This is a genomic window from Blastococcus sp. HT6-30 (genome assembly GCF_039729015.1).
In the GTDB taxonomy this organism is placed as follows: domain Bacteria; phylum Actinomycetota; class Actinomycetes; order Mycobacteriales; family Geodermatophilaceae; genus Blastococcus.
In genome coordinates, this window is record NZ_CP155792.1 from 1,653,795 (window position 1) to 1,710,727 (window position 56,933).

Consider the following 56,933-nt stretch of genomic DNA (forward strand, 5'->3'; position numbering starts at 1 on the left):
GCGGACGCAGCGTCCCCGCGCGGTCGGGTGCTGGGGGTCGACGTCGGCACCGTCCGCGTGGGCGTGGCGATGTCCGACCCCACGGGGACGCTCGCCAGCCCGCTGGAGACCCTCCGCCGGGCCAAGGACAAGGCCGATCTGGACCGGCTCGCCGCCCTCGTGGTGGAACACGAGGTGACGGAGGTGGTCGTGGGGGAGCCGGTGCACCTGTCGGGTGCGTCGGGCACTTCTGCCCAGGATGCTGCCGATTACGCCCAGGAACTGGCCGACCGCATTCCGGAGGTGCCGGTGAACCTGATCGACGAGAGGCTCTCCACCGTGACCGCAGCCAGCCACCTCCGCGAAGGCGGTATCGACAGCCGTCGCCAGCGGGGAGTGATCGACCAGGCGGCTGCCGTGGTCATCCTCCAGCAGTACCTCGACACCCGGCGGGCGCCCTCGTGACCGCGCCCGGCGGGCCGCCGCGGCAGGGCCGGCACTCCTTCGGCGACGGCCCCGGTGCGGCGCCGTCGCCGTTCTGGCCAGGTTCTGCAACCCCCGCCGGTGACGGTTTCCCGCCGGGCCCCGCGGCGTACCCGCGGCGGTCCCCGTCCGACCAGGGGGCGGGTGTGCTCCGCCCCGGTTCCCGGGTGGTCGAACCCGGGAACGACGCGACCGGCCCGCTCGTCGAGCCCGGCTGGTGGTCCGACGGCGGCTCCGGCTCCCCGCTCACCGCGCGGCACGGTGACAGCGACGAGCACGGCGTCGGCCGGCAGCACCCCTCCGCGCCGCTGCCGCCGCTGCCCACCGGCGCCTGGGGTCGGCTGCGCCCGCGCCCGGGGCCCGGGGACGACGACGACGCCACCGTCGCCGTGCCCCGGCTGGGTGCGCACCCCGACGACGAGCCCGACCGCGACCTCACCGACGGCGACGCCGCGGACGAGGCGCCGGCCGACCGCTCCGACTGGGAGGAGCAGACCGGCGGCCTCGACGTCATCGGTGCGAACGTCGACGAGGAGCGACCGCGCCGGCGCGGTCTGCTCCGACGGCGCGGCGCCGCTGCCGGGCCCGTCCACACCGACGAGCCGGGGTACGCGCCGCACGAGGAGAACCACCCCGCGGACGACGACCTGCTGGGGGCCGACGACGAGGTCCCGGTCGAGCCCTACGACCCGCGCGACGACCGCCGTCGGCGGCGCCGCCGCCCGTTCGCCATCGCCGCGGCGCTGCTGGTGCTCGGCGGCATCGTGGCGGGCATCGTGCTGGGCGGCCAGCAGCTGCTGTCCCTGGTCGGCCCGTCCTCCCCGGACTACACGGGGACGGGCAGCGGCAGCGTGGACGTGCGCGTGCAGGAGGGCGACACGCTCAGCGACATCGCGCGCACGCTCCAGGAGGCCGACGTCATCGCCTCCACCGGCCCGTTCATCGATGCCGCGGCGGCGAACCCGGACGCCACCGGCATCCAGCCGGGCGTCTACTCGCTCCGGCTGCAGATGAGCGGCCAGGCGGCGCTGGAGATGCTGCTCGACCCCGCTTCGCGCCAGGTGTCGCGCGTGACCGTCCCCGAGGGCTTCACCGTGGACCAGGTCCTCGCCCGGCTGGCGGAGGAGACCGGCACGCCGATCGAGGAGCTGCAGGCGGCGGCCGATCCGGCGGCGCTGACCCTGCCCGGGTACGCCGGTGGCCAGCTGGAGGGCTTCCTCTACCCGGCGACCTACGACTTCGAGCCCGGCACCACGCCGCAGCAGATGCTGCAGCAGATGATCGACACGTTCACCGGCGTGGCCGGCCGGCTGCGGCTGGAGGAGCGCTCCGCGGCGCTGGGGCGCACCCCGTACGAGGTGGTCACGGTCGCGTCGATGGTCCAGTCGGAGACGCGGCTGGACGAGGAGCGTCCCGACGTGGCCCAGGTGATCTACAACCGTCTCGAGCGGGGCATCGCCCTGGGCATCGATGCCACGCTGGCCTACGGGCTGGACAAGAGCGGCAACGAGCTCACCGTCACGGACCTGCAGACCGACGGGCCGTACAACACCCGCACCCGCCAGGGTCTGCCGCCGACGCCGATCAGCTCCCCGGGGGAGGCGAGCCTCGAGGCTGCGCTGGCCCCGTCGAGCGGGGACCTCCTGTACTACGTGCTGGAGTCCCAGGACGGCGCCCACTTCTTCACCAGCGACTACGCCGAGTTCCAGCAGGCCCGGCAGCGGTGCGCCGCGGCCGGTCTCGGCTGCGGTGGCTGAGCGGCAGCAGCGGGCGGCGGTCCTCGGGCGGCCGGTGGCCCACTCGCTCTCGCCGCTGCTGCACCGCGCCGCCTACGCGGCACTGGGGCTCGCCGACTGGAGCTACGACGCGCTCGACGTCGGGCCTGCCGACGTGCCGGTGCTGCTGGCGGGGCTGGGTGACGAGTGGCGTGGCTTCTCGGTGACGATGCCGTGCAAGCGGGCGGCGGTGGAGGCGGCGGACGCCGCGGAGCCGCTCCCGCGGCTGCTGCGAGCGGCCAACACGCTGGTCCGTACCGACGCCGGCTGGCGCGCCGAGAACACCGACGTCACCGGCGTCGGCATGGCGCTGCAGCTGGCCGGGGTCGAGCAGGTGGAGCACGCGGCGATCCTGGGCGCCGGCGGGACGGCGGCGGCCGCCGCGGTGGCGCTCTCGTCGCTCGGCGCGCAGCGGATCGACGTCGTCGTCCGGGAGCCGTCCCGGGCCGGCGAGGTCGTCCGGGTGCTGGACAGCCTCGGGGTGGGCAGCCGCGTCGTCCCGCTGGCCGGCGCGCGGGTCGAGGCCCCGGTCGTGGTGAGCACCGTGCCCGTCGACGGTCAGCCCGCGGTGGCCGCGCTGGCATGGGGCGCCGGGCAGACGGTGCTCGACGTCCTGTACTCCCCGTGGCCCACGCCGCTGGCCGAGCGGGTGACCGCGGCCGGCGGCACGGTGATCAGCGGCCTCGAGGTGCTGTTCTGGCAGGCCACCGAGCAGGTGGAGCTGATGACCGGGCAGCAGGCGCCGATCGGAGCGATGCGGGCCGCGCTCGACGCCCGCTGACCGTCGCCGTGGAGGTCTTCCGCCCCCTGCTGGTCGGCGCGGCCGTGGTCGTCGCCCTCGCGGTCGGCCCCTGGCTGGCCCGCACCGCCGCCCGGCTCGCCGCACGTGACGCCCGGGCGCCCGCCGCGCCGCGTTCCACCGCGCTCGCGACCGGCTTCCTCGCCGCCGGGCTCGCCGGTGCAGTGCTGCTGTGCGGGGTCCGGCCGGCCACGCTCGCCCTGGCGTGGGGCGCCGGCGCCGCGGTCGTCCTCGCCTCGGTCGATCTCGCCGTCCACCGGTTGCCCGACCGGGTCCTGCTGCCCGCGCTGGTCGTCTGCGGCGCGGCCCTGCTCGCCGACGCCGCCGTGCTGGGCACCTGGCTGCCGCTGGGGCGGGCCGTCACGGCGGGCGCCGCGGCGTTCGCCGTCCCGGCGGCGGCGCGGCTGCTGGCCCCTGCCGCCCTGGGCTTCGGCGACGTCAAGCTGCTCGGCCTCCTCGGGCTGGTGCTGGGCTGGTTCGGCTGGGGGGTGCTGCTCGCCGGGGTCTTCCTCGGCCTGCTCGCCGGCGCCCTGGGCTCGGTGGCCCTGCTGGCGACCCGGCGGGCGGGCTGGCGCACCTCCGTCCCGTTCGGTCCGCCCCTGCTCGTCGGCGCCGTCCTGGCCCTCCTCGTGGGGGGCGTGCCACCCGGGTGACCGACGCCGCGGGGGCGCCCGACAGCGGCCTGGCAGAATCCCGGGCATGTTGCGCTGGCTGACCGCCGGTGAGTCGCACGGCCAGCAGCTCACCGCCATCCTCGAGGGACTTCCGGCCGGGGTCGAGGTCCAGACCTCCGACCTGGACCTGCAGCTGGCGCGCCGCCGGCTGGGGCACGGGCGGGGCGCCCGCATGTCGTTCGAGCAGGACCTCGTCACGCTGACCGGCGGGGTGCGGCACGGCCGCACCCAGGGCGGCCCGATCGCCGTCCAGGTGGGCAACACGGAGTGGCCCAAGTGGCGGACCGTGATGTCCGCCGACCCGGTCGACGCCGACGTGCTCGCCGGCCAGGCCCGCAACGCGCCGCTCACCCGGCCGCGGCCCGGGCACGCCGATCTCGCGGGCATGCAGAAGTACGGCTTCGACGACGCCCGGCCGGTGCTCGAGCGGGCCAGCGCGCGGGAGACCGCGGCGCGGGTGGCGCTCGGGGCGATCGCGCAGGCGTTCCTGCAGCAGACGCTCGGCGTCTCCGTGGTCAGCCACGTCGTCGGCATCGGCCCCGTCGCCGCCCCCGACGGCATCGTGCCCGGGCCCGGGGACAACCCGCGCCTGGACGAGGACCCGGTGCGCTGCGCCGACCCCGCCACCAGCGAGCGCATGGTCGCCGAGATCGACGACGCCCGGAGGACCGGCGACACCCTCGGCGGCGTCATCGAGGTGGTCGTGCACGGGCTGCCCCCGGGCCTGGGGACGCACGTGCACTGGGACCGCCGGCTCGACGCCCGGCTGGCCGCCGCCCTCATGGGCGTGCAGTCGGTGAAGGCCGTCGAGGTCGGGGACGGGCTGGAGACCGCCCGCCGCCGCGGCTCGGTCGCCCACGACGAGATCGTGCTGGCCGACGACGGGCAGCGGGTGCAGCGGCTGACCGACCGCGCCGGCGGCATCGAGGGCGGGATGACCAACGGCGAGGTGCTGCGCGTCCGCGCGGCCATGAAGCCGATCAGCACCGTCCCCCGGGCGCTGCAGACCGTCGACGTCGCCACCGGCGAGGCGGCGGTCGCCATCAACCAGCGCAGCGACGCCTGCGCGGTCCCCCGCGGCAGCGTGGTGATGGAGGCGATGGTCGCGCTCGTGCTCGCCGACGTCGTGCTGGAGAAGTTCGGTGGCGACTCGGTCACCGAGACCCGGCGCAACGCGCGGGCCTACCTCGACGCGCTGCCGTACCGGTGAGCCGTCCCGCGCTCGTCCTGGTGGGCCCGCCGGCGTCGGGGAAGACCACGGTCGGCACGGCCGTCGCCGCCGCCCGCGACCTGCCGTTCCGGGACACCGACCGGGACGTCGAGGTCGAGACCGGCAGCAGCATCGCCGACCTGTTCGTGCAGCACGGCGAGCCGAACTTCCGGGCGCTGGAGGAGCGGGCCGTCGCCCGCGCCCTCGCCGAGCACGAGGGCGTCCTGGCGCTCGGCGGTGGTGCGGTGACGAGCAGTGGCACGCGGGAGGCGCTCGTCGCCTACGGGCGCGCGGGCGGAACGGTGGTCTGGCTCGACGTCGACGTCTCCTCGGCCGCCCGCCGGGTGGGGCTCTCCCGTGACCGGCCGCTGCTGGCCGTCAACCCGCGCGCCATGCTGCGCACCATGCTCGAACAGCGCGCCCCGCTGTACGCCGAGGTGGCCACCCACCCGGTGGCCACCGCGGGGCGCTCTCCGGAGGAGGTCGTCGCCGAGGTGCTCGCCGTCCTGACGCCGGAGGAGGCCCGGTGACGCCCCGCGTCGTGCCCGTCGCGGGGGAGAGGCCCTACGAGGTCCGGATCGGGGCGGGGGCCCAGGCCGAGCTCGGGCTGGTGCTGGCCGGCACCCCGAAGGCGGCGGTCGTCCACGCGCCGCCGCTGGCCGCTGCCGCCGGTGCGGCCGTGGAGACCCTGCAGACCGCCGGCGTGGCCGCCGAGGCCGTCGTCGTCCCCGACGGCGAGGCCGCGAAGACCGCGCAGGTCGCCGCCGAGGTGTGGGAGGAGTTCGGCCGGCTGGGTCTGACCCGCTCCGACGCCGTCGTCGGCGTGGGCGGGGGAGCGGTCACCGACCTGGCCGGGTTCCTGGCCGCCACCTGGACCCGCGGCGTCCGCGTGGTGCAGGTGCCCACCAGCCTGCTCGGCATGGTCGACGCCGCCGTGGGCGGCAAGACCGGCATCAACACCGCGGCCGGCAAGAACCTGGTCGGCGCCTTCCACCCGCCCGCGGCGGTGCTCGCCGACACCGACCTGCTGGCCGGGCTGCCCGAGGCGGAGTTCCGCTCGGGGCTGGCCGAGGTCGTCAAGTGCGGCTTCATCGCCGACGCCCGGATCCTCGAGCTGCTCGAGGGCGACCCGACCGGACGGCGGGACACGGAGGAGCTGATCGAGCGGGCCGTGCGGGTCAAGGCCGCAGCGGTGGGGGAGGACCTGCACGACACGGGCGTGCGGGAGTTCCTCAACTACGGCCACACCCTCGCCCACGCGATCGAGCGGGTGGAGGACTTCGGCTGGCGGCACGGTGAGGCGGTCGCCGTCGGGCTGGTCTTCGCCGCCGAGCTGGCCGGGCAGGCCGGGCTGCTCACCACCGCCGAGGTGAGCCGTCACCGCGACCTGGTCGCCGCCATGGGGCTGCCGACCCGCTACGCAGGCGACTGGGATCGGCTGCAGCAGGTCATGCGGGTGGACAAGAAGGCCCGCGGCGCGTCCCTGCGCTTCGTCGTCCTCGACGGCATGGGCGCCCCCAGGATCCTTCCCGACCCGGACCAGACATGGCTCGACGCGGCGTGGGCCGCAGTATCGGAGAACCCATGACCATCCAGGTGCTCAACGGGGCCAACCTCGGCCGGCTCGGCACCCGGGAGCCCGAGGTGTACGGGACGACGACGTACGCCCAGCTCGAGGAGCTGCTGGCGACCGCTGCCCGGGAGCTCGGCGTGGACGTGCGGGTGCGCCAGACCGACGACGAGGGTCAGCTGCTGCGCTGGATCCACGAGGCGACCGACGCCGGCGACCCCGTGGTGATCAACCCCGGCGGCTGGACGCACACCTCCGTGGTGCTGCACGACGCGCTGGCCGCGGTGACCGGGCCGGTGATCGAGGTGCACATCAGCAACATCCACCGCCGCGAGGAGTTCCGGCGGCACTCCTACGTCTCCCGGGTCGCCGACGGCGTCATCGCCGGTCTGGGCGTGCACGGCTACGTCCTGGCGCTGCAGTGGCTGGTGCTCCGGGGTCTGTCATGACCCGGGAAGGGGCGCGGCGGGACGCGCTGCGGACCACCGCCGCCGAGCGGGGGCTGGACGCCGTCCTGGTCACCAACCTGCTCAACGTGCGGTACCTGACCGGCTTCACCGGCTCCAACGGTGCGCTGCTGGTGCGCACGGACGGCGGTGACGTCTTCGGCACCGACGGCCGGTACACCACGCAGGCCGGCACGCAGGTGCCCGATGTCGAGCTGCTGGTCGACCGGGCCACCGTGCCCGCCCTGGCGCGCGAGGCTGTGCGGCGCGGGGCCGGCCGGCTGGGTTACGAGTCCCACGACCTGACCGTCGACGGGCTACGTGGCCTGGAGCGGGTGCTGGCCGACGCCGCCGCCGGTAGCGCCGTTCCGGAGCTGGCCTCGGTCCGGCGGGCGGTGGAGGCCCAGCGGGCGATCAAGGACAGCGACGAGATCGAGCTCCTGCGGCGGGCCTGCGCCGTCGCCGACCAGGCGCTCGCCGAGCTCGCCGCCGAGGGCGCCCTGCGCCCCGGCCGGACCGAGCTGCAGGTCGGCCGGGAGCTGGACGCCCGGATGCTGGCGCTGGGTGCGGAGGCGCCGTCGTTCGAGACGATCGTCGCCACCGGCGCGAACTCGGCGATCCCGCATCACCGGCCCGACGCGACGGTGCTGCGCGAGGGGGACCTCCTCAAGCTGGACTTCGGGGCGACGGTCGCGGGCTACCACTCCGACATGACCCGCACCCTGGTGCTCGGGCACGCCGCGGACTGGCAGCGGGAGATCTACGAGCTCGTCGCCGCCGCGCAGGCGGCCGGGCGGGCCGCGCTGGCGGTGGGTGCCGACGTCGTCGCGGTCGACGCCGCGGCGCGCGACGTGATCGTGGCGGCCGGCCACGGCGAGCACTTTCCGCACGGCCTCGGGCACGGGGTGGGGCTGGAGATCCACGAGGCGCCGGGCATCGGCCAGCAGGGCGCGGGTACGCTTGCCGCCGGTATGGCCGTCACCGTGGAGCCAGGTGTGTACCTGCCCGGCCACGGCGGTGTCCGGATCGAGGACACCCTGATCGTCACCGGCGACGCGCCCGAGTTGTTGACCCTCACGAGCAAGGAACTGCTGGTTCTCTAGATGGCTACCACCAACGACCTGAAGAACGGCATCGTCCTCAACCTGGACGGCCAGCTCTGGACCGTCACCGACTTCCAGCACGTCAAGCCCGGCAAGGGCGGCGCGTTCGTCCGCACGACGCTGAAGAACGTGCTCTCGGGCAAGGTCGTGGACAAGACCTTCAACGCCGGCACCAAGGTCGAGACGGCCAACGTGGACAAGCGGTCGATGACGTACTTGTACAAGGACGGCACCGACTACGTCTTCATGGACGGCGACACGTTCGACCAGATCTACGTGCCGGCCGAGACCGTCGGCGGGGGCGCGGACTACCTGCTCGAGAACACCGAGGTCGTCGTCGCGGTGCACGACGGCACCCCGCTGTACGTCGAGCTCCCGGTCACCATGGAGCTCGTCGTCGAGCACACCGACCCGGGTCTGCAGGGCGACCGCTCCACCGGCGGCACCAAGCCCGCCACGCTGGAGACCGGCGCGCAGATCCAGGTACCGCTGTTCATCACCACCGGCGAGAAGCTGAAGGTCGACACCCGCGACGGCCGGTACCTCGGCCGCGTCAACTGAGCGCCGGCTAGTTCGGTGGCTGCACGGTCCAAGGCGCGCAAGCGCGCCGTCGACGTCCTGTACGAGGCCGACGTCCGGGGCCGCGACCGGATGGAGCTCCTCCGGGAGCGGGTCGCCGACGGCAACCCGCCCGTTCCCGAGCACGCCGTCCGCCTGGTCGAGGGCGTGGACGAGTTCGGCGCGCGCATCGACGAGCTGATCGAGGCCCACACCGCCGGCTGGTCGCTGCACCGGCTGCCCGACGTGGACCGCGCGATCCTGCGCATGGCCACCTACGAGCTGCTCTGGGCCGACGACGTGCCCGACGCGGTGGTCATCGACGAGGCGGTGGAGCTGGCCAAGGCGCTGTCCACCGACGAGTCCCCGCGCTACGTCAACGGCGTCCTGGGCGCCATCCTCGCCGCGGAGGTCCCGACGGCCTAGCGAGGGCGCACGGCACCCACGAGGTGGGCCCGGCGGTCCGGCGAGGAGTGTGGTCGGACACGCGCGTGGCAGCAGGGGATCGGCCGCTGGGCCCGGCGTCGTCCGGAGGACGGCGACGTCATTGCAGGTCGCGGCGAGCGAAGAGCCAGACGCCGGCACCGAGGACCAGGGCCGCGAACGCGCCGACGACGAGGCCGCCCTGCAGGTTGGTGACCAGGTAGGACGGTGGGCCCTGGGGCCCGGTGCTCACCACGCTGTAGTCGATGACCGGGACCCCGCCCGGGACGACGAGGGCGACCGCGTTGGTCGACAGCAGCCAGCGATCGAGCAGCGGGTCGTAGATCCGCAGCGCGGTCTCGACGATGGCGAAGTAGACGAACCCGACGCCGAGCGCGGCCCCGGTGTTGCGCACCAGGTTGGCCAGCCCGAAGCCGATCAGCGCCACGAGAACGGCGAGCACGACCCCGCGCCCCTGGGCGGCGAGCAGTTCGCCCCAGAACCCCTCCGGCAGCGGGTTCCCGGTGCCCACCAGGGTCCGGAGGATCCACGCCATCGCCAGCCAGGCGGCCTGCGCCGCCAGGCCGATGACCAGCGCCGCCAGGACGAGGACGCCGATCTTCGTGCCGATGACGCGCAGCCGGTTCGGCACCCAGAAGAGCAGGGCGACGATGGTCCGGGTCGACCACTCGGCGCCGATCCAGGTGGCGCCGATGAGGAACGCGAGCACCGCGGCGGCGGCCGCGAAGCCGATCGCGCCCGCCTGGCCGGCGTCGGCGAGGTCGAACGGCGCCGTGGTCAGGTAGTCCTCGACGCGCCAGGTGGAGGTGTCGAGCGGGGGCCCGCAGAACTGCTCGACCGGCTGGCCGACCTCCTCGGCCTGCGTCGCGCACTCCGCGCGCCACGCCTCCTCGCTCGCGATGACCTCCTCCATGCGCTCGCGGGCGGCGGCGACGTCGGCGTCGGTGGGCTCGCCGAAGTTGAGCAGACCGAGGACGACCGCTGCCAGCCAGCCCAGCACGCCCAGCCCCAGCAGGACGTGGATGAACCGGCGCGCGGTGAACCGGTGCAGCTCGGCGCGGAACAGGCTGCCGCGCCGCGGGGTCGACGTCGGCCCGGCCGAGGTCGTCGGCTGCTCGGTCGCGGCGCTCACGCCTGCCCTCCGGTGATGGCGAGGAAGGCGCTCTCCAGGTCGGGGGTCACGCGGACGAGCTCCTCGAGGTAGTGGCCGTGCTCCGCGAGCACGCGGGTGATCTCCCCGGTCGCGGGCGCGCCGTGCACGAGCACCTGGCCGTCAGGTGCCGGTGAGACGGCGAAGCCGGCGGCGCCGAGCACCGCCGCCGCGGCGGCCGGGTCGGGGACCACCACGCGGACGTCCCCGGTGCCGGCCCGGGAGAGGACCGAGGCGACCGGGCCGGAGGCCACCCGACGGCCGCGAGCGAGGATGGTGACCGAGTCGCAGACCTGCTGGATCTCCGCGAGCAGGTGCGAGGACACCAGGACGGTGGTCCGGCCGTCGGAGCCCAGCCGCCGGATGAGCTCGCGCACGTCGCGGATGCCGGCAGGGTCCAGGCCGTTGCTCGGCTCGTCGAGGATGAGCAGCCGCGGTGCCTTGAGCAGCGCGGCGGCGATGCCGAGGCGCTGCTTCATGCCGAGGGAGTAGCCCCTGAACCGGTCGTCGGCCCGCTCGCGCAGGTCCACCAGCTCCAGGCACTCCTCGACGCGCACCCGGGGGACGCCGGCGGTCTCGGCCAGCAGGCGCAGGTTGCGCCGCCCGGAGAAGCCGGGGAAGAACAGCGGCGTCTCGACCAGGGCGCCGACGTCGCCGATCACGCCCGTCAGGCCGGCGGGCACCGGGCTGCCGAGCAGGCGCAGGTCGCCGGCGTCCACCCGCACCAGCCCGAGCAGCGCCCGGATCGACGTCGTCTTGCCCGAGCCGTTCGGGCCGAGCAGGCCGTGGACGCCGCCGGTGTCGACGGCCATGTCGAGTCCGTCGAGCGCCTTGTGCGGCTGGCCGCCGCGTCCGCGGTAGGTCTTGGTGACCCCCGCCATCTCCACCGCAGGCATGCGGCCTCCCTGCTCGTCCGGTCCGGGCGCCCGGCTGGCAGCACAGTGGCACACGCGGTGCCGCGGGGGACGGCGTCGGAGCGCGCGTGTCGAGACCGCCGCGGTCCGGAAACGACGAGGCCCCTGCCGGATCGGCAGGGGCCCTCGCACGGCCCCCTGCCGGGGCCGCCGCGAACGTGCGAGCGGCGGGGGGCAGAGGGTCCTTCGTCAGCGCGGGGAGCGCCGGCGGTCGCCCCAGGCGGACTCGTCGACGTCCTCCTCGAGGTCGTCGTCGCCGCTGCCGACGATGCCCTCCATGCCGGGGGAGAGCACGCCCCACTCGATCAGCCGGGAGGTGAGCTCGTCGGGGCTCATGTCGTAGATGATCGCCAGCGACTTCAGGTCCTCGGCGCGGATGGACAGGACCTTGCCGTTGTAGTCGTGCCGCTGGGCCTGGATGGTCGAGGCGTAGCGGGCCAGCGGGCCGGCCTCGTCGGCGGGCAGCGAGCCCAGCGACTCCAGGTTCAGCACGATCTTGTTCGTGGAGGTGACCGCCGAGCTGGGGCGCGGGTCCGGCAGCAGCTCGGACACGGGCACGCCGTAGAAGACGGCGAGCTCGGAGAGGCGCTGCACGGTGACGGCGCGGTCACCTCGCTCGTAGGAACCGACGACGACCGCCTTCCAGCGGCCGTGCGACTTGTCCTCCACGCCCTGCAGGGACAGGCCCTGCTGGTTGCGGATGGCGCGGAGCCGGGCGCCGAGGGCCCGTGAGTAGTCGGTGCTCATCGCTGTCTGCTCACTGTCCGTCGTCTCGGATCGGGGCTGTTCGTCACGCAGCGTACTTGTCGAGCCGGGATCGCAACAGGCGGGCCGACACGATCGGGCAGGTGAGCGCGCCGCGAGGTCACTACGCGGAGGCGGTCCCCGCCCGGGTGCCCGGCGGCCGGTCGCGGCGGTGCAGTACCGTCGTCGCCGGTCCGACCACTCCTTTAACGACCCGTCCAGTGAGGCGGGGAAGGAGGCCTCATGGCCCGCTCGCCCGAGCCTGCCCGGAGTCCGTCTCCCGGCACGCTGCTCTCCTCCGCCGACGTCGCCCGTGTCGTCGACCGCATGGCCCACCAGCTCATCGAGCGGTACGCCCGGGGCGGTGGGGTGGGGAACGACGCCGCGGCCGACCCCGCACCGTCCGACGGTGGCCTCTCCGACCTGGTGCTCGTCGGCATCCCGACCCGCGGCGCCCCGCTGGCCCGCCGGCTCGCCGCCCGCATCGAGGCGTTCACCGGCACCCGGGTCGACGTCGGCACCGCGGACATCACGCTCTACCGCGACGACCTGCGGCTCCGCGGCGTCCGTGCGCTCGAGCCCACGGTCCTGCCCGACGCCGGCATCGACGGCCGGCTGGTGGTGCTCGTCGACGACGTCCTCTTCTCCGGCCGCTCGGTGCGGGCGGCGCTGGACGCGCTGCGCGACCTGGGCCGGCCCCGCGCCGTCCAGCTGGCCGTGCTGGTCGACCGCGGGCACCGGGAGCTGCCGATCAAGGCCGACTTCGTCGGCAAGAACGTGCCGACGTCGCGGTCGCAGCAGGTGCGGGTGCACCTGGCGGAGATCGACGGGACCGACGAGGTGCTGGTCACGGAGGGGGAGCAGTGAAGAGGCACCTGCTGGAGGCGGCCGACCTCGACCGGGCCGACGCGACCCTGGTCCTCGACACCGCGGCGCAGATCGAGCAGGCGCTGGCCGGGCGCGAGGTCAAGAAGCTCCCGACGCTGCGCGGGCGGACCGTGGTCAACCTCTTCTACGAGGACTCCACGCGCACCCGGATCAGCTTCGAGCTGGCCGCGAAGCGCCTCTCCGCCGACGTCATCAACTTCTCCGCCAAGGGCAGCAGCGTCTCCAAGGGGGAGAGCCTCAAGGACACCGCGCTGACCCTCGAGGCGATGGGCAGCGACGCCGTCGTCGTCCGGCACGGGGCCTCCGGCGCACCGCACCGGCTGGCCAACTGGGTCCGCGGCAGCGTGGTGAACGCCGGCGACGGCACCCACGAGCACCCGACCCAGGCGCTGCTGGACGCCTACACGATCAGGCAGCGGCTGGGCCGGCTGGACGGCGTCCGCGTCACGATCGTCGGCGACGTGCTGCACAGCCGGGTCGCCCGCTCCAACGTCGGCCTGCTGCACACCCTCGGCGCCGAGGTCACCCTGGTGGCGCCACCGACGCTCCTGCCGGTGGGCGTGGGCAGCTGGCCGGCCGAGGTGGGCTACGACCTGGACGCGGTGCTGCCCAAGAGTGACGTGGTGATGATGCTGCGGGTCCAGGCGGAGCGGATGAACGCGTCCTTCTTCCCCAGCGCCCGGGAGTACAGCCGCCGCTACGGCCTGGACGCGCACCGCATGGCCGCGCTGCCCGACGACGCGATCGTCATGCACCCCGGCCCGATGAACCGCGGCATGGAGATCGCCGCCGACGTCGCCGACTCGGTCCGCTCGACGATCGTCGAGCAGGTCGCCAACGGGGTGTCGGTCCGCATGGCCGTGCTCTACCTGCTGCTCGGAGGCAACGCGTGACCACCTACCTGATCACGGGCGCCCGGCCGCTCGGCGGCGACCCCGCCGACATCCTGGTCGAGGACGGCCGCATCACCGCCGTCGGCGAGTCGCTGTCGGCGACCGGCGCCGAGGTCGTCGAGGCCGGCGGCCTGGTGGCGCTGCCTGGGCTGGTCGACCTGCACACCCACCTGCGCGAGCCCGGCCGCGAGGACGCCGAGACGGTGGAGACCGGCAGCCGCGCCGCGGCCCTGGGCGGCTTCACCGCGGTGCACGCGATGGCCAACACCGACCCGGTCGCGGACACCGCCGGCGTCGTCGAGCAGGTGTGGCGGCTGGGGCAGGAGGCCGGGCTGGTCGACGTGGTCCCGGTGGGTGCGGTGACCGTCGGGCTGCGGGGCGAGCGGCTGGCCGAGCTGGGCGCCATGGCCGACTCCGCCGCCCGGGTCCGGGTCTTCTCCGACGACGGGCACTGCGTGTCCGACCCGGCGCTGATGCGCCGTGCGCTGGAGTACGTCAAGGCCGTCGACGGCGTCGTCGCCCAGCACGCCGAGGAGCCACGGCTGACCATCGGCGCCCAGATGCACGAGGGCGACCGCTCCGCGCGGCTGGGGCTGACCGGCTGGCCGGCTGCCGCGGAGGAGGCGATCATCGCCCGCGACGTGCTGCTCGCCGAGCACGTCGGCGCCCGCCTGCACGTCTGCCACGTCTCGACCGCGGGCTCGGTGGAGATCCTGCGCTGGGCGAAGTCGCGCGGCGTGCAGGTCACCGCCGAGGTCACCCCGCACCACCTGCTGCTCACCGACGCCTGCACCGAGTCCTACGACCCGGTGTTCAAGGTCAATCCGCCGCTGCGCACCGACGACGACGTCGAGGCGCTCCGGGCCGGCCTCGCCGACGGCACGATCGACGCCGTCGGCACCGACCACGCCCCCCACGCGGTGGAGGACAAGGAGAGCGAGTGGGCCCAGGCCCGGCCGGGAATGCTCGGGCTGGAGCAGGCGCTGTCCGTGGTCATCGAGACCATGGTGGAGCCCGGCCGGCTGGACTGGGCCGGCGTCGCCGACCGGATGTCGGTGCGGCCGGCCGCGATCGGCCGGCTCCGTGGCCACGGCCGCCCGCTGGCCCCCGGCGAGCCGGCCAACCTGGTCCTGGTCGACCCGGCCGCCCGCGCGACGGTCGACCCGGCCGCGCTGGCCAGCCGCAGCCGCAACAGCCCCTATGCCGGCCGGGAACTCCCCGGCCGGGTGGTCGCGACGTTCCTGCGGGGGACGCCGACCGTTCTGGACGGAAAGGCAACACGGTGAGCGCCAGCCCCGACGGCGAGATCGGCGATCTCGCCGTCATCACCGCCGCGACGGGGGCGAGATCGCCGATCTCGCCCCGGATGGATCGGACCGGAGAGGCAGTCAAGTGAAGGAAGCGCTCCTCGTCCTCGAGGACGGGCGCACGTTCCGGGGCGAGGCCTACGGCGCACCGGGGACGACGGTCGGTGAGGCGGTGTTCGCCACCGGCATGACCGGCTACCAGGAGACGCTGACCGACCCCAGCTACGCCGGGCAGATCGTGGCGATGACCGCCCCGCACATCGGCAACACCGGCGTGAACGGGGAGGACGACGAGAGCCGCCGCATGTGGGTGGCCGGCTTCGTCGTCCGCGACCCTGCGCGCCGGCCGGCCAACTGGCGCGCCACCGGCAGCCTGGACGACGAGCTGGTCGCCCAGGGGGTCGTCGGCATCAGCGGCATCGACACCCGGGCGCTCACCCGGCACCTGCGCGACCGCGGCGTGATGCGGGCCGGGATCAGCACCGAGCTCGACGCCGAGGCGCTGCTGGCACGGGTCACCGCCGCGGAGAGCATGACCGGCGCCGACCTCGCCCCGACGGTGAGCACCGGCGAGGGGTACGTCGTCCCGGCGGTGGGGGAGAAGCGGTACACCATCGCCGCGCTCGACCTCGGCATCAAGACCGCCACCCCACGGCACCTGGCCGAGCTCGGCGTGGAGACCCACGTGCTGCCCTCGACGGCGACCGCCGAGGAGCTGCTGGCCGCCGGACCGGACGGCGTCTTCCTCTCCAACGGCCCCGGCGACCCGGCCGCCGCCGACTACGCCGTGGCGGCGGTGCGCGGAGTGCTCGATGCCCGCCGGCCGCTGTTCGGCATCTGCTTCGGCAACCAGATCCTGGGTCGCGCCCTGGGCCTGGGCACCTACAAACTGCGCTTCGGCCACCGGGGGCTCAACCAGCCGGTGCTCGACCGGGTCAGCGGCACGGTGCGGGTGACCAGCCACAACCACGGCTTCGCCGTCGACGCCCCGCTGGACCGCTCCTCCGACACGCCCTACGGCCCGGTCGAGGTGAGCCACGTGGGCCTCAACGACGACGTCGTCGAGGGCCTGCGGCTGATCGACGCGCCCGCCTTCAGCGTCCAGTTCCACCCGGAGTCGGCGGCCGGCCCGCACGACGCCGCACCCCTGTTCCAGCGCTTCGTCGACCTGATGGAGACCGCCCGCAGCGGCGGGGACGCCGTCAGCCCACCTCCCGTCGTGGAGCACAGCACCGGCGAGAAGGAGGCCTGACGTGCCCAGGCGCACCGACATCCAGCACGTGATGGTGATCGGCTCCGGGCCGATCCTCATCGGCCAGGCCGCCGAGTTCGACTACTCCGGCACCCAGGCCTGCCGCGTGCTCAAGGCCGAGGGGCTGCGCGTCAGCCTGGTCAACAGCAACCCGGCGACGATCATGACCGACCCCGAGATCGCCGACGCCACCTACATCGAGCCGCTGACGCCGGAGTTCGTGGAGAAGGTCATCGCCAAGGAGCGCCCGGACGCGCTGCTGGCGACCCTCGGCGGCCAGACCGCGCTCAACATCGCCATCGGCCTGTACGAGAACGGCGTGCTGGAGAAGTACGGCGTCGCGCTGATCGGCGCCGACGTGGACGCGATCAACCGCGGCGAGGACCGGCAGATGTTCAAGGACATCGTCCGGTCGATCGGCGCCGACGCCCCGCGCTCCCGGGTCTGCGGCACTGTCGAGGAGGCGCTGGAGACCGCCGAGGACGTGGGCTACCCGGTCGTCATCCGGCCGAGCTTCACGATGGGCGGCCTCGGCTCCGGGTTCGCCACCGACCAGGCGATGCTGCGCCGGATGGCCTCCCACGGCCTGGCCGACTCCCCGGTGCACACCGTCCTCATCGAGGAGTCGGTGCAGGGCTGGAAGGAGTACGAGCTCGAGCTGATGCGCGACCGCAGCGACAACGTGGTCGTCATCTGCTCGATCGAGAACATCGACGCGATGGGCGTGCACACCGGTGACTCGGTGACCGTCGCGCCGGCGATGACCCTCACCGACGTCGAGTACCAGCGCATGCGTGACGTCGGCATCGCGGTGCTGCGGGAGGTCGGCGTCGACACCGGCGGCTGCAACATCCAGTTCGCCGTCAACCCGGCCGACGGGCGCCTGGTCGTCATCGAGATGAACCCGCGTGTCTCCCGGTCCAGCGCGCTGGCGTCGAAGGCCACCGGCTTCCCGATCGCGAAGATCGCGGCCAAGCTCGCCATCGGCTACACCCTCGACGAGATCACCAACGACATCACCGGCGTCACCCCGGCGGCCTTCGAGCCGACGCTGGACTACGTCGTCGTGAAGATCCCGCGGTTCGCCTTCGAGAAGTTCCCCGGCGCGGATCCGCGGCTGACCACGACGATGAAGAGCGTCGGCGAGGTCATGGCCATGGGCCGCAACTTCGCCGAGGCGCTGGGCAAGGCCATGCGGTCCACCGAGACCAAGGTGGCCGGCTTCTGGACCGGGGCAGAGGACACCCGCTCGGCCGAGGAGCTGCTCCAGGCGCTGCGGACGCCGGTCGACGGGCGGCTCTACACCGCGGAGCGGGCGCTGGCCGCCGGCGCCACCGTCGGCGACGTCGCGGCTGCAAGTGGTTTCGACCCGTGGTTCGTCGACCAGCTGGTGCTGGTGCGCGAGATCGCCGAGGCGGTCCGCGAGGCGCCGGCCCTCACGCCGGAGCTGCTGCGGCGCGCCAAGCGGCACGGCCTGTCCGACCGGCAGATCGCCGCGCTGCGGCCGGAGCTCGCCGGCGAGGACGGCGTCCGCGCGCTGCGCTGGCGGCTGGGCGTGCGGCCGGTCTACAAGACCGTCGACACCTGCGCCGCGGAGTTCGCCGCCCGCACCCCCTACCACTACTCGTCCTACGACGAGGAGACCGAGGTCGAGCCCCGCGAGAAGCCCGCGGTGCTCATCCTCGGCTCCGGGCCCAACCGGATCGGCCAGGGCATCGAGTTCGACTACTCCTGCGTGCACGCGGTCATGGCGCTGCAGGACGCCGGCTACGAGGCGGTGATGGTCAACTGCAACCCCGAGACCGTCTCCACCGACTACGACACCGCCGACCGGCTGTACTTCGAGCCGCTCACGTTCGAGGACGTCCTCGAGGTGGTCGAGGCCGAGCGCGCCGCCGGCCCGGTGGCCGGCGTCATCTGCACCCTCGGCGGCCAGACCCCGCTGGGCCTGGCGCAGCGGCTCAAGGACGCCGGCGTGCCGGTGCTGGGCACCTCACCGGAGGCGATCGACGACGCCGAGCACCGTGGAGCCTTCTCCCGGGTGCTGGCCGACACCGGCCTGCTCGCCCCGAAGCACGGCACGGCGACGACGTTCGCCGAGGCGCACCAGATCGCCACGGACATCGGCTACCCGGTGCTCGTCCGGCCGTCCTACGTGCTCGGCGGCCGCGGCATGGAGATCGTCTACGACGACGCCACGCTGGAGGCCTACATCGCCAAGGCCACCGACGTCAGCGCCGCCCACCCCGTGCTGGTGGACCGGTTCCTGGAGGACGCGGTCGAGATCGACGTCGACGCGCTCTACGACGGCACCGACCTGTACCTGGGTGGCGTGATGGAGCACATCGAGGAGGCCGGCATCCACTCCGGCGACTCCGCGTGCGCGCTCCCGCCGATCACCCTGGGGTCGGCGGACCTGCGGGGGATCCGCGCCGCCACCGAGAAGCTCGCCGCCCGGATCGGCGTCCGCGGCCTGTTGAACGTCCAGTACGCGATCAAGGACGACATCCTCTACGTGATCGAGGCCAACCCCCGGGCGAGCCGGACGGTGCCCTTCGTCTCCAAGGCGACGGCTGTGCAGCTGGCCAAGGCCGCGGCGCGGATCGCGGTCGGCGAGACGATCGCCGACCTGCGCGGCGCCGGGGTGCTCCCCGCGACGGGGGACGGCACCGACCTGCCCGACGACGCGCCGATCGCGGTGAAGGAGGCGGTCCTGCCCTTCCACCGCTTCCGCACCGTGGAGGGGCACGGGGTGGACACGGTCCTGTCGCCGGAGATGAAGTCCACCGGCGAGGTGATGGGGCTCGACGCGGAGTTCGGCACCGCGTTCGCCAAGTCGCAGGCCGCGGCGTACGGGTCGCTGCCGACCGAGGGGACGGTGTTCGTCTCGCTGGCCAACCGGGACAAGCGCTCGGCGGTCTTCCCGATCAAGCGGCTGGCCGACCTGGGTTTCCGCCTGCTGGCCACGACCGGCACCGCGCAGGTGCTGCGCCGCCACGGGGTCGCCGCCGAGGTGGTCGGGAAGTTCAGCGAAGGCCCGGGCAACATCGTCGAGCGCATCCAGGCCGGCGACGTCGACCTGGTCATCAACACGCCCTTCGGCGCTCCCGGCAACAGCGGTCCGCGGCTGGACGGCTACGAGATCCGCACCGCCGCGGTGAGCGCCGGCATCCCGTGCATCACCACGGTGCAGGGCATGGCGGCCGCGGTGCAGGGCATCGAGGCGCTGCGCCAGGGAGGCATCTGCGTGCGGAGCCTGCAGGAGGTGCACGCGGCGCTGGCCGGTGGCACGCACGGCGGGCCGAGCACGTTCGCCGGCACGTCGGCGTGACGGCGGCGGCCCCGGACGAGGTGGTCCGGCAGGTGCGCGCCCACCTGCTGGACCGTGGGCTGGTCGACGGTCTCCCGGCCGGCTTCCTGGCCGGGGTCACCCGGTTCGCCCGGCCGCCGCAGCCGGAGCTGGACGCGCTGGGGACGGCGGCCGGCGAGCTCACCGCACGGCTCGCCGCGGACCGGGCCGGCGCCGCGGACCTGCCGCTGCTGACCCGGGTGCTCTTCTTCGCCGGGCACGCCGACGTCCTCGCCGCGACGGGGTCGCCGGTGCCTGCCTACGACGTCCTGGGCGGGTTCCGGGACAACCTGGCCCGGCAGCTGGGGCCCCGGCTGCCCGCCCGCCCCACGGCGGGCGGCCGGCGCTGGCGCCTGCTGGGGCGCTCGGTCGGCTTCCCGATCGGGGTGCCGGCCTGCGTGCTCAACGGCAGCGAGGCGTGGGTGCGGCACAACGTGGCCAACGGCTACAGCGTGCTGACCTACAAGACCGTCCGCGGCCGCGAGCACCCGCCCAACGAGCAGCCGAACTGGACGTTCGCGCCGCGGGAGACCGGGAGCCTGGCGCCCGGCGCGGCCGCCGACGTCGTCTCCGACCCGTGGGACTGGGTGCCGCCGGGCTCGCCGGCGGTGAGCACGGTCAACTCCTTCGGCGTCCCGTCGCCGGCGCCGGCGGAGTGGATGGCCGACCTCGAGCGCGCGCTCGCCGCGGTCGGGGACGACGTGCTGCTGCTGGTCAGCGTCATGGGGGAGGGCAACGGCACCGACCTGGTCGAGGACTTCGCCCGCACCGCCCGCATGGCGGAGGAGGCCGGTGCGCCGGTCGTCGAGCTGAACCTCTCCTGCCCCAACACCCTGGACGCGTCGGCGTCGGGCGTGAAGCCCCCGCTGTGCCTGGATCCGGACGCCACCGTGACCGTGGTGGAGGCGGTGCGCCGGGCGCTGGACGACCGGACCGCCCTGGTGGCGAAGCTGTCCTGGCTGGACGAGCCGGCCCTCGCCGCGCTGGTGCCCCGGCTGGCCCCCCTGGTCGACGGCGTCGCCGGGATCAACACCGTGCAGAGCCGGGTGCGCCGCAGCGACGGCGCCGCCACCTTCCCCGGCCGGGAGCTGGCCGGCCTCTCCGGCGTCGCGGTGCGCGAGCCCGCCGTGGACTTCACCCGGCGCTTGGTGGCGCTGCGGGCGGGCGGGAGCCGGCACTTCGACGTCCTGGCGATGGGCGGGGTCACCGACCCCGGCTCGTTCGAGGCACTGTTCGCCCTCGGCGCCGACGCGGTCCAGTCGGCCGCCGGCGCCTTCGCCGACCCGTTCCTCGCGCAGCGCTGCATCGCTGCGCTGGGGCAGGCCCTGCCCCGCGCCGTCGAGGAGGACGCGTGACCGCGCCGTTCGGCCACCGCCTGGCCGATGCCGTCGCCGCGCGCGGCCCGCTGTGCGTCGGCATCGATCCGCACCCGCCGCTGCTGGCCTCCTGGGGGCTGGCCGACGACGCCGAGGGGCTCACGCGGTTCACCGACACCGTCGTCGACGCCCTCGCCGGCACCGTCGCCGTCCTGAAGCCGCAGCTGGCGTTCTACGAGCGGCACGGCTCCCGCGGCCTGGCGGCCCTGGAGGGCGGCGTCGCGCGCGCCCGTGCGGCGGGGGCGCTGGTGCTGCTGGACGCCAAGCGCGGGGACATCGGCTCGACGATGGACGCCTACGCCGACTACCTGCGGCCCGACCACCCGCTGGCCGTGGACGCGATGACGGTCAGCCCCTACCTGGGTCCGGGCTCGCTGCAGCCGGCGGTCGACACCGCCCGCGCCCACGGGGGCGGGCTGTTCGTGCTGGCCCGCACCTCCAACCCCGACGCCGGGGCCCTCCAGCACGCGCTGGTGGGGGAGCGGAGCGTCGCGCAGGTGGTCGTGGACACCGTGCGCGGCTGGAACACCCCCGGCTGGGCGGTCGGCGACCCGCTGCCCGACCCCCGGGCGGTGCGGGACCTCGCTCCCCGGTTCGGCCCCTCCACCGGTTCGTTCGGGGTCGTCGTGGGTGCGACCCTGCGCGAGCTCGACGTCGACCTGAGCGGGCTGGGCGGGCCGGTCCTGGCCCCGGGGCTCGGCGCCCAGGGCGGGGCCGTGAGCGACCTGCGGCGGCTGTTCGGCGCGGGCGCGGCGGTCGTCCCGACGGTCTCGCGCGACGTCCTCGGCGCCGGCCCGGATCCGTCCGCGCTGCGCGCCGCTGCCGACCGCTGGGCGGAGGCGCTCACGGCGTGAGGCGGCTGCTGCCCTGGGTCACCGGAGCCCCGGGTGCGGCGCTGCTGGTCGGCGAGGTGCTCGTGTTCCCGGCGCTCGGGAGCGGGCTCCTCGGCCGCACGTCCGGTCGGCGGCAGGGCCGCTCGCCGGTCTGATCCGGGCCGCTGGTGGGCGTGTCGTGTCCTCGGCGTGTCGGTGGCGCGGAGCGGACCTGGGCAGAGGACTTTCCTCCCGGAACAGGACCGTTCGCGGGCCGCCTCTGACCTGGGCCGATCACTATCAGTGACGAACTGCGCGGCGAGCGTGCGACCCGGGGCCGCCCCACCGCCCCGGTGATCCCCGACAGCGTGCGTGACCAGCGGATTTGCCGGGAACTACCCGGACCGTGAGGCTCGGAGCGGAGGCGCACCACGTCTCGACGAACCGAACGACGGCCGGCCGGCGCACGGCCGGCGACGACACGATTGGGTTGCACCATGCCCCTGCCTGACCTGTCCCCGGAACAGCGGGCGGCCGCCCTGGAGAAGGCGGCCGCAGCTCGCAAGGCACGTGCCGAACTGCGCGAGCGACTCAAGAGCAAGGGCGCCACGGTCGGCGACGTCCTCAAGCAGGGCGAGACCGACGAGATCATCGGCAAGATGCGCGTCTCCGCGGTCCTCGAATCCCTGCCGGGTGTCGGCAAGGCGCGGGCTGCGAAGATCATGGAGCGCCTGGAGATCTCCCCGACGCGACGCGTGCGGGGGCTGGGCGCCAACCAGCGGCGGGCGCTGGAATCGGAGTTCGGCGGCGAGGAGGTCGTCGCCGAGCAGGTTCCTGCCGACGGCTCCGTCTGAGGAGCCGCCGGCGCCGCCGACGAACGCGGGTGAGGACGACGAGTGGCTGCAGCGACACCGGCACGGCTGACCGTGCTCTCGGGACCCTCCGGGGTCGGCAAGGGCACCGTGGTCGCCGAGGTCCGGCGGCGGCACCCCGACGTGTGGGTGTCGGTGTCGGCCACCACTCGTCGTCCCCGGCCGGGTGAGGTCGACGGCGTGCACTACCACTTCGTCGACGACGCGGAGTTCGACCGGCTGGTGGCCACCGACGGGCTGCTGGAGTGGGCCGAGTACGCGGGCAACCGCTACGGGACCCCGATCGCCCCGGTCCACGCCCAGCTGGCCACCGGCCGGCCGGCGCTGCTGGAGATCGAGCTGCAGGGGGCCCGGCAGGTCCGGGCCCGGGCGCCGGAGGCCCAACTGGTGTTCCTGGCGCCGCCGTCGTGGGCCGAGCTGGTCAGCCGGCTGGCCGGTCGCGGGTCCGAGCCGGCCGCCGTGCAGGAGCGACGGCTGGCCATCGCCCAGGCCGAGCTCGACGCCTCCGGGGAGTTCGACCGGGTGGTCGTCAACGACGACGTGTCCCGCGCCGCCGACGAGTTGGTAGGCTTGCTGACTGCGCCGTCGCCCAGCCTCAGCCCGGGTGGCAGCGCCCACGAGTGAGCGCCCCGGTCCGCCGGCCCGCGCGCCACTCCCGCCGAACGATCGAGGAGACCCGTCCACCCGTGTCCGGAGTCGCACCCGCCCCCGAGGGCATCACCAACCCGCCGATCGACGAGCTGCTCGAGCGCACCAGCAGCAAGTACGGCCTGGTGATCTTCGCCGCCAAGCGCGCGCGCCAGATCAACGCCTACTACAGCCAGCTCTCCGAGGGCCTGCTGGAGTACGTCGGCCCGCTGGTCGACACCGCGCCGCAGGAGAAGCCGCTGTCGATCGCGCTGCGCGAGATCAACGAGGGCCTCCTGGCGCACACCGCCGGCGAGAACTGAAGAAGGACCCCGTCCCTCTCACCCCTCGCACGCTCGGGGCGAGCCTCCGGACGGGGCCACGGCTGGCGGCGTTCGACGTCGCCGCCCGTTGGAGTGACGACGCCCCCGGCACCCGCCGGGGGCGCCCTCGCGTCTGGGGGAGGATGAGCGCATGAGCCGGATCGTGCTGGGCGTCAGCGGCGGCGTCGCCGCCTACAAGGCCGCGCTGCTGCTGCGGGCCCTCACCGAGGCCGGGCACGACGTCCGCGTCGTCCCCACCCCGGGCGCGCTGCACTTCGTGGGCGCCGCCACGTTCGAGGCGCTGTCGGGCAACCCGGTCACCACCGACGTCTGGTCCGACGTCCCCGAGGTCGCGCACGTGCGGATCGGCCAGACCGCCGACCTCGTCGTCGTCGCCCCCGCCACCGCCGACCTGCTCGCGCGCGCCGCCGCAGGCCGGGCCGACGACCTGCTCACCGCGACGCTGCTCACCGCCCACTGCCCGGTGGTCTTCGTCCCCGCCATGCACACCGAGATGTGGCTCCATCCCGCCACCCAGGACAACGTGGCCACGCTCCGCCGCCGCGGCGCGGTCGTCCTGCCGCCCGCCGTCGGCCGGCTGACCGGGCCGGACTCCGGCCCCGGCCGGCTGCCCGAGCCCGCCGATGTCGCCGCGCTGGCCGCCGTCGTGCTCGACGGCGGTGCCTCCGCGTTGCCGCAGGACCTCGCCGGCCGCCGGGTGGTCATCAGCGCCGGCGGGACCCGCGAGCCGCTGGACCCGGTCCGGTACCTGGGCAACCGCTCGTCGGGCAAGCAGGGCTGGGCCCTCGCCCGGGTCGCCGCCGCCCGCGGCGCCGAGGTCGTGCTGGTGGCGGCCAACGTCGAGCTGCCCGCGCCCTTCGGCGTCCGGGTCGTGCCGGTCGGGACGGCCGAGGAGCTGCGCGCCGCGGTGCTCGCGGAGTCGGATGACGCCGACGTCGTGGTCATGAGCGCCGCGGTCGCCGACTTCCGGCCGCTCAGCGTCGCCACCACCAAGCTGAAGAAGGGCGCAGCCAGCGAGCCGAGCGCCATCGAGCTGGTCCGCAACCCCGACGTCCTGGCCGAGCTGGTCGCCAGGCGCCCGCCGGGCCGGCTCGTCGTCGGCTTCGCCGCCGAGACCGGTGACGACGACGGCGACGTGCTCGCCCACGCGCGCGCGAAGCTCGCCCGCAAGGGCTGCGACCTCCTCGTGGTCAACGACGTCTCGGCCGGCCAGGTCTTCGGCCGGGCGGAGAACGCCGTCGTGGTGCTCGCGGCCGACGGTCCGACGACCGAGGTGCCGCGGGGGAGCAAGGACGCCGTCGCCGCCGGGATCTGGACCGCCGTGGCCGGCCGGCTGGAGCCCCGTCCCCGGCCGTGACCTACGCCGTCGTGCCCACCGTCGGAGCGCGCCGGTAACGTTCCCTCCCGGTGCCACGCACCGGATCGTCGATCGAGCTCCACACCCAGCAGCCCGCCATCGCTCTGCCGCCACCCGCCCGCCGTCCCCAGGGAGTACCGAGTGCCACGCCGCCTCTTCACGTCCGAGTCGGTGACCGAGGGCCACCCGGACAAGATCGCCGACCAGATCAGCGACTCGATCCTCGACGCGATGCTGGCCCAGGACCCGCGCAGCCGCGTCGCCGTCGAGACCCTCATCACCACCGGTCAGGTCCACATCGCGGGCGAGGTCACCACCGCCGGCTACGTCGACATCCCGGCCATCGTCCGCGAGACGGTCCTGCGGATCGGCTACGACTCCTCCCGCAAGGGCTTCGACGGCGCGTCCTGCGGGGTCAGCGTCTCCATCGGAGCGCAGTCGCCCGACATCGCCCAGGGCGTCGACACCGGCTACGAGGCGCGCACCGGTGGCACCGCCGACGACGAGATCGAGCGCCAGGGCGCCGGCGACCAGGGCCTGATGTTCGGCTACGCCACCGACGAGACCCCTGAGCTGATGCCGCTGCCCATCGCGCTGGCCCACCGGCTGTCCCGTCGCCTCTCCGCGGTCCGCAAGGACGGGTCGGTGCCCTATCTGCGTCCCGACGGCAAGACCCAGGCCACCGTGGTCTACGAGGACGACCGGCCGGTCGCGGTCGACACCGTCGTCGTCTCCTCGCAGCACGCCGAGGACATCTCGATCGAGACGCTGCTGACCCCCGACATCGAGGAGCTCGTCGTCGAGCCCGAGCTGGCCGCCCTCGGCCTGCCCACCACCGGTCACCGGCTCCTGGTGAACCCCACCGGGAAGTTCGTCATCGGCGGCCCGATGGGCGACGCCGGGCTGACCGGCCGCAAGATCATCGTCGACACCTACGGCGGCATGGCCCGCCACGGCGGCGGCGCCTTCTCGGGCAAGGACCCGTCGAAGGTCGACCGCTCCGGTGCCTACGCGATGCGCTGGGTGGCCAAGAACGTCGTCGCCGCCGGGCTGGCCCGCCGCTGCGAGGTGCAGGTCGCCTACGCGATCGGCGCCGCTCACCCGGTCGGCCTGTTCGTCGACACCCGCGGAACGGGCACGGTCGCCGACGAGGTGCTGGAGAAGGCGATCACCTCGGTGTTCGACCTCCGGCCCGGCGCCATCGTGCGCGACCTGGACCTGCTGCGGCCCATCTACGGGCCCACCGCCGCCTACGGCCACTTCGGCCGCGCCGACCTGGACCTGCCGTGGGAGCGGCTGGACCGCGTCGAGGCGCTGCGCTCGGCCGTGGGGGTCTGACGAAGGACCTCCTCGCCCCCCACGACTCGCCGGCTCGCCCCCGGGCCTCGCGAGCGGGCCACCGGAGGGGCGCGGAACTGTCGGTGTGAGTGGGGAGACTGGTCGGGTGCAGGTGGCCCGGGTCGTCGTCGACGTCCCGCTGGCACACCTGGACCGGCCGTTCGACTACGCCGTTCCGGAGAAGTTCGCCGACACGGTGCAGCCCGGCTGCCGGGTGCGGGTCCGCTTCCGCGGCCGGCTGGTCGACGGCGTGGTGTGGGAGCTGGCCGACAGCACCGAGTTCGCCGGCGCGCTGCAGCCGCTGTCGCACGTGCCCTCCGGTGAGCCGGTGCTCACCCCGCAGGTGGCCCGGCTGGTGCGCGCCGTCGCCGACCGGTACGCGGGCACCGCGAGCGACGTGCTGCGGCTGGCGCTGCCCCCGCGCCGGGGCGCCGCCGAGAAGCGGCCCACGCCGACGCCGGAGGAGCTGCCCGGGCCGCCGGACCCGGCCGGGTTCGCCCGCTACCCGGCCGGCCCGGCTCTGCTCGGCGCGCTGGCCGAGGGGCGTCCGGCGCGCGCCGTCTGGACGGCGCTGCCGGGGGAGGACTGGCCCACCCGGCTGGTCGAGCTCTGCCGCGCGGCGCTGTCGGGCCGGCGCGGGGCTCTGGTCGTCGTGCCCGACGGCAAGGACCTGGATCGGCTGACGGCGGCGGCGGAGCGGGTGCTGCCGCGGCACTCGTTCACCGTGCTGCGCGCCGACGACTCGCCGGAGGTGCGCTACCGCCGGTTCCTCGCGGCTTCCCGGGGCGCCGCGCAGGTGGTGCTGGGCACGCGGGCGGCGATGTTCGCGCCCGTCCGGGACCTCGGCCTGGTCGTCGTCTGGGACGACGGCGACGACCTGCACTCCGACGAGCGCGCGCCCTATCCGCACGCGCGCGACGTGCTCGTCCAGCGGGCCTGGCTGGACTCCTGCGCCGCGGTCGTCGCCGGCACGTCGCGGACCGCGGAGGCCGCGCTGCTGGTGGAGTCCGGCTGGGCGCACGAGCTGGTGGCAGACCGCGGGGTGCTGCGCTCGGCGGCGCCCCGGGTGCAGGCGCTGGGGGACGACTTCGAGCTGGCCCGCGACCCCGCGGCCCGCACCGCCCGGCTGCCCTCGCTGGCCTACGAGACGGCACGCAGGGCGCTCGCGGCCGGTGCCCCCGTGCTCGTGCAGGTGCCCCGGCGCGGCTACGTCCCGTCCCTGTCGTGCGCCCGCTGCCGGGCCCCGGCCCGGTGCGCGTCCTGCGCCGGTCCGCTCGGCATCTCCCCGCGGCCGGGTCCGGGCGGCACCCGTATCCCGGCCTGCCGGTGGTGTGCCCGCCCGGCCGCCACCTTCGACTGCCCGCACTGCCACGGGACCAAGCTGCGGGCCGCGGTGGTGGGGGAGTCGCGCACGGCCGAGGAGCTCGCGCGGGCCTTCCCCGGCACGACCGTCCGAACCTCCGGCAGCACCTCCGGGGTGCTCGCCACGGTGCCGGCCGGCCCGGCGCTGGTCGTGGCGACCCCCGGGGCCGAACCGGTGGCCGAGGGCGGGTACGGCGCCGCGCTGCTGCTGGACTCGTGGGCACTGCTCGGCCGGGCCGACCTGCGGGCCGGCGAGGAGACGCTGCGGCGGTGGATCAACGCCGCCTCCCTGGTGCGCCCGGCATCGGCCGGGGGCCAGGTGGTCGTGGCCGCCGACGCCGGCCATCCCGTCGTCCAGGCGCTGGTGCGGTGGGATCCCGGCTGGCTGGCCGAGCGGGAGCTGGCCGACCGCCGGGAGCTCGGCTTCCCGCCGGTGACCCGCATGGCGTCGCTCGTGGGGTCGCCGGCGGCGCTGGGCGAGTTCCTGGCCGCCGCGCGGCTGCCGTCCGACGCCGATCTGCTGGGCCCGGTCCCGGAGCCGCCCCGTCCGGGGCAGGAGGGGGACCGGGAGCGCTACCTGGTGCGGGTGCCGCGCACCCAGGGCGCGGCGCTGGCGCACGCCCTGGCAGAGGTGCAGGGAGTGCGCAGCGCGCGCAAGGTGCCCGACCACGTGCGGGTGCAGCTGGATCCGCTCACGCTCGTCTAGCCGTACTGCCCGGACAGATTGGTCAAGCGGGTGATGGGTGGGCGGCTGGCGGTCGCCGGCCTGGAGGTCCTGGTCCCCGGGGAGGCGGACCGCGACCTCGTGCACCGGGTCATCCAGGAGGAGCTCGTGCGTGGGCTCGTGCGCGAGGAGTCGCGGCGGGCCTGCCGCGACGCGGTCGACCGGCGCGCGGCGCGCGGCGTGCGGGGCGTGGTGCTCGGCTGCACCCACCGCTCGCACGCTCGCCGCGGGACCCTGCACGGGGGCCGCATACGATCGTCGGGTGAGCGTCACCCCCATCCGGCTGTACGGCGACCCGGTGCTGCACCGGCCCGCGGCGCCGGTCGTCGACTTCGACGAGGAGCTCCGGCAGCTCGTCACCGACCTGACCGAGACCATGCAGGCGGCCGGGGGCGCCGGGCTCGCGGCCCCCCAGATCGGCGTCGGCCTGCGGGTGTTCACCTGGTACGTCGACGGTGAGGTCGGCCACCTGGTCAACCCGGACGTCGCCGCGGTCGGCGAGGAGGTGCAGGACGGCCCGGAGGGCTGCCTGTCCATCCCCGACCTGCGCTACGACTGCCGCCGGCACCTCCATGTGGTCGCCTCCGGCTGGAACGTGCACGGCGACCCGGTGCGCGTCGAGGGCTCCGAGCTGCTCGCCCGCGCCATCCAGCACGAGACCGACCACCTCGACGGCGTCCTCTTTGTCGACCGGCTCGCCGAGGCCGACCGCGTCGCCGCGCTCGCCGAGATCCAGGCCGCCGAGTGGGCCGGCTACGGCAGCTACCTCCCCGTCGTGAAGGTGAGCCCGCACTGAAGCTCCTGTTCGCCGGCACGCCGGCGCCCGCCGTCCCGTCCCTCGACGCGCTGCTCGCCTCCGACCACGAGGTCGTCGCCGTGCTGACCCGCCCGGACGCCCGCTCCGGGCGCGGCCGGAAGGTGAGCCGCTCCCCGGTGGCCGAGCGCGCCGACGACGCCGGCATCCCCGTCCTGCAGCCGCGCTCGCCCCGCGAGCCGGAGTTCCTCGAGCAGCTGGCCGGTCTCGCGGTCGACTGCGCGCCGGTGGTCGCCTACGGCGCGCTGGTGCCGCAGGCGGCCCTCGACCTGCCGCGGCACGGCTGGGTCAACCTGCACTTCTCGCTGCTCCCGGCCTGGCGGGGCGCCGCACCGGTGCAGCACGCGATCATGGCCGGCGACGAGCTGACCGGCGCCTCGACGTTCCTCCTGGAGGCCGGCCTCGACACCGGCCCGGTGTACGGCACCCTCACCGAGGCCATCGGCCCCCGGGACACCGCCGGGGATCTCCTCGACCGGCTGGCGGTCAGCGGCGCCGGGCTGCTCGTGGCCACGCTGGACGGCATCGCCGCCGGCGCGCTCGAGCCCCGGCCGCAGCCGGTGGACGGCGTCAGCCTGGCGCCCAAGGTCGAGACCGCCGACGCCCGGGTGGACTGGGCGCTGCCCGCGCACGTCGTCGACCGGCGGGTCCGGGGCGTGACGCCGGCGCCCGGCGCGTGGACCACCTGGCGGGGCGAGCGGATGCGGCTGGGCCCCGTCGGACCGGTGCCGGACGGGCCGCCGCTGGCCCCGGGAGAGCTGCTGGCCGACGCCGGGCGCGTCCTCGTGGGCACGGGCAACGGCCCGGTCCTGCTGGACCAGGTTCAGCCCGCGGGCAAGCGGATGCTGCCGGCCGCGGACTGGGCCCGCGGTGCCCGGCCCGCCCCGGGCGAGCGGCTGGGCGGCGAGTGACCCGCCCGCCTCGGAAGGGCGGTCCGGGCCGGCGCCGTCACCCGGCGACCCGGCGGCCGGTGCTCGACGGCGCGCGGCTCACCGCCTACGACGTCCTGGACGCCGTCTCCTCCCGCGAGGCGTTCGCCAACCTGCTGCTGCCGCAGCTCCTGCGGGAGCGGCAGCTCGACGAGCGGGACGCCGGGTTCACCACCCAGCTGGCCTACGGCGCCCTGCGGGCGCAGGGCACGCTCGACGCCGTCCTGACCGGGCTGGTGTCGCGGCCGCTGGCGGAGCTGGACCCGCGGGTGCTCGACCTGCTGCGGCTCGGGGCGTACCAGATCATCGACCTCCGGGTGCCCTCGCACGCGGCCGTGGACACCACCGTCGACCTCACCCGGGCGATCGTCGGTCCCGGCGCGTCCGGCTTGGTCAACGCAGTGCTGCGCAAGGTTGCCGCCGGCGGTGACCGGGCCGCCTGGCTGGCCGCGCTCGGCGCCGAGGGCGACGAGCTGCTGGCGCTGGCCACCGACCACCCGGGGTGGATCGTCGACGCCTGGCGGGACGCGCTCGGCGACGACGCCGAGCTCGAGTCCGCGCTGCTGGCTGACGACGTCGCGCCGGAGGTGCACCTGGTCGCCCGGCGCATGGAGCGCGAGGCCCTCGTGGAGGAGTCGGGCGGGCAGCCGGGGCCCTGGTCGCCCTTCGCCGTGCGCCTGGGCGGGGGAGATCCCGGCCGGCTGGCGTCGGTGCGTTCCGGCCGCGCGGCCGTGCAGGACGAGGGCAGCCAGCTCGCGGCCCTGCTGCTGGCCCGGGCGCCGTTGGAGGGGCCGGAGAGCGCGTGGCTGGACATGTGCGCGGGGCCCGGCGGCAAGGCCGGGCTGCTCGCGGTCACCCGGCCCGACGGGGTGCGGCTGACCGCGGCCGACCGGGCTCCGCACCGGGCGGAGCTGGTCGCCCAGGCGTTGCGCGACGAGGACGACGTCGAGGTGCTGGCCGCCGACGGCACCCAGCCGCCGTGGGCGCCGGGGTCGTTCGACCGGGTGCTGCTGGACGCGCCGTGCACCGGGCTGGGGGCGCTGCGCCGCCGTCCCGAGGTGCGCTGGCGCCGCACGGCCGAGGACGTCGCACCCCTGGCGGAGCTCCAGACGGCGCTGCTGGACAGTGCCCTGCGCTCGGTGCGGATCGGCGGGGTGGTCGCCTACGTGACCTGCTCGCCGCACACCGCCGAGACGGTCGCAGTGGTCGACGCCGTGGCCGCGCGCGACGACGTCGAGGTCCTTCCGGTGGCCCCGCTGTTCCCCGAGGTACCGGGGATCGGCCGTGGTGACCACGGGCAGCTGTGGCCGCACCGGCACGGAACCGACGCGATGTTCATGGCATTGCTCCGCCGCACCGGCTGATCCGCCCCGCCATCCTGCGGCCGCGGATGATCTGCCGGCTGCCCGACGGCCTCGCCCACCCGGTGCGCATGGACCTGCACAGCGGGAGGCACCTGCGCCCGAGGGGCACCACGGACGCCGCGATCGACTACCCCGGCCGTCATAGGGTCCCGCGAGCGGCTGTGGTCCGTCTACGGGAACGCCTGGGGATGGCCGCCGGCGCACATGACCGTGGACAGGACCGCGACGACCTCGATCCGCCGACCAAGACGGGGACGTCGGGGCCGAGTGTCGTGGTGGGTCGTCGATCGGCTGGTCGTCAGCCCGGTCGAGCGGGCGATGGGCCAGTTCGCGCCCCGCTGGCTGGCCCAGGCGTGGTCGTTGCCCGGGCAGCCCGGTTCGTCGGCCGGGGATTCCTCCTGGTCGGAGTGGAACGTCCGTCCCGCCCGTGGCACCCCACGCGAGCACCCCACGCGTGCCGACGGCCACGGCACGTGCCGACGGGACGTCGGCTCCCGCGCGCGGGTCTCAGAACCGGGCCGAATCGCCGTCCTCCGTGGCCGGCGGGGGTGAGTGGTCCACAGGAGAGCGGCCGGGGGGCCGAGCCGGTAGTGGTGGCCCGGAAGGCGGCGGACCGGTCGCGGCCATGTCGGGTGGGCGGGTGCTGCGGGTGGCGCCGTCGGGAGTGGTGGCGGGCATGTCGGGTGGGCGGGTGCTGCGGGTGGCGCCGTCGGGAGTGGTGGCGGGCATGTCGGGTGGGCGGGTGCTGCGGGTGCTGCGGGTGGCGCCGTCGGGAGTGGTGGCGGCCATGTCGGGTGGGCGGGTCTTGCGCGTGACGCCGCTCGGTGTGGTGACCCTCAGGATGCCGTCGGGCGTCATGGCGAAACGCCAGCCGGGAGCGAACGTCTTGAGTCGGTGGTGGCGCCGGCACAGACAGCACAGGTTCTCGCAGGCGGTGGCCCCGCCGTCGGCGTGGGGCAGCACGTGGTCCAGGTCGGCCCAGCCGGGGCGGTTGCCGCAGCCGGGGTGGCGGCACCCGCGGTCGCGGCTCCTGGTGAAGCGGTGCTGAACGGCTGAGGGCCGGTAGCGGTGGGACGGTGCCGGCGGGCCGAGGACCGGGCACGCGCAGTCGGCGCCGGGGTGGGCCGGGCAGCCGCGGCGCACCGACCGGGCCAGCTCGCCGCGGGTGGCCGTGGCACGGAGGGCGCCGGTGGCCGGGTCCAGCAGCGAGATGCCCAGGCTGCCGCCGGTGGGCGCCTGCAGACCGCCGGGGCACAGCGCGTCAAGCCCTTCGAGGAGCGCGCGCAGCTGGGCGGCGGTGATCGGCTGCCCCTCGACCTCCGCCGGCGCGACCTGGCGGCAGGACGCGGCGGAGGCCGGGCCGCCGGACACCGACGGGTCCCCGGCCACCGGCGCGGCATCGGCGTGGTGGGGGAGCTGGTGGCCGACCGGGCAGGTGTCGTGGCCGGCGGCTGCGGCGAACAGGGCGCCGACCGGGGCGAGCACGTCCAGGTGCGCGGTCACCGGTGGCCGGCTGGTGTCCCAGGGGCGCAGCACCAGGTCACCCAGCGCAGACACCCGCAACTGCCCGATGGGGCGGGAATCCCCATCCTCCTTCGCCATCCGCCCGTAGCGGTCGACGGTCTCTCGGATCGCCGCGGCCATCGGCTGCGGCAGGAACACCGACAACTCGGCCATCCCATCGGGCGCCGGGTGCACCACGACGTCGGCGCAGCGCTCCGCCTGCCTGCGCCGCCGCTCGGCGGCCGCGGCGTCGTGGCGCAGCAGTTCCCGGCGCACCGCGGCCCGCACCCGGGTCACCGGCAGCTCCCGGGCGCCGGGCAGCACCGCGGCCTCCACCGCCGCGATCACCTGCGGCGCCAGCTCCCGCACCGGCCCGGACAGCTCAGCGGCAACCGCCCGCGCTCGCGGCCATCCCAGCGCGCTGTCGGCCAGCGCGGCCCAGGTGGCGGGCAGGTGCTCGACCAGCGTCGTCGACAGCTCCGCCTGCGTGGTCGCCTCGGCTCGCGAGCAGTTCAGCACCATCGCCAGCTCGTCGGCGAAGAACTCGCTCACCCCCGCTGACGGTGGGTTCCCCGGGCCCGGCAGCCAGTCCGGCGACGCAGCCCCCGGCTTCCCGAGCTGCCGGTCCGTGGTGTCCGGCCGGCGGGCCGCCAGCTCGCAGATCAGCTCGGCGCGGTACGCGGCCAGCGCCGACTCCGCCTGCTGGATCCGCTGCAGCTCCAGCGCGATCTCGGCGTCGGTGCGGGCCGCGACCGGCATCGCCTCACCCAGGCGGGTCGGGCGGGCCACGGCCCCGGCCGGCACCAGCTCCGCCGGCCACGACGGCACGTCCAGGACGTCGACCGTCAGGCCGACCCCGAACCTGCCGCCTTCGAACACATGAGCGACGCTACCGGCGGGGTCCGACACTTCTCCGCCCCGCGTGCGCGCCCCCGGCTCAGCCCGTCAGCCCGGCCACCAGCTCGGCCAGCAGTCCGACCACCAGTCCGGCCGGCAGTCCGATCACCAGCGAGGCGGTCATCGCCGGGAGCGCCGTGCTGGGCCGGGTGACCCGGCGCTCCACCCGGCCGGGCAGTGCCACCTCGCGAGGCGGTCCGGGTGGGTGGGCGAGCCACCGACGTGCCCGCGTGACGCGGCGGCGCCACCAGACGAGGAGGGCCACGACCCCGCCGACGACCAGGAGGCGGAGCCGCAACGGGATCAGGTGTGCTCCGCGGGCCCGGCGAGCAGTACCGGCACACGGGCGTGGTGGGTGACGTGCTCGGCGACGCTGCCCAGCACCCGGTGCGACACGCCCCGGCCGCGGCGGCCCACGACGAGGACGTCGGCGCCCTCCTGCTCGGCGACGTCGAGCAGCGCCCCGGCGGGTTGCCCGCTCACGAGCGCCACCACCGGCGAGGCCCCGGAGAACCAGCTCGCCCGGTCGGTCAGCAGCGCGCGGCACCGGTCCCGTTCGGTGTCGTCGGCGAACTCGACGACGTCGGGGTCGATGACCATGACCAGCACCACGCGGGTGCCCGCACCGGTGAGCAGCGCGGCGGCATCCCTCAGGGCGCGGTCGGACTCGGCGGACCCGTCGACGCCCACCACGGCCGTGACCGCCTCGCCGGCCGGCGGTGGGGTTCCGTCGGCTCGGGGCGTGCGCTCGACGACCCGGTGCTCGCGCCGGCCCCGTTCGACGGCCATCGACACGAAGAACGGGCCCAGGACGGCGCCGAGGAAGTACCACTGCGGATCGCGGTGGCCCCGGCGGCCGAGGAAGAGGGCGGCGCTCCAGCCGATCGCCACCCAGAGGACGATGACGAAGGCGACCAGGGCGGGTGTCGGCATGGGTGTCTCCTCCCGTGCTCGCGGGGGTCGACGGCGGTCGCGCCCCGCAGGCCTGACGCCCGGCGGTCGGGTCCGGTTCTGCCGACCTGCGCACCTAGACTCGGCGGACGTGTCCCGGCAACCGTTGATCGCGCCCAGCCTGCTGTCCGCGGACTTCGCCCGCATCTCCGACGAGGTGGCGCGCGTGGCCGACGCCGACTGGCTGCACGTCGACGTGATGGACGCGCACTTCGTACCGAACCTCACCCTCGGCCTTCCCGTCGTCGAGGCGATCCAGCGGGTCAGCCCGGTGCCGCTGGACTGCCACCTCATGATCGAGAACCCCGAGCGGTGGGCGCCGGCGTACGCCGCGGCCGGCGCCCGCAACGTGACCGTGCACGCCGAGGCCTGCACCGATCCGCGTGCGGTGGCCCGGGACATGCGCGCCGCCGGGGCGCTGGCCGGCCTGGCGATCAAGCCGGGGACGCCGCTCGAGGACTACCTGGACGTGCTGGCCGACTTCGACACCCTCCTGGTCATGAGCGTCGAGCCCGGGTTCGGCGGCCAGTCCTTCATCGCCGACGTGCTGCCCAAGGTGCGGCGGGCCCGTGAGCTCGTCGACGCCGGTGAGCTGACCCTGCTCGTGGAGATCGACGGCGGCATCAACCCCGACACCATCGAGCGGGCGGCGGAGGCCGGCGTCGACATGTTCGTCGCCGGATCGGCCGTCTACGGCGCCGACGACCCGGCGGCGGCGATCGCCGCCCTGCGCGCGCAGGCCGCCGCGGCGATGCCCGGGTGAGCGTCTCCCCGGTCGAGCTGCGGGCGATGACCCGGGCTCGGGACCTCGGCGCGTCGGTCCTCGGCACGACGAGCCCCAACCCCGCGGTGGGCGCCGTGGTCCTGGCCGCCGACGGCAGCGCGGCGGGGGAGGGGGCGACCGCCCCGCCCGGCGGTCCGCATGCCGAGGTCGCCGCGCTGGCGCGGGCCGGCGAGCGGGCCCGGGGCGGCACCGCCGTCGTCACGCTGGAGCCGTGCGCGCACACCGGGCGGACCGGGCCGTGCGCCGACGCGCTGCTCGGCGCCGGGATCGCCCGGGTCGTCGTCGCCGTGCCCGAGCCGACCGAGCTGGCCGGTGGGGGGGCGGAGCGCCTGCGCGCGGCCGGGGTCGACGTCGTCCTCGGCGTCGAGCAGGACGCGGCCGAGCGCGGAGCGTTGGCCGGCTGGCTGACCGGTGTCCGGGAGCAGCGCCCGTACGTGATCTGGAAGGTCGCCGCGACCCTGGACGGGCGGGTCGCCGCCGCCGACGGGAGCAGCCGCTGGATCACCGGCTCCGAGGCCCGGGCCGAGGTGCACCGGCTGCGAGGCGGCTGCGACGCCGTCGTGGTCGGGTCCGGGACCGCGCTGACCGACGACCCGCAGCTCACCGTCCGTGACGCCGACGGCCGGGACACCGCGCGGCAGCCGCTGCGCGTCGTCGTCGACCGGCGGGACCGGCTGCCGGCGACCGCCCGGGTGCTGGACGACGCTGCCCCGACCCACGTGAGCCGGGCCGCGGACCCGGCGGAGCTGCTGGCCGAGCTGTTCGCCCGCGACGTCCGCCGGGTGCTGCTCGAGGGCGGGCCCACGCTCGCCGCGGCGTTCCTGCGTGCCGGGCTGGTCGACGAGGCCGTCGTGCACCTCGCGCCGAAGCTGCTGGGGGCCGGCGCCTCGCTGGTGGGCGACCTGGGAATCAGCGGGATCGGCTCGGCGCTGTCCTTCTCGATCGCCGAGTTCACCCTCCTGGGCGGGGACGTGCGGATCCGGTTGCACCCCACCCGGCACACTGGTGGGGTGTCCCGCACCAGCGGGGACGGCACGGACGGAGGGAGCTGAGGTGTTCACCGGCATCGTCGAAGAGGTGGGCACCCTGGCCGCTCGCGAGGACCGCGGCGACTCCGCCGTCCTGCGGATCCGCGCACGCACCGTCCTGACCGACGTGTCGCTGGGCGACTCCATCGCGGTCAACGGCGTCTGCCTCACCGTGACCGGCGTCGAGCCCGACGCCGACGGCGCCGGCATCTGGACCACCGACGTCATGGCCGAGACGCTGCGCCGCAGCAGCCTGGGCGCGGTCAGCGACGGCGCGCCGGTCAACCTGGAGCGCGCCGTCAGCCCGCAGACCCGGCTCGGCGGGCACCTGATGCAGGGCCACGTCGACGGCCTGGGCCGGATCGTGTCCCGCACGCCGGGCGAGCACTGGGAGGTCGTGCGCATCGCGCTGCCGGCTGGGCTGGCCCGCTACGTCGTCGAGAAGGGCTCCGTCGCCGTCGACGGCGTCTCGCTCACGGTGAGCGCGGTCAGCGCGGCCACGGTCCCCGAGCCCTGGTTCGAGGTCAGCCTCATCCCCACCACCCTCCGCGAGACCACGCTCGGCGCGCGCGCCACGGGGGAGCCCGTCAACCTGGAGGTCGACGTGATCGCCAAGTACGTGGAACGCCTGCTGGAGGTCCGCCGATGAGCGAGCCCCGCACCCGGCTGGACTCCATCGAGGCCGGACTCGCCGCGATCAAGAGTGGCAAGCCGGTCGTCGTGATCGACGACGAGGACCGTGAGAACGAGGGCGACCTGATCTTCGCCGCCGAGCTCGCCACCCCCGAGCTGGTGGCGTTCATGGTCCGGTACACCTCCGGCTACGTCTGCGTGGCCGTGACCGAGGCCGACGCCGACCGGCTGGACCTGCCCCCGATGCACCGGGTCAACCAGGACCGCCTCGGCACCGCCTACACGGTCACCGTGGACGCCCGCGAGGGCGTCACCACCGGCATCTCCGCCGCCGACCGCGCCCACACCATCCGGACCCTCGCCGCGGCCGAGACCACCTCGGCCGACCTCGCCCGGCCCGGGCACGTGGTGCCGCTGCGCGCCCGCGACGGCGGCGTGCTGCGTCGCCCCGGGCACACCGAGGCGTCCGTCGACCTCGCGGTGCTGGCCGGGCTGCGCCCGTCCGGCGTCCTCTGCGAGATCGTCAGCGAGAAGGACCCGACCGGCATGGCCCGCAGCGAGGAGCTGCGCGTCTTCGCCGACGAGCACGACCTCTGCCTGATCTCCATCGCCGACCTGATCGCCTACCGCAAGCGGTTCGACAAGCTGGTCGAGCGGGTGGCCGAGGCGATCGTGCCGCTGGCCCCGGGCACCTTCACCGCCGTCGGGTACCGGAGCTCCTACGACGAGCGGGAGCACGTCGCCTTCGTCTACGGCGACATCGGCGACGGCGAGGACGTGCTGGTGCGCGTGCACTCCGAGTGCCTCACCGGCGACGTTTTCGGCTCGCTGCGCTGCGACTGCGGCCCCCAGCTGCAGGCGGCGCTCACCGCCGTCGCCCACGAGGGCCGCGGCATCGTGCTCTACATCCGCGGGCACGAGGGCCGGGGAATCGGCCTGCTGCACAAGCTGCAGGCCTACCAGCTGCAGGACATGGGCGTCGACACCGTCGACGCCAACCTCGACCTCGGCCTGCCCGCCGACGCCCGGGACTACGGCACCGGGGCGCAGATCCTGGTCGACCTCGGTGTGCACACCATGCGGCTGCTGACCAACAACCCCGCCAAGCGCGCCGGGCTCGAGGGCTACGGCCTCCGCGTGCTCGGCCGGGTGCCGCTGCCGAGCCACGTCACGGCGGAGAACCTCGGCTACCTGCGCACCAAGCGCGACCGCATGGGGCACCTGCTCGACATCATCGAGCCGGAGACCGAGTCCGGCCCGGCGGACATCCCGGTGCCGGCCCCGGCCGACGCCCCGGGCGCCACCACGGTGCCGGGTACGGACGTCCCGCTGGGCCAGAACGAGCAGCCGGCATGAGCGGCGCCGGCGCTCCGCAGGTCACCGCCGTCGACGCGACCGGGCTGACGCTCGGCATCGTGGCCACCACCTGGCACGCGGAGCTCACCGACTCGCTGCTGGCCCGCGCCGTCGAGGCGGCGCAGGCCAGCGGCGTGCCCTCGCCCACGGTCGTCCGCGCGCCGGGTGCGGTCGAGCTGCCCGTCGTCGCCCAGGCACTGGTCGAGCGGCACGATGCCGTCGTCGCCCTCGGGGTCGTCGTCCGCGGCGGCACGCCGCACTTCGAGTACGTCTGCGACGCCGTGACGGCGGGGCTGACCCGGGTGGCCCTGGACGCCGGGAAGCCCGTCGGCAACGGCGTCCTCACCTGTGACACCGAGGAGCAGGCCCGCGACCGCGCCGGCCTGCCCGGATCGGCCGAGGACAAGGGCTGGGAGGCCGCGATCGCCGCCCTGGCCACCGCCCTCACCCTGCGGGAGCTGCGCGGCCCGCAGCGGCCGACCGGGTTCGGCGTCGCACCGGCCGGCCAGGAGGCCCGAGCATGAAGACCTTCGACACCCTGTTCACCGAGCTGGCCGCCAAGGTCGAGGCCGGGGACCCCGCGTCCGGCACCGTCGTGGCCGTGCGCGACGGCGTGCACGCCGCCGGCAAGAAGGTCGTCGAGGAGGCCGCCGAGTCCTGGATGGCGGCCGAGCACGAAGGCGCCAGCCGCACCGCCGAGGAGATCAGCCAGCTCCTCTACCGGGTGCAGGTGCTCATGCTGGCCCGGGGGCTCACGCTGGACGACGTCTACGCTCACCTCTGAAAGCAGAAGGACCCCGTCCTCCTCACCCCTCGCAAGCTCGGGGCGAGCCTCGGGACGGGGCCTGACCGAGTACCCACCTCGACGAAAGAGCTGTCACTTGCTGCGCATCGCCGTGCCCAACAAGGGCGTCCTGAGCGAGCCGGCGGCGGAGATGCTCGCCGAGAGCGGCTACCGCCAGCGGCGCAGCACCAAGGACCTCGCGGTCTACGACCCGGACAACGACACCGAGTTCTTCTACCTGCGCCCGCGCGACATCGCGGTGTACGTGGCCGCCGGCACGCTGGACGTCGGCATCACAGGCCGCGACATGCTGCTGGAGACCGCCCCGGCCGACGGCGAGGGCCCGGCCGCGGTGGAGGTCATGCCGCTGGGGTTCGGCCGGTCGTCGTTCCGCTTCGCCAGCCCGGTGGAGTCCGGCATCGAGCGGGTGGAGCAGCTGGCCGGCAAGCGGATCGCCACCGCCTACCCGGTGCTGCTGCAGCGGTTCCTCGACGACGCCGGCATCTCCGCCGGGGTGGTCAAGCTCGACGGCGCGGTGGAGACCGCCTGCCGCCTCGGGGTGGCGGAGGCCGTCTGCGACGTGGTGGAGACCGGCACGACGCTGCGGGCCGCAGGCCTGCACATCATCGGCGACCCGGTGCTCACCAGCGAGGCCGTGCTGGTCCGCCGGCAGGGCGCCGAGGAGATCCCCGCCGTCGCCCAGCTGCGCCGCCGGCTGCGCGGGGTCCTGGTCGCGCGGCAGTACGTGATGCTCGACTACGACTGCCCGAACGAGCTGCTCGAGAAGGCCACCGCCGTCACCCCGGGCATCGAGGGCCCGACGGTGAGCCCCCTGCAGACGCCGGGCTGGTCGGCCGTGCGCGCGATGATCGCCCGCACCGAGACCAACCGGGTGATGGACGAGCTCTGGGAGCTCGGTGCCCGGGCCATCCTCGTCACGAGCATCCACGCCTCGCGCATCTGAGGCCGCGGAACCGCGCAGCGGCGGCGTTCGTCTCGCACCGGTATGCGACGTCTTCCGCCGCTCGCCCTCCTGACCCCGCTCCTGGTCCTCGCCGCCTGCGCCTCCGGCTCCGGAGCGGCCGGCGGGACCGACGGCGGGGCCGCGTCGGGGATCTCGCAGGCCGACGACCACCTGCGCATCGAGGTCGACCGCGGGAACGGGTCGCCGCCGCAGACCTGGACGCTCCGCTGCGCCGGCGTCGTCGCGGGGAGCCACCCGCAGGCGGAGGCGGCCTGCGCGCACCTCGAGGGGATGAGCGATCCGTTCGCGCCCGTACCGGGCGACGCCATGTGCACCGAGCAGTACGGCGGCGCGCAGACCGCACGGATCACCGGGACGTGGCGAGGAACCCCCGTCGAACTGGAGCTGTCCCGGGTCGACGGCTGCCGCATCGCGCAGTGGGACGCCCTCGGCCCCGTCCTGCCGGTGCCGGTGGGCGTCGAGCCGCAGGCCTGAGAGCGGATCCGCCGCGCCCGCCGGGTGGAGCGGACAGCGGGTCGCTGGTCAGCGGCGGGTGGTGCGGTCCACCAGGTCGATGGCCGTGCACAGGCCCAGCGCCATGGCCCGGCCGCTGGTGGCGCCGGTGGCGAGCAGCCGCTCGATCGCCGGCGCCAGCGGGCGCTCGCCGACCAGTCCGCGCAGGACGGCGGCGTACTCACCGCTCACCTGCCCGGCGGCCGCGTGTCGCAGCAGGGCCCGCGACAGCTCCGTGGTGCGACCGGCGGCCAGCGAGCAGACGCCGGCGGCGAACCTGTCGGCGGCCGGGTGACCCAGCAGCACCAGCCCGGCGATCGTGCCGGCCATGACGTCGTCCCCCGCCGGGGTCAGCCCCGGTCCGAGACCGATCAGCCGGGTGGCGGTGCGCAGCGCCGCCTCCAGGTCGGCGCGGCGGACGGCGCCGCGCAGGGCCGCCAGCGGGCCGCCGGGACCGGTCGGCAGCCCGGGCAGCGTGAACGAGCTGTGCGGCACGCCCTCCCCGTACAGGGTGGTGCGCAGCTGGCGGACGCCCTCGGGCAGGAGCGCCGGGTGCCCCCCGGGCAGCCGCGGCCGGGGGTCCCACCAGGAGGCCGCGCTGACCGCGAGGTCGCCGACGACGACGCGCCCGGCGCCCACCTCGGCGGGCGCTCCTGTGGGCAGGGCCACGAGCGGCCGGCCGTTGCTCGGGCGGAAGAGGACGCACCCCAGGGGGACCCGCGCGGCGTCGCTGGTGAGGACACCGACGACGTCGCCGCCGCCGCGCTCGCCCACGACCTGCACGTAGACGGCGGCCGGGCCGGTCAGCAGCACCCGTGCCGGGCGGACCGGCCCCCGCAGCAGGTCCGCCACGCCCGTGCTCGCCGCGGCGGGAACCGCGGCCGGTGCCTTCGAGGCCGGTGCCGTGCGGGCCGCGGCGCGTGCCCCCGCCCGGGGGAGGGGGATGGTCGGCAGGCCTGCGCGTGAGGCGCGGCCACGGAGTGCAGGGCCCTCACCGGGGCCGGTACGGACTTCGGTGTCGTCGATCGCGCACATGGGTCGCCCTCCACCCGACGGGACGACGGAGGCCCTGGATAGACGCTCCGCCCCTCGGTCCCCCCGCCCGCGGGGACGGTGCACGCGCCTCCTGACGGAACGCCTACCATCCAGCGAGCGGGTGGATCGAGGTCGAACCTAAGCGGCGCGTCGCACGCCCTCTTATGGCGGATGTCGCCAAGAATGGGGTTCGGCGTCCGGGGACACCTGACAGGATCCTGTGGTGTGGCACCCTGGACGACGACCGAAAGGGGATGCCTCGTGACCCGGAGTGATGTGACTCAGGCCGCTGCAACTCAGGGCAATGGAACCGCCCCGTTCCGTCGCAACTGGGCGGTCGACGAGTCGCCCCGCATCGAATCCCGGGACGACCGCTCGAGCTGGCAGCAGCGCATGGGTCTGACCGTCCAGGAGGCGCTCGGGCTCCCGGTCCTGGACGGCGCGTCGGTGGCCGCCGGTGCGTCCGGGCTGAGCCGCTCGATCCGGCACATGGTCGTCGACAACCCGGCCGAGCCGCTGGCGGCCGCCGGTCCCGACGTCCTCGTCGTGCTGGGCGCCCGACTTCCGCAGGCCGATCCGGCCGGCTGCCGCGCCCTCGTCCAGCGGCTCGACGCGGCCGGCACCGCTGGGCTGGCCTACCGGCGCACCGACGGGGCTGCGCCGTTGCCCGCCGAGGTCCTCGCCGAGGCCGACCGCCGCGGGCTGCCGGTGCTGGCCCTGCCCGCGGGCGCCCGGATCGACGAGATCGTCTCCGAGGTCCTCGGCACGGTCGTCGCCAAGCAGGGGCAGGCGCTCGCGCTCTCCTCCCGCATGGACCACGAGTTCATCGGGGTGGCCCTCACGGGCGGAGGGCTGGCGGAGGTGACCCAGCGGCTGGCCGTGATGCTCGAGGGCGCCGCCGTGCTCGGCCTGGGGCCCGACCGCGAGGTGGTCACCAGCGCGGGCCCGAGCGACGACGTCGCCGAGATCAGCGAGTGGCTGTGGCTGCTGGACGCCGCCGCCGACGACGCCCTGGCCGAGCTCGCCCCGTCCCGCCGCCTCTCGGGCGTCCGGGCCGACCAGATCGTGGTCACCCCGGCCGACGTGCTCGCCGACGCCGACCTCTCGCCGGCCGACGGCATCCTGCTCGTCCCCGGGCACCACCAGCTGCCCGGCGGCGTGGGTGAGTACGCGGTCGCGCCGATCATGGCCGGGGACCAGCGGCACGGCTGGCTCGTCGCGGTGCACCGGACCGGCGCGATGATGCTCGGCGCCGGTGGTGTGCTGGAGCGGGCTGCCGTCATCGCCGCCCTCTCGGTCATCCGGCTGCAGGCGGTGCACTCGGTGGAGCTGCGCTTCCAGGGCGACCTCGTGCGCCGGCTCGTCGGTGGTTCCGTCGGGCACACCGAGCGGACGCTGGCCTACACCCGGTCCTTCGGCTGGCGGCTCGACGGCCCGGTGGCCGTCCTCGTCACCGCGACCGAGACCGTCGCCGACGCCGCGGCCGATCCGACCCGCGCCCTCGACGTCCTGGATCGGCTGGCCGACGGGTGGCGGGCGGCGCTGGAGCCCGAGGTGGCCGGGGCCGCCGTCGCCGGGCTCGCGACCGAGATCGTCACCCTGGTCCCGCTGGACGGGCGGACGCCGGAGGAGCTGTCGGCCGTCGTGTCCGCGGTGACCTCCCGCGTGAACGGCCGGCTGCGCCGGGTCGGCCGGCTGCTGGGCACGGGCATCGGCCGTCCCGCGGGCAACCTCTCGGAGCTCGCCGAGGCCCACCGGCAGGCGCAGCGCGCGCTCGGCGTGGGCCAGGAGATCCACGGCGGGTCGGCCGTCACGCACTTCGACCAGCTCGGGGTGTTCCGGCTGCTCTCGCTGATCCCCGACAGCACCGAGCTGCGCTCCTACGTCGACGAGGTGCTCGGCCCGCTGGCCGACGCCGGGGATGCCGACTCCGCCGATCTGCGGGAGACGCTGCGGGTACTGCTGGAGACCAACCTCAACGTCGCGGAGTCCGCCCGCCGGCTGCACTTCCACTACAACACCATGCGGTACCGGATCGGGAAGCTGGAGCGGATCCTCGGTCCGTTCACCACCGACCCGACCCTCCGGCTGAACCTGCTCCTGGCCCTGCACGCGGCCCGCATGCGCGGTCTGGACCAGCTGGCCCGACCGCCGCTGGACGGTGGGCTGGCGCTGCCCCACGACGGGCTCGAGGCGCTGGTCTAGCGGTACATCCAGCGCGCGACCCCGCCGGGCCGCCGCCCGGGGAGCGGGCCGGCCCGTCGCCGGGCAGGGTGGTGCGGGGTGCCGCACGGGGCGGCGCGGGAGGAGGTCCACATGACGCAGGCCGAACGTCCGCTCGCCGGCAAGGTGGCCCTGGTCACCGGGGCGTCATCGGGCATCGGTGCGGCGACCGCGGTCGCGCTGGCCGCGGCCGGTGCCGCCGTCGCCATCGGTGCCCGGCGCACCGACCGCCTCGACGAGCTGGCCGCCCGGCTCCGCGACAGCGGTGCTGCGGTGCTGCAGCTGGCGCTCGACGTCACCGACGAGCAGGCCTGCGCCGACGCCGTGACCCGCACGCGGTCGGAGCTCGGCGGCCTCGACGTCCTGGTGAACAACGCGGGCGTGATGCTGCTGGGCACCGTGGTGGGCGCGGACACCGAGGACTGGCGCCGGATGATCCAGACCAACGTCATGGGGGTCCTGTACATGACCCACGCGGCTCTCGACGGGATGGTCGAGCAGGGCGCCGGTGACATCGTGAACGTGTCCAGCGTGGCCGGACGGCAGGCCCGCAAGGGCGCCGGTGTCTACAACGCCAGCAAGTGGGCGGTGAACGCCTTCAGCGAGTCACTGCGGCAGGAGGTCACCGGCCGGGGCGTGCGGATCTCCCTCGTCGAGCCCGGCGCGGTCACCACCGAGCTGACGTCGCACATCACCCAGCCCGAGGCGAAGGCCGCCTCGGAGAAGATGCACGCCGGCATGCGGGCGCTGCACGCCGAGGACATCGCCCGCGCGGTGGTCTACGTCGTCACCCAGCCGCCGCACGTGGCGGTCAACGAGGTGCTCGTCCGCCCCACCGACCAGGAGCGCTGAGCGGGCCCGGGGCCGGCCCGGCCACTCTCACAGCAGCCAGGACCGAGGACCGCCGATGACCGGATGACCCTGATCATCGGCGGTTTCAGTCGCGGAAGACCTCGATGTCGGCGCCCATCTCCACGAGCCGTTCGTAGAGCTGCTCGTAGCCGCGGGCGATGATGTCGACGTTGCGCAGCACCGACGTCCCCTTCGCCGCCAGCATCGCCAGCAGGATGCACACGGCCGGGCGCAGGGCCGGCGGGCAGACGACCTCGGCGCTGGACCACCGGGTCGGGCCGGTGACCAGCACCCGGTGCGGGTCGAGCAGCCGGACGTCCGCGCCCAGCCGGGTGAGGTCGGAGAGGTGGATCGCCCGGTTGTCGTAGACCCAGTCGTGGATCAGCGTCGAGCCGTGCGCCTGCGCGGCGATGACGGCGAAGAACGGCAGGTTGTCGATGTTCAGGCCCGGGAACGGCATCGGGTGCACCTTGTCGATGGGCGCCTTCAGCTCGGACGGGTGGATGGTGATGTCGGCCAGGCGCGTGTGCCCGTTGTCGGCCAGGTACTCCGGGGACAGGTCGTAGCGCAGCCCCATCTCGGCCAGCACCGCGAGCTCCACCTCGAGGAACTCGACCGGTGCCCGCGCCACCGTCAGCTCCGACCCCGTCACGATGCCGGCGGTGAGCAGGCTCATCGCCTCCACCGGGTCCTCGCTGATCGTGTAGTCGACGTCGGCGTCGAGCACCGGACGGCCGTGCACGACCAGGGTGGTGCTGCCCAACCCCTCGACACCCACGCCGAGCAGCTGCAGGTACAGGCAGAGGTCCTGGACCATGTAGTTGGAGCTGGCGTTGCGGATGGTCGTCGTCCCCTCGGCGCGGGCCGCGGCCAGCAGCGCGTTCTCGGTGACGGTGTCGCCCCGCTCGGTGAGGACGATCGTGCGGTCGGCGGCGCGCGGGCCGTCGACGGTGGCCTGGTACTCGCCGGCGTGCGCCTCGATCTGCAGGCCGAAGGGGCGCAGCGCGATCATGTGCGGCTGCACGGTGCGCGTGCCGAGGTCGCACCCGCCGGCGTAGGGCAGCCGGAAGCCGGCGGACCGGTGCAGCAGCGGACCCAGGAACATGATGATGCTGCGGGTCCGGCGGGCGGCGTCGGCGTCGATGCCGTCGAGGTCGAGCTCGTCGGGCACCACCAGCGTGAGGTCGTGCCCTTCGGCGTCCCAGGTGGCGGAGACGCCGATCGAGCGCAGCACGTCGAGGATCCGCTCGACCTCCACGATCCGCGACACGTTCCGCAGGGTCGTCCGGCCACGGTTGAGCAGCGCGGCGCACAGCAGGGCGACGGCTGCGTTCTTCGACGACTTGACCGCGACCGTGCCGCGCAGCGGCCGCCCGCCGGTCACCCGGAGGTGGGCGGGCCCGGCCGGTCCGAGGCTGATCAGCTCGCTGTCGAGCGCGGCGGAGAGCCGGCCGAGGAAGTCGAGGGTGAGGTTCTGGCTGCCCTGCTCGATCCGGGCGACGGCGCTCTGGCTGGTGTTCAACCGGCCGGCGAGCTGCTGCTGGGTGAGCCCCCGGTGCCGGCGGGCGTCGCGGACCAGGGCCCCGATGCGCCGCATGCCGCCGTCGGGGGAGTCGAGGGGGGTCACCGGGTCACGCTATCTCACAACTGAGATGACGAGCGGGTGCCGCCCAGCACGAGCCCATGCTGCCCGACGTGCCGTGCGGCGAGAGGCCGGAGCGCGCGCGAGACTGCACCCGTGGACGTACTGGTCACCGGCGGCACGGGCCGCCTCGGGCGGCACCTGGTGCCGCAGCTGCGGGACGCCGGGCACGAGGTGCGCCAGATGTCGCGCCGGGGCACCGGTCCGGGCGGGGTCCGCGGCGACCTCGCCACCGGACGGGACCTGAAGCCGGCGCTCGGCGGCGCGGAGGTGGTCGTGCACGCGGCCAGCGATCCGCGCGGCGACCCCTGGGAGGTCGACGTCGCCGGCACCCGCCGCCTGGTCGAGGCGGTCGACCGGTCCCGGCTGCGCCACCTCCTGTACGTCTCCATCGTCGGCGTCGACCGGGTGCCGCTGGGCTACTACCGCGCGAAGTACGCCGCCGAGCAGGTGCTGCTCGCCTCTGCGTTGCCGGTCACCCTGGTGCGGATCACCCAGTTCCACGGATTCGTCGACGAGCTCCTGGGGACGGCGCGGCGCGGACGGCTGCTACCGGTGCCCATGGGATGGCGGGTGCGCCCGGTGGACGTGACCGAGGCCGCCGCGCACCTGACCGGGCTGGTGACGGCCGCGCCGTCGGGCGACGTGGTCGAGTTCGCCGGGCCCGAGGAGCACACGGTGGCCGACCTCGCCCGGGCGTGGGCGCAGGTGCGGGCGCCGAACGCGCGGGTCGTGGCCACGCCGGTGCCGGGGCGGCTCGGAGCGGCGCTGCGCGACGGCGGGGCGCTGCCCGTCCGCGGAGCGCGCGGACGCCGGACCTGGGCCGAGCACCTGCGCGGCTGACGCCCGGCGGCCCCTCGTCCCGGGCCGGAACCGCAGCGTTCCTGCCACTCGTCGCGGGCGGAGCGCCGGCCGGGTGGGGTGTCCGGAGCCCGCCGGTGCTCCGTCGGCCCACCGCCCTAGGGTCCGGTCGTGACCACCCCCGACGCCGCTCCCGACGGCCGCACGCTCCTTGCCGTCGTCGTCACCGTGCTCGCCTGGGCGTCGGCGTTCGTCGGCATCCGCGCCGTCGGTGACGACCTCTCGCCCGGGGCCCTCGCGCTGGGCCGGCTGCTCGTCGGCACGCTCGTGCTGGGCCTGCTGGTCGCCCGCCGTGGGTGGGTGCGGCCCGCGGCCCGGGACTGGCGGCTGCTGGCGATCTGCGGCGTCGGCTGGTTCGCCGTCTACAACCTGGCGCTCAACGCGGCCGAGCAGCACCTCGACGCCGGGACGACGGCGATGCTGGTGAACATCGGCCCCATCCTCATCGCCGTCTTCGCCGGGTTGTGGCTCGGCGAGGGCTTTCCGCGCCGGCTGGTCGCCGGCATCACCGCCGCGTTCGGCGGGATGCTCCTGATCGTGCACCTGGGCCTACGCGCTCTCCCGGATGGACGCCGGCCGGCTCGGGGTCACCACCTACCTGGTGCCGCCGCTGGTCATCCTGCTCGGCTGGCTGCTGCTCGAGGAGGCGCCTCCGGCGCTCGCGCTCGTCGGGGGCGCGGTCTGCCTCGTCGGGGTGGCGGTGTCCCGCCGGAGGTCTCCCCGTCCGCTGGTCCCGGCGGCCGGGATGCCGGCGGACCGGGCCGGCGCCGCCGACCAGCGGTAGGCGCGCCGACGACGACCGGGTGTGCAGGACGCCGCGGTCGTGGGGTAGGCACGGCACCGGGGCCATCGACGATGGCCGTCCGAGACGACCGGCCGGGAGGTTCGTGGTGGAGGAGCAGGACTGGGCGCAGGTGGTGGCGGCGGCCACGCGGGCGCCGTCGATCCACAACACGCAGCCGTGGCGGTTCGTGGCCGGGCCCGACCGGCTCGAGCTGTTCATCGATCCCGGCCGTGCGTTGCCGGTGCTGGACCCGAGCGGGCGGCAGCAGGTGATCAGCTGCGGGATCGCCCTGGAGTTCGCGGTGGTGGCGCTCGCCGCCCGCGGGTGGGCCGCCGAGGTCGAGGAGCTGCCCGACGGCGCCGGGCCGACCCATCTCGCGACGCTCCGGATCACCCCCGCCGGTGACGCGTCGGTCGACGACCGGTCGCTGGCGGAGGCGATCGATAACCGGCACACCGTCCGCGCGCCGTTCGCGGCGCGCGCCGTGCCGGAGGAGCTGCTGGAGCGGCTGCAGGCCGAGGCGCGTGCCTTCGGCACCTGGGTCAAGCCGATCGCGCGCTCGGAGGAGGAGGTCGCCACCGTCTTCCTCATCTCCCGCGCCGAGGAGATGGAGCAGGGCGACCCCGCCTACCTCGCCGAGTTGGAGAGCTGGCTGCGCACCGACCCCGCCGCCGTGGACGGCGTGCCGCTCGGCGCGGTGCCGAGCGAGGACCCGCAGGAGCGGGCGTCGAACTGGCTGATCCGGGACTTCGTCGCCGGGCACCGGGAGCAGCACGCATTCCGGGCCGCCGGCGACCCCACCGCTCCGCCGCCGGAGGTGGAACGCCCGGCCGTCGTGCTGATGGGTACCGACGGCGACGACCGCACCGCCTGGCTGCGAGCGGGGCGCGCGCTGGGCCGCGTGCTGCTGGAGGTGACCGCCGCCGGCCTGGTCGCCTCGCCGCTCACCCAGGCGCTCGACTGGCCGGCGACCCGGACCCGGATGCAGTCCCGGCTGTCCCTGGTCGGGCATCCGCAGATGCTGCTGCGCATGGGCTACCCGCGCGAGCCGGACCCCGACGCGCCGTCGCCCGCGGTCAGCGGCCGGCGCCCGGTGCGCGACGTGCTGCGCTTCGAACCGGCAGGCTGATCGGGGCGGCGCCGGTCACCGGCCCTGGGGCGCGGGCGCCCAGGGGTCCTCCGGGTCGACGTCGCCCGGCTCGGCGTCCTCGGGCCCGGTGCCGCGGGCCCGGGTCCCCGCCGGTGCGGTGTGCCCGGTGCGGGACGCCGTCGCACCGCGGCCCGCGGCGGCCTCCAGCGCCGCGTCGCGGGCGCGCGCCTCCTCCGACCGGCGGGCCTGCTCCCGGGCCCGCTCCCGGCGCAGTACCGACCCGTCCGGCGCCGCGTCGCCGCGCCGGGCGAGCCACCACAGCGTGCCGCCGGTCAGGGCCAGCGCGAGCGGCAGCGGATAGGCCGCGGCGCGTTCCGTGCCGCCTTCCCCGAGGAATCCGGTGACCCCGGTCAGGACGAAGATGGTCGTGGCGACGGCCACCATGCCCAGCAGGACCACGGTGGTGCCCAGCGCCTCGGACCGGGGCCGGACGGCGTAGGCGAGCGTGACCAGGCCGAGCCCGCCGCCCACCAGGTACAGGACGGCGCCGATCGCGTGCAGCGTGCCGTTGCCGTCGGTCGGGAAGACGCCGACCAGCAGCACGCCCAGCGCGGCCACCCCCAGGAGCACCGGCACCGCCCGGGACGCGCTGCCGCGCAGCGCGGGACGCAGCAGCAGGGCGCCACCCAGGATGAGCGCGGCCTGCACCACGAAGGAGGCGTTCATCAGCTGCCGGGCGGGCGAGTCGCTCGCGCCCAGCGCGCTGATCACGTCGTCGACACGGGAGTAGGGGCCGGCGTAGCGGGCCTGGGCGACGGCCTCCACGACGAAGAACTGGAGGGTCAGCACCCAGGTGAGGGCGCCCCAGCGGAGGCGGTTGGGCATCACGCCCGCCATGCTCCCAAACCGGGCCCGTCGGCCCGGGCGAGGACGGCGGCGAACTGGTCGGCCGACAGCCAGGAGGGGTTGCTACCCGCGGCCATTCGGACGACCTCGGCGTCGGCGAACGCCGGATCGGCGAGCAGCTCGGCCCGGGGGACCGGCTCGTGGAGCAGGCGCACGCGGACGGGGACGGACGGGCCCCCCGGCCCGTCGTCGACCGCGCCGGCCACGGTCCCCAGGGCCTGCACCCCGGGGTGGTGGCGGCCGCTGAGCCACAGCAGGCAGGGCTGTCCGGGAGCCAGGAGTCCGATGCGGTAGGACGGCCGCAGGCAGCGGTCCAGCAGCCGCTCCTCCCCGGCGCCCCAGCCGGGAGACAGCTCGTCCGGCGGGGTGGAGGTCTTGAGCAGCCAGCAGGCGACGTCGGCGGCCGTCAACCGGGCCATGCCGTCAACTCCCCGCGGGCCGGTGGTGCGCTCCCGCCGCGTCCGGGCCGGGGGCGCCCCACCCGGGCGCGGTGCTCAGTCGGTGGCCGAGTGCACGTCGGCGCCGGCCGGGTCGGCGTCGTCGGACCCCACCGCCTGGCGCTCCTGCTCGGTGCGGTGCTCGAGGACCTCGTCGCTGGGGTGCGGGTCCTTGGCGTGCTGCGTCCGGTCGCGGGTCGGGCTCTCCTCGGGCTCCATGACGTCGTCGAGGTTCGGGCGGTCGTGGGGCTCGGTCATCGGGGCGTCCTCCGGATCGATCGAATACGGTCGGCAGGAGCCATAGCCCCGACCCGCCCCGGCTAACCGGGAGGATGATCACCTCGGCTCCAGCCGGGCCGCGGGCAGCCAGGCCTCGACGAGCGCCGGCCCGTGCGGGGTGCTCACCGTGTAGGCGACCCGGCCTTGCCAGGCGCCCTCCCGCTGACGCCACTCGACGAGCAGGCCCGGCCAGGTGCCGGGGGAGTCCGGGGGGTCGTGCACCCAGCAATGGCGCCCCTCGCCGTGGTCGCCCGTGGCCGTCGGACGGTCCGCGACGGGGGTGTGGGGAACCGGATCGCCCAGCGGGGGGCGGGAGAGCTGGGGGACCACCCCCGAGTCCGCCGCCCGCTCACCCAGGGAGCGGCCGCCGCGCCCCCGGTTCATCCCGCCCGCCACGGGAGGAGTCTCGCACGCCGGTCGAACAGGCGTTCGACGGCGTGCTGCCCGCGGACGCGAACGGGCGCCTCCCCGCGAGATCGCGGAGGGCGCCGTCCCCGGTGTCCGCGGGTCGTCCAGGGCCCTGCGGACCGGACGGGCTCGAATCCTGACCTGACCGGTCCCGGAACGCAACCGGCGCGGCACCTCCACGAGGTGCCGCGCCGGCTGCGTCCCCGGGGTCAGTCGCTGCCGAGGCCCTCGGTGAGGGTGCGGGCGACCGTCTGCAGCAGCGGGTGCGCCGGCAGGTCCTCGACGAGCACGGGCAGCGGCAGCGACCAGTTGGGCCGGTCGTCGGCGCCGGGCATGTTCGGCCGGCGCTGCTCCCCGACGGCGTCGTCCAGCGTCGCCGACAGCAGCAGCGACGGCGCCGTCGCCAGCAGGGCGTGCGCCTGCTCCACGGCCTGCTCGACCGTGGCGTCGTCGGAGAGCCCCGGCAGGTGCGCCAGCAGCGAGTTGCGACCGCGCTCGAGCTCCTCGTCGGTACCCGTGCCGTGCTCGCGCTGCTCGTCGACGTCCGCCTCGGTCCACAGCCCCGCCACCGTCGGCAGGTCGTGGGTGGTGATCGCCGCCATCGCCTCGGCCGGCCACTCCGCGGGGGCGTCGTCCTCGAACCACAGCAACCGGTAGGAGAGCACCCCGTGCTCGGCCATGGCCTCGCGGACGCCCTCCTCGACGGTGCCCAGGTCTTCGCCGACCACCAGCGCCTGTGCGCGGTGGCTCTCCAAGGCGACGATGTTGAGCAGGTCCTCGGCGGGATAGCGGACGTAGGCGCCGTCGGCCGCGCTGCCGTCCGACGGCACCCACCACAGCCGGAACAGCCCCATGACGTGGTCGATGCGCAGGCCGCCGGCCCCGGCCATGGTGGCGCGGATCGACTGGACGAACGGCTCGTAGTCGGCGTCGCGCAGCCGCCACGGGATCAGCGGGGGAGAGCCCCAGTCCTGCCCGGCGGAGTTGAACGCGTCCGGCGGCGCGCCGACGCTCACGCCGTCGGCGAGCACCTCCTGCCACGACCAGGCGTCGGCGCCGCCGCCGGCGAAGCCGATCGGCAGGTCCTGGATGACCGTCATCCCGTCGGTGGCCGCGGTGAACTGCAGCTCCAGCGCCCACTGCAGCCAGGCGTGGAAGGCCACGACCGCGCCGTGCTGCTCGGCGTAGGCGGCGACGCCCGGCCCGTCGGGGCGGCGCAGCTCGTCGGGCCAGGTGTGCCAGTCGGCGCCGTGCTCCTCGGTGATCGCCGCCCAGGTGGCCCAGTCCTGCAGCGTGCGCCCCTGCTCCTCCCGCCAGCGGGCGAAGGCCTCCCCGCCACCGTGGGCGAAGAAGATGCGCATGAGCACCTCGCGCTTGCGTGCCCAGATGGCGTCGCGGTCGATCAGGGCGCCGTCGGACAGGGCGCGGCCCGCGTCGGCCTCCACGTCGACGCCGTCCGCGCCGGGCACCTCGTCGACCCGCAGGTAGATCGGGTTGCGGAACCGGCGGGTGGCCGGCAGGTAGGGGCTGGCCTCCTGCGCGGCGATCGGCGCGACCGCGTGCAGCGGGTTGATCAGCAGGAAGCCCGCGCCCTGCTCGGTGGCCATCTGCCGGATGGTCCGCAGGTCGCCCAGGTCGCCGATGCCCCAGCTGTCCCGACCGCGGGCGGCGTACAGCTGCACCGCCCAGCCCCAGGCGCGGTCGTCGGGCAGCCAGCAGCGGCCCGGCGACACGATCAGCCGGCGGCGGCGTCCCTCCGGCGACTGCAGCCAGTGGTAGCCGAGGGGGAAGTCCTCCGGCAGCTCGCCGTCGATGTGCCGCACCTCGCCGTCCTCGCAGACGACGTCGGCCTCGTCCACCTCGAGCGGGTCACCGGGGCGGGCGACGATGGGCGCCCGCTCCTCGAGGTCGGCCGGCGGCTCACCGATGACCGCCCGCAGCCTCTCGATGGTCTCCTGCGCTACCTGGTGCTCCTCGTCGAGCGCGTCCAGCCAGCTCGCATCGATGCCCCAGTCGTCGGTCGTCGGCTTCGTCACCGGTCGATCCTCTCCGGCGTGGAGGCAGGCCGCAGCCTCAGCCGCGAGGTCGCGCCCGTGACGTTGCCCGCTTCGTGGCCGGTGCGGTCGCCGGGTGCTCCGGCCAGGGGTGCCGGGGATAGCGGCCACGGAGCTCGCTGCGGACGGCGGGGTACCCGGTGGTCCAGAAGCCGGCGAGGTCGGCGGTGGTGGCCACCGGCCGCTGCGCGGGGGAGAGCAGCTGCAGCCGCAGCGGCCGGCCGGCGACCCGCGGCGCCGCCGCCCAGCCGAACACCTCCTGGAGCCGCACCGAGAGGGTCGGCACCTCCGGATCGGTGTAGTCGACGCGGATCCGCGAACCGGTGGGCACCGTCACGGTGTCGGGGACGACGGCGTCCAGCTCGCCGGCCACGCGCCAGGGGACCAGCGCCCGGAGCGCCGCGACGACGTCCACCCGGGACAGGTCGGCCCGGCTCCGGGCACCGGAGACGTCGATCGTGGCGAGCAGGGCTGCGTCGTCGACGGCGGGCCACGGGTCCCCGAGGCCGGCGTGCGCCGCCGCCAGGCGCTCGCGCAGCCGTCGTGCCGCGGGTGTCCAGCGGAGCAGCCCGAGGCCCTCCAGCCGCAGCCCCTCGGCGATCGCCGCCGCCACGGCGGCCGGGTCGGGCACGCCCGTCGGGCGCTCGGCCAGGACGATCGCGCCCAGCCGTTCCACGCGGGCGCTGCGGACGTCGCCGTCGCGCCAGGACACCTCGTCCCGGTCCTCGTGGAGCGCGCCGGCGGCGTCGAGGGCGGTCGCCTCGTCGATCGCCACGGCCGACCGCACCCGGGCGTCCCGCCGGCCGGGGGCCCGGTCGGCGACCGCGACAGCCAGCCAGGGCGCACCGGTCAGCTCGGTCCCCGGTGCCAGCTCGGCGCCGGTGCCGGCGGCCATGAGGTAGGTGCCGGTGGTCCCCGGCCGGCGCCGGGCGAGCCGCTCGGGGTGGGCCAGGCCGACCACCAGGCCGGCGGCGGTGTCGTCGGGCAGGCGGGGCGCGGCGGCGTCCGCGGTGGCCCGCTCGAGGCGGGCCACCTCCTCCCGCCAGCGGGAGGTGGCGCCGCGGTCGGCACCCGAGCGCAGCGCCCGCCAGGTCGCGGTCAGGTCGTCTCCGCGGACGGCGACGTCCGCGGAGAGGAGTGCGACCACCTCGGCGGCGCGGCGACGGCCGATCAGCGGGGCGCCGTCGAGCAGCGCGCGGGCCAACCGCGGGTGCACCCCGGCCGCCGTCAGCGCGCGCCCCCGGCCGGTCGCCCGGCCGTCGTCGTCCACCGCGCCGATCGCCCGCAGCGTCCGCCCGGCCACGAGCAGGGCGGCGGACGGGGGAGCGTCGAGGAGGCCGAGGCCGCCCCCCTCCGGCGCACCCCAGCACGCCAGCTCCAGGGCGAAGGCGGTGAGGTCGGCGGTGGCGACCTCCGGCGTGTCGTGGGCGGGGAGCCGGTCGTGCTCGGCGGCGGTCCAGCAGCGGTAGACCGCGCCGGGTGCCTCCCGGCCGGCCCGGCCGGCTCGCTGGGTGACCGACGCCCGCGAGGCGCGGACGGTGACCAGCGAGCCGAGGCCGCGGGACAGGTCGGCTCGCGGCACCCGGGACAACCCGGCGTCGACGACGACGCGGACCCCCGGCACGGTGAGGCTGCTCTCCGCCAGCGCCGTCGCCAGGACGATCCGGCGGCGGCGCCCCGGTCGCAGTGCAGCGTCCTGCGCCGCGGCCGGCAGCCGGCCGTGCAGCACCAGTACGTCGGCGCCGACCCCGCCGAGCTGCCCGGCCACCGTGCTGATCTCGCCGGCACCGGGCAGGAAGACGAGCACGTCGCCGGCCCGCTCCGCCAACGCCCGGCGGACGACCGCGGCGACGTGCCCCAGCAGGCGGGGGTCGACCCGCATGCCGTGCGGTGGATCGACCGGGGTGGTGGGCGGCGCCCAGAGGACATCGACGTCGTGCAGCGCCCCGGGGGCCTCGACGACGGGGGCCGGCTCCCCGTTCCTCCCGAGCAGGGCGGCCAGCCGCTGCGCCTCGGCCGTCGCCGACGTGGCCAGCAGCCGCAGGCCCGGGCGCAGCGCGTCCCGGACGTCCACGCAGAAGGCGAGCGCGAGGTCGGTGTCCAGGTGCCGTTCGTGGCACTCGTCCAGCAGCACGGCGTCCACCCCGGGCAACTCCGGATCGGCCTGCAGGCGGCGGACCAGCAGACCGGTGGTGACCACCTCGACGCGCGTGGCGGCGCTGCGCCGGCTCTCCCCGCGGACGCTGTACCCGATCCGACCGCCGACCGGCTCGCCCAGCAGGGCCGCCATCCGGCGCGCGGCGGCCCGGGCGGCGACGCGGCGGGGCTCGGCGACGACGACGCGCCCGGGCACCGTGCCGGCCAGGGCGAGGGGCACGAGCGTCGTCTTCCCGGTTCCCGGCGGCGACAGGAGCACGGCGGCACCGGCCGCGGCGAGCGCGCCGGACAGCGCGGGGAGTGCGAAGCGCACCGGCAGGTCGGTGCCCGGGATCCCCGGTGGTGGCAGCACGGACCCAGTCTCCCGCGGGGTCGGCCCGGGTCCGTCCCCTGGCAGGGGCGCCACCGGTCCGGTAGGCATCGGCCATGCCGGTGATCGGATTCCACAACTCGCACGAGCAGGTCCATCCCTCGGTACTGCTCGACGCCGTCCGGCACGCCGAGGAGGTGGGCTTCACCGCCGCGATGTGCTCGGACCACCTCACCCCGTGGAACCCGCGGCAGGGGGAGTCGGGGTTCGCGTGGTCGTGGCTCGGCGCGGCGATGGCGACGACGTCCCTGCCGTTCGGCGCGGTGAACGCACCGGGCCAGCGCTACCACCCGGTGATCGTGGCGCAGGCGATCGCCACCCTGGGCGCGATGTTCCCGGGGCGGTTCTGGGTGGCCCTGGGCAGCGGTGAGGCCATGAACGAGCACGTCACCGGTGGCAAGTGGCCGCGCAAGGACGTGCGCGATGCCCGGCTGCTGGAGTGCGTGGCGGTCATCCGTGCGCTGCTGGCGGGGGAGGAGGTCAGCCACGACGGGCTGGTCACGGTCGACCGGGCGAAGATCTACACGCTGCCCGAGCAGCAGCCCGCCCTCATCGCCCCCGCGGTCAGCGTGGCCACCGCGCGGAACGGCGCCGCGTGGGCCGACGGCCTGGTGACCATCAACCAGCCGCACGACAAGCTGCGCGAGATGATCGCCGCCTACCGGGACGCAGGGGGGCTGGGGACGCTGGCCCTGCAGGTGCACGTCTCCTGGGACCCCGACCCCGACCGTGCGCTGGGCCTCGCGCACGACCAGTGGCGCAGCAACGTCTTCCCGCCCCCGCTGTGCTGGGACCTCGACAGCCCGGAGGCCTTCGAGCAGGCCAGCGCGCACGTGACCCGGGAGGACGTGACGGAGGCGGTCCGGGTGTCGGCCGACCTCGGCCAGCACACGGCCTGGCTCCAGGAGTACGTGGACCTGGGGTTCGACCACGTCTACCTGCACCACGTCGGGGTGGAGCAGCGG

General features: G+C 75.5%; 56 protein-coding genes (2 of these 56 cut by a window edge). 42 read left to right on the forward strand and 14 right to left on the reverse strand.

Translation table 11 applies throughout. The features are described from left to right. The 11 genes from ruvX to nusB all read left to right on the forward strand — a co-directional run. Window positions 1-444: the 3' portion of a Holliday junction resolvase RuvX gene (gene ruvX / locus ABC795_RS07965; RefSeq protein ID WP_347060449.1), read on the forward strand. 231 nt of this gene lie to the left of the window's left edge; the window shows 444 of its 675 coding nt (coding positions 232-675); its start codon lies off the left edge, out of view; it ends in the stop codon at window positions 442-444. A gap of 164 nt (window positions 445-608) precedes the next feature. Further along, window positions 609-2,219: an endolytic transglycosylase MltG gene (gene mltG / locus ABC795_RS07970; RefSeq protein WP_347060450.1), complete on the forward strand. Its 1,611-nt coding sequence runs from the start codon at window positions 609-611 to the stop codon at window positions 2,217-2,219. Further along, a complete protein-coding gene (locus tag ABC795_RS07975) occupies window positions 2,212-3,018 on the forward strand; it encodes a shikimate dehydrogenase (RefSeq protein WP_347060451.1) in 807 nt (268 codons plus the stop codon). Before mltG ends, ABC795_RS07975 begins: the two co-directional genes overlap by 8 nt. Before the next feature lie 8 nt (window positions 3,019-3,026). Next, complete coding sequence (locus tag ABC795_RS07980) at window positions 3,027-3,689, forward strand: prepilin peptidase (RefSeq protein ID WP_347060452.1); 663 nt, start codon at window positions 3,027-3,029, stop codon at window positions 3,687-3,689. A gap of 46 nt (window positions 3,690-3,735) precedes the next feature. Continuing rightward, a complete protein-coding gene (aroC, locus tag ABC795_RS07985) occupies window positions 3,736-4,920 on the forward strand; it encodes a chorismate synthase (RefSeq protein WP_347060453.1) in 1,185 nt (394 codons plus the stop codon). Then, window positions 4,917-5,450 carry a shikimate kinase gene (locus ABC795_RS07990; protein ID WP_347060454.1) on the forward strand — a complete coding sequence of 178 codons (534 nt, stop codon included), beginning with the start codon at window positions 4,917-4,919 and terminating at the stop codon, window positions 5,448-5,450. Before aroC ends, ABC795_RS07990 begins: the two co-directional genes overlap by 4 nt. Next, window positions 5,447-6,508, forward strand: a complete 1,062-nt coding sequence (gene aroB, locus ABC795_RS07995; protein ID WP_347060455.1) for a 3-dehydroquinate synthase — start codon at window positions 5,447-5,449, stop codon at window positions 6,506-6,508. The genes ABC795_RS07990 and aroB overlap by 4 nt, the downstream gene beginning before the upstream one ends. Further along, a complete protein-coding gene (gene aroQ / locus ABC795_RS08000; RefSeq protein WP_347060456.1) occupies window positions 6,505-6,939 on the forward strand; it encodes a type II 3-dehydroquinate dehydratase in 435 nt (144 codons plus the stop codon). The genes aroB and aroQ overlap by 4 nt, the downstream gene beginning before the upstream one ends. Next, window positions 6,936-8,039, forward strand: a complete 1,104-nt coding sequence (locus tag ABC795_RS08005) for a Xaa-Pro peptidase family protein (protein ID WP_347060457.1) — start codon at window positions 6,936-6,938, stop codon at window positions 8,037-8,039. Before aroQ ends, ABC795_RS08005 begins: the two co-directional genes overlap by 4 nt. Continuing rightward, window positions 8,040-8,600, forward strand: coding sequence for an elongation factor P (gene efp / locus ABC795_RS08010; RefSeq protein ID WP_347060458.1), 561 nt, complete (start codon window positions 8,040-8,042; stop codon window positions 8,598-8,600). 15 nt (window positions 8,601-8,615) lie between these two features. Then, entirely contained in the window at window positions 8,616-9,023 is a 408-nt protein-coding gene (gene nusB, locus ABC795_RS08015) for a transcription antitermination factor NusB (protein ID WP_347060459.1), read from the forward strand. Between the two features lie 118 nt (window positions 9,024-9,141). Here nusB and ABC795_RS08020 read toward each other — a convergent pair whose 3' ends face one another. The 3 genes from ABC795_RS08020 to ABC795_RS08030 all read right to left on the reverse strand — a co-directional run bounded on the left by ABC795_RS08020 (window position 9,142) and on the right by ABC795_RS08030 (window position 11,852). Beyond that, window positions 9,142-10,173 (reverse strand): hypothetical protein, encoded by a 1,032-nt coding sequence (locus ABC795_RS08020; RefSeq protein ID WP_347060461.1) that lies wholly within the window; start codon window positions 10,171-10,173, stop codon window positions 9,142-9,144. Next, window positions 10,170-11,087 carry an ABC transporter ATP-binding protein gene (locus ABC795_RS08025; protein ID WP_347060462.1) on the reverse strand — a complete coding sequence of 306 codons (918 nt, stop codon included), beginning with the start codon at window positions 11,085-11,087 and terminating at the stop codon, window positions 10,170-10,172. The genes ABC795_RS08020 and ABC795_RS08025 overlap by 4 nt, the downstream gene beginning before the upstream one ends. A gap of 207 nt (window positions 11,088-11,294) precedes the next feature. Then, window positions 11,295-11,852 carry a transcriptional regulator gene (locus tag ABC795_RS08030; RefSeq protein ID WP_347060463.1) on the reverse strand — a complete coding sequence of 186 codons (558 nt, stop codon included), beginning with the start codon at window positions 11,850-11,852 and terminating at the stop codon, window positions 11,295-11,297. Window positions 11,853-12,092: 240 nt separating this feature from the next. Between ABC795_RS08030 and pyrR the strand changes: the two genes are divergently transcribed. From pyrR to ABC795_RS08115, 17 genes are all read left to right on the forward strand, one after another. Further along, window positions 12,093-12,716, forward strand: coding sequence for a bifunctional pyr operon transcriptional regulator/uracil phosphoribosyltransferase PyrR (gene pyrR, locus ABC795_RS08035; RefSeq protein WP_347060464.1), 624 nt, complete (start codon window positions 12,093-12,095; stop codon window positions 12,714-12,716). Next, on the forward strand, window positions 12,713-13,630 hold the full coding sequence (locus tag ABC795_RS08040; RefSeq protein WP_347060465.1) for an aspartate carbamoyltransferase catalytic subunit: 918 nt from the start codon (window positions 12,713-12,715) through the stop codon (window positions 13,628-13,630). Before pyrR ends, ABC795_RS08040 begins: the two co-directional genes overlap by 4 nt. After that, a complete protein-coding gene (locus ABC795_RS08045; protein ID WP_347060466.1) occupies window positions 13,627-14,916 on the forward strand; it encodes a dihydroorotase in 1,290 nt (429 codons plus the stop codon). Before ABC795_RS08040 ends, ABC795_RS08045 begins: the two co-directional genes overlap by 4 nt. A gap of 106 nt (window positions 14,917-15,022) precedes the next feature. Continuing rightward, a complete protein-coding gene (gene carA, locus ABC795_RS08050; protein WP_347060467.1) occupies window positions 15,023-16,189 on the forward strand; it encodes a glutamine-hydrolyzing carbamoyl-phosphate synthase small subunit in 1,167 nt (388 codons plus the stop codon). Between the two features lies 1 nt (window position 16,190). Further along, window positions 16,191-19,520: a carbamoyl-phosphate synthase large subunit gene (carB, locus tag ABC795_RS08055; RefSeq protein ID WP_347060468.1), complete on the forward strand. Its 3,330-nt coding sequence runs from the start codon at window positions 16,191-16,193 to the stop codon at window positions 19,518-19,520. Further along, entirely contained in the window at window positions 19,517-20,893 is a 1,377-nt protein-coding gene (locus ABC795_RS08060) for a dihydroorotate oxidase (RefSeq protein ID WP_347060469.1), read from the forward strand. Before carB ends, ABC795_RS08060 begins: the two co-directional genes overlap by 4 nt. Continuing rightward, window positions 20,890-21,768, forward strand: coding sequence for an orotidine-5'-phosphate decarboxylase (gene pyrF, locus ABC795_RS08065; protein WP_347060470.1), 879 nt, complete (start codon window positions 20,890-20,892; stop codon window positions 21,766-21,768). Before ABC795_RS08060 ends, pyrF begins: the two co-directional genes overlap by 4 nt. Next, on the forward strand, window positions 21,765-21,902 hold the full coding sequence (locus ABC795_RS08070) for a hypothetical protein (protein ID WP_347060471.1): 138 nt from the start codon (window positions 21,765-21,767) through the stop codon (window positions 21,900-21,902). Before pyrF ends, ABC795_RS08070 begins: the two co-directional genes overlap by 4 nt. Before the next feature lie 321 nt (window positions 21,903-22,223). Continuing rightward, on the forward strand, window positions 22,224-22,580 hold the full coding sequence (gene mihF, locus ABC795_RS08075) for an integration host factor, actinobacterial type (RefSeq protein WP_347060472.1): 357 nt from the start codon (window positions 22,224-22,226) through the stop codon (window positions 22,578-22,580). Between the two features lie 42 nt (window positions 22,581-22,622). After that, entirely contained in the window at window positions 22,623-23,222 is a 600-nt protein-coding gene (gene gmk, locus ABC795_RS08080; protein WP_347060473.1) for a guanylate kinase, read from the forward strand. Between the two features lie 62 nt (window positions 23,223-23,284). Continuing rightward, window positions 23,285-23,548, forward strand: a complete 264-nt coding sequence (rpoZ, locus tag ABC795_RS08085) for a DNA-directed RNA polymerase subunit omega (protein WP_014376157.1) — start codon at window positions 23,285-23,287, stop codon at window positions 23,546-23,548. Between the two features lie 151 nt (window positions 23,549-23,699). After that, window positions 23,700-24,926, forward strand: a complete 1,227-nt coding sequence (gene coaBC, locus ABC795_RS08090; protein ID WP_347060474.1) for a bifunctional phosphopantothenoylcysteine decarboxylase/phosphopantothenate--cysteine ligase CoaBC — start codon at window positions 23,700-23,702, stop codon at window positions 24,924-24,926. Window positions 24,927-25,067: 141 nt separating this feature from the next. Next, window positions 25,068-26,264: a methionine adenosyltransferase gene (gene metK, locus ABC795_RS08095; RefSeq protein WP_347060475.1), complete on the forward strand. Its 1,197-nt coding sequence runs from the start codon at window positions 25,068-25,070 to the stop codon at window positions 26,262-26,264. Window positions 26,265-26,370: 106 nt separating this feature from the next. Next, on the forward strand, window positions 26,371-28,332 hold the full coding sequence (locus ABC795_RS08100; RefSeq protein ID WP_347060476.1) for a primosomal protein N': 1,962 nt from the start codon (window positions 26,371-26,373) through the stop codon (window positions 28,330-28,332). Between the two features lie 280 nt (window positions 28,333-28,612). After that, entirely contained in the window at window positions 28,613-29,146 is a 534-nt protein-coding gene (def, locus tag ABC795_RS08105) for a peptide deformylase (protein WP_347060477.1), read from the forward strand. After that, window positions 29,095-30,075: a methionyl-tRNA formyltransferase gene (fmt, locus tag ABC795_RS08110; protein ID WP_347060478.1), complete on the forward strand. Its 981-nt coding sequence runs from the start codon at window positions 29,095-29,097 to the stop codon at window positions 30,073-30,075. Before def ends, fmt begins: the two co-directional genes overlap by 52 nt. A gap of 59 nt (window positions 30,076-30,134) precedes the next feature. Further along, complete coding sequence (locus ABC795_RS08115; protein ID WP_347060479.1) at window positions 30,135-31,457, forward strand: transcription antitermination factor NusB; 1,323 nt, start codon at window positions 30,135-30,137, stop codon at window positions 31,455-31,457. Between the two features lie 507 nt (window positions 31,458-31,964). On the opposite strand, the gene ABC795_RS08120 is transcribed toward ABC795_RS08115, so the two are convergent. The 3 genes from ABC795_RS08120 to ABC795_RS08130 form a co-directional block, all read right to left on the reverse strand. Continuing rightward, window positions 31,965-33,839 (reverse strand): DUF222 domain-containing protein, encoded by a 1,875-nt coding sequence (locus ABC795_RS08120; RefSeq protein ID WP_347060480.1) that lies wholly within the window; start codon window positions 33,837-33,839, stop codon window positions 31,965-31,967. Between the two features lie 58 nt (window positions 33,840-33,897). After that, a complete protein-coding gene (locus tag ABC795_RS08125) occupies window positions 33,898-34,041 on the reverse strand; it encodes a hypothetical protein (RefSeq protein ID WP_347060481.1) in 144 nt (47 codons plus the stop codon). Window positions 34,042-34,160: 119 nt separating this feature from the next. Further along, window positions 34,161-34,790, reverse strand: coding sequence for a universal stress protein (locus ABC795_RS08130; RefSeq protein WP_347060482.1), 630 nt, complete (start codon window positions 34,788-34,790; stop codon window positions 34,161-34,163). 109 nt (window positions 34,791-34,899) lie between these two features. Between ABC795_RS08130 and rpe the strand changes: the two genes are divergently transcribed. From rpe to ABC795_RS08170, 8 genes are all read left to right on the forward strand, one after another. Beyond that, window positions 34,900-35,571 (forward strand): ribulose-phosphate 3-epimerase, encoded by a 672-nt coding sequence (rpe, locus tag ABC795_RS08135; protein WP_347060484.1) that lies wholly within the window; start codon window positions 34,900-34,902, stop codon window positions 35,569-35,571. Then, window positions 35,568-36,644, forward strand: coding sequence for a bifunctional diaminohydroxyphosphoribosylaminopyrimidine deaminase/5-amino-6-(5-phosphoribosylamino)uracil reductase RibD (gene ribD, locus ABC795_RS08140; protein WP_347060486.1), 1,077 nt, complete (start codon window positions 35,568-35,570; stop codon window positions 36,642-36,644). Before rpe ends, ribD begins: the two co-directional genes overlap by 4 nt. 1 nt (window position 36,645) lies before the next feature. Continuing rightward, window positions 36,646-37,269, forward strand: a complete 624-nt coding sequence (locus tag ABC795_RS08145) for a riboflavin synthase (RefSeq protein ID WP_347060487.1) — start codon at window positions 36,646-36,648, stop codon at window positions 37,267-37,269. Next, complete coding sequence (locus tag ABC795_RS08150; protein WP_347060488.1) at window positions 37,266-38,609, forward strand: bifunctional 3,4-dihydroxy-2-butanone-4-phosphate synthase/GTP cyclohydrolase II; 1,344 nt, start codon at window positions 37,266-37,268, stop codon at window positions 38,607-38,609. The genes ABC795_RS08145 and ABC795_RS08150 overlap by 4 nt, the downstream gene beginning before the upstream one ends. After that, window positions 38,606-39,133 (forward strand): 6,7-dimethyl-8-ribityllumazine synthase, encoded by a 528-nt coding sequence (gene ribH, locus ABC795_RS08155; protein WP_347060489.1) that lies wholly within the window; start codon window positions 38,606-38,608, stop codon window positions 39,131-39,133. Before ABC795_RS08150 ends, ribH begins: the two co-directional genes overlap by 4 nt. Continuing rightward, window positions 39,130-39,393, forward strand: a complete 264-nt coding sequence (locus tag ABC795_RS08160) for a phosphoribosyl-ATP diphosphatase (protein WP_347060491.1) — start codon at window positions 39,130-39,132, stop codon at window positions 39,391-39,393. Before ribH ends, ABC795_RS08160 begins: the two co-directional genes overlap by 4 nt. A gap of 97 nt (window positions 39,394-39,490) precedes the next feature. Next, a complete protein-coding gene (hisG, locus tag ABC795_RS08165; protein WP_347060492.1) occupies window positions 39,491-40,357 on the forward strand; it encodes an ATP phosphoribosyltransferase in 867 nt (288 codons plus the stop codon). Window positions 40,358-40,399: 42 nt separating this feature from the next. Beyond that, window positions 40,400-40,852, forward strand: a complete 453-nt coding sequence (locus tag ABC795_RS08170) for an SSI family serine proteinase inhibitor (protein ID WP_347060493.1) — start codon at window positions 40,400-40,402, stop codon at window positions 40,850-40,852. Window positions 40,853-40,900: 48 nt separating this feature from the next. Here ABC795_RS08170 and ABC795_RS08175 read toward each other — a convergent pair whose 3' ends face one another. Further along, the gene (locus ABC795_RS08175; RefSeq protein ID WP_347060494.1) at window positions 40,901-41,722 is read right to left on the reverse strand and encodes a DUF2877 domain-containing protein; all 822 of its coding nucleotides are present in this window, start codon (window positions 41,720-41,722) and stop codon (window positions 40,901-40,903) included. 576 nt (window positions 41,723-42,298) lie between these two features. Here ABC795_RS08175 and ABC795_RS08180 point away from each other — a divergent pair. Beyond that, on the forward strand, window positions 42,299-44,110 hold the full coding sequence (locus ABC795_RS08180) for a helix-turn-helix domain-containing protein (protein ID WP_347060495.1): 1,812 nt from the start codon (window positions 42,299-42,301) through the stop codon (window positions 44,108-44,110). 111 nt (window positions 44,111-44,221) lie between these two features. Further along, on the forward strand, window positions 44,222-44,980 hold the full coding sequence (locus tag ABC795_RS08185; RefSeq protein WP_347060496.1) for an SDR family NAD(P)-dependent oxidoreductase: 759 nt from the start codon (window positions 44,222-44,224) through the stop codon (window positions 44,978-44,980). Window positions 44,981-45,065: 85 nt separating this feature from the next. On the opposite strand, the gene ABC795_RS08190 is transcribed toward ABC795_RS08185, so the two are convergent. Then, entirely contained in the window at window positions 45,066-46,607 is a 1,542-nt protein-coding gene (locus tag ABC795_RS08190) for a UDP-N-acetylglucosamine 1-carboxyvinyltransferase (RefSeq protein WP_347060497.1), read from the reverse strand. Window positions 46,608-46,718: 111 nt separating this feature from the next. Here ABC795_RS08190 and ABC795_RS08195 point away from each other — a divergent pair, with 111 nt between their 5' ends. The 3 genes from ABC795_RS08195 to ABC795_RS08205 all read left to right on the forward strand — a co-directional run bounded on the left by ABC795_RS08195 (window position 46,719) and on the right by ABC795_RS08205 (window position 49,396). Continuing rightward, complete coding sequence (locus ABC795_RS08195) at window positions 46,719-47,465, forward strand: NAD(P)H-binding protein (protein ID WP_347060498.1); 747 nt, start codon at window positions 46,719-46,721, stop codon at window positions 47,463-47,465. 583 nt (window positions 47,466-48,048) lie between these two features. Next, on the forward strand, window positions 48,049-48,267 hold the full coding sequence (locus tag ABC795_RS08200) for a hypothetical protein (RefSeq protein WP_347060500.1): 219 nt from the start codon (window positions 48,049-48,051) through the stop codon (window positions 48,265-48,267). 106 nt (window positions 48,268-48,373) lie between these two features. Further along, on the forward strand, window positions 48,374-49,396 hold the full coding sequence (locus ABC795_RS08205; RefSeq protein ID WP_347060501.1) for a hypothetical protein: 1,023 nt from the start codon (window positions 48,374-48,376) through the stop codon (window positions 49,394-49,396). A gap of 15 nt (window positions 49,397-49,411) precedes the next feature. On the opposite strand, the gene ABC795_RS08210 is transcribed toward ABC795_RS08205, so the two are convergent. From ABC795_RS08210 to hrpB, 6 genes are all read right to left on the reverse strand, one after another. After that, complete coding sequence (locus ABC795_RS08210) at window positions 49,412-50,242, reverse strand: DUF998 domain-containing protein (protein WP_347060696.1); 831 nt, start codon at window positions 50,240-50,242, stop codon at window positions 49,412-49,414. Further along, on the reverse strand, window positions 50,242-50,682 hold the full coding sequence (locus ABC795_RS08215; protein WP_347060502.1) for a hypothetical protein: 441 nt from the start codon (window positions 50,680-50,682) through the stop codon (window positions 50,242-50,244). Before ABC795_RS08215 ends, ABC795_RS08210 begins: the two co-directional genes overlap by 1 nt. Window positions 50,683-50,757: 75 nt before the next feature. Beyond that, entirely contained in the window at window positions 50,758-50,958 is a 201-nt protein-coding gene (locus ABC795_RS08220) for a hypothetical protein (RefSeq protein ID WP_347060504.1), read from the reverse strand. Between the two features lie 78 nt (window positions 50,959-51,036). Continuing rightward, complete coding sequence (locus tag ABC795_RS08225) at window positions 51,037-51,201, reverse strand: hypothetical protein (protein WP_347060506.1); 165 nt, start codon at window positions 51,199-51,201, stop codon at window positions 51,037-51,039. 395 nt (window positions 51,202-51,596) lie between these two features. After that, a complete protein-coding gene (gene malQ, locus ABC795_RS08230) occupies window positions 51,597-53,423 on the reverse strand; it encodes a 4-alpha-glucanotransferase (protein WP_347060508.1) in 1,827 nt (608 codons plus the stop codon). Window positions 53,424-53,460: 37 nt separating this feature from the next. Further along, a complete protein-coding gene (hrpB, locus tag ABC795_RS08235; protein WP_347060509.1) occupies window positions 53,461-55,950 on the reverse strand; it encodes an ATP-dependent helicase HrpB in 2,490 nt (829 codons plus the stop codon). A gap of 74 nt (window positions 55,951-56,024) precedes the next feature. Here hrpB and ABC795_RS08240 point away from each other — a divergent pair, with 74 nt between their 5' ends. Further along, window positions 56,025-56,933 carry the 5' portion of a TIGR03885 family FMN-dependent LLM class oxidoreductase gene (locus ABC795_RS08240; RefSeq protein ID WP_347060511.1) on the forward strand. It continues 84 nt past the right edge of the window, so the window shows 909 of its 993 coding nt (coding positions 1-909); the start codon lies at window positions 56,025-56,027; its stop codon lies off the right edge, out of view.

Bases quoted from the DNA above. Each gene is read 5' to 3' on its own strand.
- ABC795_RS08180 (WP_347060495.1), top strand. From the start codon at position 42,299: ATGGGTCTGACCGTCCAGGAGGCGCTCGGGCTCCCGGTCCTGGACGGC.
- aroQ (WP_347060456.1), top strand. From the start codon at position 6,505: ATGACCATCCAGGTGCTCAACGGGGCCAACCTCGGCCGGCTCGGCACC.
- ABC795_RS08025 (WP_347060462.1), bottom strand. From the start codon at position 11,087: ATGCCTGCGGTGGAGATGGCGGGGGTCACCAAGACCTACCGCGGACGC.
- ABC795_RS08200 (WP_347060500.1), top strand. From the start codon at position 48,049: ATGGACGCCGGCCGGCTCGGGGTCACCACCTACCTGGTGCCGCCGCTG.
- ABC795_RS08215 (WP_347060502.1), bottom strand. From the start codon at position 50,682: ATGGCCCGGTTGACGGCCGCCGACGTCGCCTGCTGGCTGCTCAAGACC.
- ABC795_RS08160 (WP_347060491.1), top strand. From the start codon at position 39,130: ATGAAGACCTTCGACACCCTGTTCACCGAGCTGGCCGCCAAGGTCGAG.
- ABC795_RS08170 (WP_347060493.1), top strand. From the start codon at position 40,400: ATGCGACGTCTTCCGCCGCTCGCCCTCCTGACCCCGCTCCTGGTCCTC.
- coaBC (WP_347060474.1), top strand. From the start codon at position 23,700: ATGAGCCGGATCGTGCTGGGCGTCAGCGGCGGCGTCGCCGCCTACAAG.
- ribH (WP_347060489.1), top strand. From the start codon at position 38,606: ATGAGCGGCGCCGGCGCTCCGCAGGTCACCGCCGTCGACGCGACCGGG.
- pyrR (WP_347060464.1), top strand. From the start codon at position 12,093: ATGGCCCGCTCGCCCGAGCCTGCCCGGAGTCCGTCTCCCGGCACGCTG.
- mihF (WP_347060472.1), top strand. From the start codon at position 22,224: ATGCCCCTGCCTGACCTGTCCCCGGAACAGCGGGCGGCCGCCCTGGAG.
- ABC795_RS08185 (WP_347060496.1), top strand. From the start codon at position 44,222: ATGACGCAGGCCGAACGTCCGCTCGCCGGCAAGGTGGCCCTGGTCACC.
- ABC795_RS08150 (WP_347060488.1), top strand. From the start codon at position 37,266: ATGAGCGAGCCCCGCACCCGGCTGGACTCCATCGAGGCCGGACTCGCC.
- ABC795_RS08220 (WP_347060504.1), bottom strand. From the start codon at position 50,958: ATGACCGAGCCCCACGACCGCCCGAACCTCGACGACGTCATGGAGCCC.
- ABC795_RS08130 (WP_347060482.1), bottom strand. From the start codon at position 34,790: ATGCCGACACCCGCCCTGGTCGCCTTCGTCATCGTCCTCTGGGTGGCG.
- ABC795_RS08005 (WP_347060457.1), top strand. From the start codon at position 6,936: ATGACCCGGGAAGGGGCGCGGCGGGACGCGCTGCGGACCACCGCCGCC.
- aroC (WP_347060453.1), top strand. From the start codon at position 3,736: ATGTTGCGCTGGCTGACCGCCGGTGAGTCGCACGGCCAGCAGCTCACC.
- ABC795_RS08030 (WP_347060463.1), bottom strand. From the start codon at position 11,852: ATGAGCACCGACTACTCACGGGCCCTCGGCGCCCGGCTCCGCGCCATC.
- efp (WP_347060458.1), top strand. From the start codon at position 8,040: ATGGCTACCACCAACGACCTGAAGAACGGCATCGTCCTCAACCTGGAC.
- ABC795_RS08210 (WP_347060696.1), bottom strand. From the start codon at position 50,242: ATGCCCAACCGCCTCCGCTGGGGCGCCCTCACCTGGGTGCTGACCCTC.